A 55,646-nucleotide genomic window follows, 5' to 3' on the forward strand; every position below is an offset into this window, starting at 1 on the left:
CGGCCCTTCCTCGGCAAGATCAAGCAGCTGCAGCAGTCCGTCCTGGGTTTCCAAATCCTCGAACAGATGGCGAAGCAATTCGATGTCCGCCTGGGCGGTGACGTTTTCCAGGAGGTTGGCGCGGCCGCGCACGATCAGGCGCGCCGGCAGGCCGCTTTCGGCGCCGGCCCAGACCGCGAGGCCTTTCTCGACCAGATCCTGCGACAACGTGTCGAGGGCCGCCCTGGTCTCGTCCTTGATGCGGGCGATTTCCGCGCGCGCCTCGGCCAGTGTTCGGCCACGGATATGGGCGTTGAGGAAATTGGACGCCTCGTGCAGCTGCGACACGGTGGTGCCGGCCGGCAGGTCGACGACGCGGTTCTCGACGTCGCCGTTTTGCGACACCAGCACGGCGAGCGCCTTTGCGGGCTCGAGCTGGATGAATTCGATGTGCTTCAGCGCCACCTCGTGCTTGGAGGCGAGCACGAGGCCGGCGCCGCGCGACATGCCCGACAGCATCTGGCTGGCCTCGGTCAGCATATGCTCCAGCGTCGCGCCCGAGCCGGAGGCGCGCACCTGCGCCTCGATGGTGCGGCGCTCGTCGTCGGAAAGGTCGCCCAGCTCCATGAAAGCGTCGACGAAAAAGCGCAGCCCGGTCTGCGTCGGCAGCCGCCCGGCGGAAATATGCGGCGCGTAGATCAGCCCCAGATGCTCGAGGTCGCTCATCACGTTGCGGATGGTGGCGGGTGACAGCGAGGAGGGCAGGATGCGCGACAGGCTGCGCGAGCCGACCGGCTCGCCGTCGCGCAGGTAGGAATCGACAATCCGCCGGAAGATATCGCGCGAGCGCATGTCGAGTGACTGAAGTACCGGCGACTGCGACGTCGGATCGACTGGTTTGTTCATTCCGGCGAGAAACCTCCTTCCGAAAGATATAGACTTAAGCTACGGCGGCGCAACCCGGTGCCGCGTTTGCGGTCACGCGACCTCGTTTTCCTTTGCGCCATGCTGCGCATACGTCTACAAGCCGGCCACGATTCCGGAAACGACCAGAAAGAAGGCCGAATGCGCCCCTCCAAACGCCAAGCCGACGAAATGCGCGCCATCTCCTTCGAGCGTGGCGTCTCCAAGCACGCCGAAGGCTCGTGCCTGGTGAAGTTCGGCGACACGCATGTCCTGTGCACGGCGAGCCTGGAGGAAAAGGTGCCGGCCTGGATGCGCAATTCCGGCAAGGGCTGGGTGACGGCCGAATACGGCATGCTGCCGCGCTCGACCGGCGAGCGCATGCGGCGCGAAGCCTCCGCCGGCAAGCAGGGCGGCCGCACGCTGGAGATCCAGCGGCTGATCGGCCGCTCGCTGCGCGCCGTGGTCGACCTGCAGGCGCTGGGCGAGCAGCAGATCACCGTCGACTGCGACGTCATCCAGGCCGATGGCGGCACCCGCACGGCCTCGATCACCGGCGGCTGGGTGGCGCTCTACGATTGCCTGCGCTGGATGGAAGCGCGCCAGATGGTGAGCGTCGCCAAGGTGCTGAAGGACCATGTCGCGGCGATTTCGTGCGGCATCCATGACGGCCAGCCGGTCATCGATCTCGATTACCTGGAGGATTCCTCGGCCGGCACCGACGCCAACTTTGTCATGACCGGCAAGGGCGGCATCGTCGAGATCCAGGGCACGGCCGAGGGCGAGCCTTTCTCCGAGGAGCAGTTCGCGGCGCTGATGGGCTTGGCGAAGAAGGGCATTTCGCGGCTGGTGAGCCTGCAGCAGATGGCGGTGGCGTAGGTTTCCAATGCCGAGCCTAGGCCCCCCTCTCTGGCCTGCCGGCCATCTCCCCCTCAAGGGGGGAGATCAGCTGTCACCACGGCTTTCGCCAATCGCCAGCGTTGCGAAATGTGCGGCGGCATCGAAGCTGCCAATCTCCCCCCTTGAGGGGGAGATGCCCGGCAGGGCAGAGAGGGGGGCCTCGTGATACCCTCCGCAATCCTCGAATCCGCCCTCTACGTCACAGACTTGCACGCCGCCGAAGCCTTCTACCGCGACGTCATCGGCCTCGAAGCGCTGGGCAAGGTCGAGGGCCGGCATGTCTTCTTCCGCTGCGGCGACGGCGTATTGCTCCTCTTCAACGCCGAGGCGACGAAAATCCCGCCGGCGCCGGACGCTCGGCTGAAGGTGCCGCCGCATGGCACGGCCGGCGAAGGGCACCTCTGCTTTGCGGCAAACGCCGATGAAATCGCCGCATGGCGCAGGCATCTCGCCGCGAACAACATCGCCATCGAAAGCGATTTCGAATGGCCGCAGGGCGGGCATTCGATCTATATCCGCGACCCGTCCGGCAATTCGATCGAGTTCGCCGAGCCAAGGATCTGGGGTTTCTGATGCACTCGCAATCTTTTCATTCCCTTGGGGAAAAAAAGATCGTCGTTGCCAGCCACAATGAAGGCAAGCTGCGCGAATTCGCCGACCTGATGGCGCCGTTCGGCTTCGAGGCCAAATCGGCCAAGGAATACGGCCTGCCCGAGCCGGACGAGACCGGCACCACCTTCGAGGAGAACGCCTATATCAAGGCATACGCCGCCGCCAAGGCCACCGGCCTGCCGGCGCTTTCCGATGATTCCGGGCTCTGCGTCGACGCGCTCGACGGCGCGCCTGGTGTCTATACCGCCAACTGGGCCGAGAAGCCCGACGGCAGCAGGGATTTCGGCATGGCCATGCAAAAGACGGAAACGGCGCTGCAGGAAGCCGGCGCGACCGATCCCAAAGAGCGCGCCGGCCGCTTCGTCGCCGTCATCTGCCTGGCCTTTCCCGACGGCGAAGCCGAATATTACCGGGGCGAGGCCGAAGGCACGCTGGTGTGGCCGCCGCGCGGCACGCTCGGCTTCGGCTACGATCCGGTGTTCCTGCCCAACGGCTTCGACAGGACTTTTGGCGAGATGAGCGCGCAAGAAAAGCATGGCTGGAAGCCCGGCCAGGCGAGGGCGCTGTCGCACCGCGCCCGCGCCTTTCAGAAATTCGCCGAAGCGCGATTGAATTTGGCCAGCTTGGATTTGGCGCGATCAGGATCCGCATGAGCGCAGTGACCCTACCGCTCGACCGCAGCCCCGGCTTCGGCGTCTATATCCACTGGCCGTTCTGCGCGGCCAAGTGCCCTTATTGCGACTTCAACAGCCATGTCCGCCACCAGCCGGTCGACCAGGAGCGTTTTGCCCGCGCCTTCGAGACGGAGCTCAAGACCATGCGCGACCGCACCGGGCCGCGCGAGGTGACCAGCATTTTTCTCGGCGGCGGCACGCCGTCGCTGATGAAGCCGGAAACGGTGGCCGCCGTCCTGGAGGCCGTGGCGAGGAACTGGACGGTGCCGGCCGGCATCGAGGTGACGCTGGAAGCCAACCCGTCCTCGGTCGAGGCCGAGCGCTTCCGCGGCTACCGCGCAGCCGGCGTCAACCGCGTCTCGCTCGGCGTGCAGGCGCTGAACGACAAGGACCTGCGCTTCCTCGGCCGGCTGCACAATGTCGAGGAGGCGCTGCACGCCATTGGCCTCGCGCGCGAAATATTTCCGCGGCTGTCCTTCGACCTGATCTACGCGCGGCCCGGCCAGACGCCGGATGCATGGGGGGCGGAGCTGGAGCAGGCGATCGGCTATGCCGTCGACCATCTTTCGCTCTATCAGCTGACCATCGAGGAGGGCACGCCCTTCCACGCGCTTTACGCTGCGCGCAAATTCACGCTGCCCGACAACGACCATGCCGCCGATCTCTACGCGCTGACGCAGGAGGTGACGACGGCGCATGGCCTGCCCGCTTATGAGATTTCCAACCACGCGCGGCCGGGCGCGGAAAGCCGGCACAATCTGACCTATTGGCGCTACGGTGAATATGTCGGCGTCGGCCCCGGCGCGCATGGCCGCTTCGTCGAGAACGGCCGCCGTACCGTGACGATCGCGGAAAGAATGCCGGAGACCTGGGCCAATCTGGTCGAGGCCAAAGGCCACGGCGTCACCGGCGGCGAGATCCTGACGCGTTCCGAAGAGGCGGACGAGTTCCTGCTGATGGGCCTGAGGCTTGCCGAAGGCATCGACCTGCAGCGCTACGAGGCGCTCTCGGGGCGCGGCCTGTCGAGCGCGCGGCTTTCGGTGCTGCAGGAAGAAGGCCTGGTGGCGCCGGTCGGCAACGCAAGGCTCCGCGCCACGACCGCCGGCATGATCGTGCTGGATGCCGTGGTGGCGGATTTGGCCAGGTAGCGCAGCAGCCAACTGATTTGTCAGTCTGCGCGATGATGTTAGACATTTGGCTTGCCTAGCCGAATGCCATTTCCATGCATCCAATGGGACCTGCAATGAAGTTCCTGATCCATGAGACGCTGCGAACTTTAAACACGGATGACGTTTTTGAGTTTGGATTGACCGAGATTTCGAAATCCCATGAGCATCCCGACCTCCATGAAGCAGTGACCGTGTTCATCAGAAACCGGAAATCGCAGAAACACAAAACGTCGGGCTTGAGCGAGTTTGACGTCGTGCGCAGCTTCATGACTTATGTTGGGATAAATTTGAGGGCAATCGCAAAAGACGATTCGATAGAATTCGACTTGAACGGACTTACTCTGGATCAGTACATACCGCTTACGAAATCACTACGCGAGATTATGGACGAGTAGCGCTGGTCCCTCCATAGGAATATCTGCTCGCTTTGAAGAACGTGCTTTTCATCTGCAGCCAGAATCGGCTGCGCAGCCCGACTGCCGAGCAGGTGTTTTCCAAACGCCGCGACATCGAGGTCGAATCGGCCGGCACCAATCACGACGCCGACAATCCGTTGACGCATGAGCTGGTCACCTGGGCAGACATCATCTTCGTCATGGAAAAGGCACACCGCGCCAAGCTGCAGAAGAGATTCCGGTCGAGCCTGAAGGGCGCCAGGGTGATCTGCCTCGACATTCCGGACGATTATGAATTCATGGACCCTGGCCTGGTGCGGCTGCTGGAGGCGACGGTCGGAAAGTATCTCTGAGATGTGGCGCTTCCCGCGCGTTCGTCATTCTCGGGCTTGACCCGAGAATCCATTCCGTGACCAACGCGAAGGGCGCTGCGGAACAGAATTCTGCACCGCTGGCGGAACGTCGATGTAACGGCATGGATTCCAGGGTCTGCGCGCGTCGCTTCGCTCCTTGCTTCGCCCTGGAATGACGAGGCGCGAGGTCGCGAAGGTCGCAAACTGCTTTAAGCGTCGTGCTTCTGGCGGTGCTTGCCGCGGTGCTTCTCGCCATGCGCCTCGCCGTGACGGACGGGCTTCTGGTCGGCCTTGTCGCGGCGCGCGCCGGACTCGGCGGCGATGGGATGTGGAGGAATGCCCTCGCGGGCGGTCTTGCTTTCAAGTCGGCTGATAAAAATATCGAAGCGATTGGGCATCGTTCGGTCCTGCCTCCTCCCGGGGAATCAGGGGTTAAATTCGCCGATGTGGGTTTCGTTCCGCACTGTGGCAAAGGCAAGGCGATTTCCTTACGTCGACCTCACGTTTTGCAACGAGGCGTCAGCCATGCGAAACAGACTTGGTTCTTACGCAATTCCGGACGGAAAACCGCGACGCACTTTTCCTGGAATTGCTCGGAATGAGGGGCATTAGGTGACCGGCGACAAACGCAGCTATCTGATCGGGCAGAGCGAGGTCGCGGCGCGGCCGCTTCAGCCGGCGCTTTATCTGGTGGCGACGCCGATCGGCAATCTGGCCGACATCACGCTGCGCGCGCTGGAGACGCTGGCCGCCGCTGACATCGTCGCCTGCGAGGACACGCGCGTCTCGCGCGTGCTGCTCGAACGCTACGGCATCCGCCGCCGCACCACCGCCTATCACGAGCACAATGCGGGCGAGGCCGGGCCGAAGCTGATCGAGGCGCTGGCTGCCGGGCAGAGCGTGGCGCTGATTTCCGACGCCGGCACGCCTTTGGTTTCCGATCCCGGCTACCGGCTGGTCGGCGAGGCGCTGGAGCGCGGCATTCGCGTCGTGCCGATCCCCGGACCTTCGGCTCCGCTTGCGGCGCTCACCGCGTCGGGCCTACCTTCCGATGCCTTCCTGTTCGCCGGCTTCCTGCCGGTGAAGACCGGGCAGCGGCTGACCAAGCTGGAGACGTTCAAGCAGGTGCCGGCGACACTGATTTTCTTCGAATCGCCGCGCCGGCTGGCCGAGACGCTCGGCGCCATGGTCGAGGCGCTGGGCGGCGCGCGGAAAGCCGCCATCGGGCGCGAGCTGACCAAGACGTTCGAGGAGATGCGCACCGGAACGCTTGCCGAGCTGGCAGACTACTATGCGGCGGCCGATACGCCGAAGGGCGAGATCGTTATCTGTGTCGGTCCGCCCGAAGCCTCGGACGAGCAGCCGGCCGACATCGACCGGCTGCTTTTGTCCTTAGCCGCCGAAATGCCAGCTTCGAAGGCGGCGGCGGAAGCCGCGAAGATGACCGGCGCCCAGAAGCAGGCGCTTTACCGCCGGCTGATCGAGCTCAAGGACAGGCCATGATCCCGAAAAGTGGAGGCCGGTTTTTGCATTCGCTGACCTTCGGTTCGGACAAGATCATGGTCAAACAGAAAGGAGCCGGGGATGGCTGAACGCACGGTCGGCCATCGCCGAAAGGCCTATCGACGCGGCCATCGCGGCGAGTGGCTGGCGGCGCTGGCGCTGATGCTGAAAGGCTATCGCATCCTTGCCCGCCGCCACCGCACCAGGCTCGGCGAGATCGACCTCATCGCCCGGCGCGGCGACCTCGTGCTGTTCGTCGAGGTCAAGGCGCGGCGGACATTGATCGAGGCGATGGAAGCGATCGGCCGGGAATCGGAGCGCCGCATCGAGGGCGCCGCGGATTTGTGGCTGTCGCGCCAACCGGATTACGGCCGGCTGTCGATGCGCTTCGACATGGTGGCGGTGCTGCCCTGGCGCTGGCCGGTGCATGTCGAGAACGCGTTCTATGGGCGGAATTGAGCGCCTGCCCAATGGCGATAGGCTGGCGGGACAGCGCCCCCCCTGGCCTGCCGGCTTTCGTCGTTCGAAAAGCCAAGCAATTGGCTTTCGGTCCACTTCGTGGACCACTCCTCAACCCCCACGAGAGGGGAGATCAGATGTCGCCGTCGCTTTCGCCAATCGCCCGCGTTGCAGAGTCGGCGGGGCGCCGAAGCTGCCAATCTCCCCCCTCGTGGGGGAGATGTCCGGCAGGACAGAGGGGGGCGCGAAGGATCGCGGCGTTAAGCGGCCCAGCCGCTCACCCCCAGACCATCAACGCCACCAGCCCGAGCCCGCCCACCGCAAGCCGCCACCAGCCGAACAGCGAATAACCGTTGCGCGAGACGTAATCGAGCAGGAAGCGCACCACGATGAGCGCGGTGACGAAGGCGGCGATGAAGCCGACGGCGATGATCGGCAAATCGGCCGAGGTCAGCACGTTGCGGTTCTTGAAAAGATCGAAGGCGAAGGCGCCGACCATGGTCGGCATGGCGAGGAAAAAGGAGAATTCGGCCGCCGCGCGCTTGTCGACGCCCATCAGCAGCGCGCCGACGATGGTCGAGCCGGAGCGCGAGGTGCCGGGGATCAGCGACAGGCACTGGAACAGGCCGATCTTGAGATAAACGCTCAACGGGAAGTCCTCGACATCGTGGTGGACCGGCTTGAGGTTGATGCGGTCGACGATGAGCAGCACCACGCCGCCGATGATCAGCATGATGCAGATCAGCCGGGGCGATTCGAACAATATGGTCTTGATGAAATCATGCGCGAGCGCGCCGATGACGGCGGCCGGCAGGAAGGCAATCAGGATGCCGACGACGAAATGCCTGGTCTGCGGATCGCTGGGCAGCTTGATCAGCATATTCCAGAGCTTGCTGAAATAGACGCTGAGGATCGCCAGGATCGCGCCGAGCTGGATCAGGATCTCGAAGGCCTTGCCGGTGGAATGGAAACCGAGGAAATGGCCGGCAAGCAGGATATGGCCGGTCGAGGACACCGGGATGAACTCGGTCAGGCCCTCCAGCAGCCCAAGCAGCAGCGCTTCGACGATGGTCTGGCTTTCCATGGCAACCTCTTGGTTCGAATGGCGGCTAGAGCATGATGCCGAAAAGTGTGAAGCGGTTTTCGGACGACATCATGCTCCGAGGCGGAGGAAGGGTTTGCTTGTCATGGGGCGGAAGTGCCCCTATAGGTCGCAACACCATGACAGCCCCGGGAATCGGGCGGCCAAGACTTACCGGCGCCTTTAGCGATTCGCCAGTGCGCCCTATCATCGCGGAACCATGCTGACGCTTTTCCACCATCCCATGTTCGCCACCTGCCGCTTCGTGCGCCTCGCCTTCGGCGAGTATGGCGAGGAGCTGGCGCTGATCGAGGAAAAGCCGTGGACCAGGCGCAAGGAATTCCTGGCGCTGAACCCGGCCGGCACGCTGCCGATCCTGCTTGCCGAAGGCGATGTGCCGATCGTCGGCGCCATGGTGATCGCCGAATACCTCGACGAGACGCGCGGCGTCTTGAAGCGCGACAGGCGGCTGTTCGCCGAGGATCCGATGCAGCGCGCCGAAATCCGCCGGCTGACCGACTGGTATCTGGCGAAGGCCGAAAGCGAAGTGACGCGGCATCTGGTACGGGAGCGCGTGCTGAAGCCGGTCATGCCGGAAACCGCCGGCGGCGGCTCGCCGGACTCGGCCGCCATCCGCGCCGCGCGCGCCAACATCCGCCAGCACATGAAATACACCAACTGGCTGGCCGGCACGCGCCATTGGCTGGCCGGCAACAAGGTGACCTATGCCGACCTTGCGGCGGCCGCGACGCTTTCGGTGCTCGATTATCTGGGCGAGATCGATTGGCGCGAGCATGGCGCCGCGCGCGAATGGTACACGCGGGTGAAATCGCGGCCGTCGTTCCGGCCGCTGCTCTCCGACCGGGTGCGCGGCCTGTCGCCGGTATCGCATTATGCGGACCTCGACTTCTGAAACCTTACGCGCGCTGATCGAGGCGGAGGCGCGCCGCGCCGGCTTCGAGGCAGTCGCAGTGACCCGGCCGGACGCGATCCCGCTGGCGCCCGCGCGCTTGGCCGAATTCGTCTCCGACGGCTTCCACGGCTCGATGGAGTGGATCGCCGAGACTGTTCAGCGCCGCGCCGAACCTTCGACGCTGTGGCCGGAGGTGCGCTCGATCATCGTTCTCGCCATGAATTACGGCCCGGACCATGATCCGCGCGCCATCCTCGAAAAGCGCGACCGCGGCGCGATCTCGGTCTATGCGCAAAACCGCGACTATCACGACGTGATGAAAGGCCGGCTGAAGGAGATCGCCGGCAAGATCGTGGCAAAGGCCGGCGGCGACGTGAAGGTGTTTGTCGATACGGCACCCGTGATGGAAAAGCCTCTTGCCGAAGCGGCGGGGCTCGGCTGGCAAGGCAAGCACACCAACCTGGTCAGCCGCGCGCATGGCTCGTGGCTATTCCTCGGCACGATCTTCACCACGGCCAAGCTGGAGCCGGACCAGGCGGAGATCGACCATTGCGGCTCCTGCCGCGCTTGTCTCGACGTCTGCCCGACCGATGCATTTCCCGCGCCCTACCGGCTCGATGCGCGGCGCTGCATTTCTTACCTGACCATCGAGAACAAGGGGCCGATCCCGCGCGAGTTCCGCGACAAGATCGGCAACCGCATCTATGGCTGCGACGATTGCCTGGCCGCCTGCCCGTGGAACAAGTTCGCCAGCGCGGCGTCCGAGGCGAAGCTGGCCGCGCGCGCCGATCTGCGCGAGCCGTCGCTTTCGGAGCTGCTCGCGCTCGACGACGCGGCGTTCCGCGCTTTCTTCTCGGGCTCGCCGATCAAGCGCATCGGCCGCGACCGCTTTGTCCGCAATGTGCTGATTGCCGCCGGCAATTCGGACGACGCTTCGCTAACGCCCATTGTGCGTCGCCTGCTGGGCGACGCCTCGCCGCTGGTGCGGGGTGCGGCAATCTGGGCCCTGTCGCGACTGCTCTCCGATCGCGAATTTGGCGAGCTTGCCGCAACCGCATCGAAAACCGAGACGGATGCAATGGTCCGCGAGGAATGGCTGGCGGCGCAGGCACATCCGGCGAAGGCCGATTGATGGGGGTTCATCGATGAGCGAAAGACGCTTCTTCATCTTCGGCGCCGGCTATTCCGGCAAGGCTTTCGCGCGGGCCAACGCGCAACCTGCCCCGATATCCGGCACGACCCGGGCGCCGGAAAAGTTCGACGCGCTGCGGTCGGCCGGCATTGAGCCGCTGCAATTCGACGGCGCGCTCTCGCCCGAGCTGGGTGAGGTGCTTGCAAAGACCACGCATCTCATCGTCTCGGTCGCTCCCGACGAGGCCGGCGACCCGGTGCTCAACGCCGCCGGCGAGACGATCCGGGCAAAAATGCCGGCATTGGAGTGGATCGGCTATCTCTCGACCGTCGGCGTCTATGGCGACCATGGCGGCGCCTGGGTGGACGAGACCAGCGCTTGCCGGCCGGTGTCGAAGCGCTCGACGATGCGGGTGGCGGCCGAACAGGAATGGCTGAAGCTTGGCCGGGAGACCGAAAAACCGGTGGCGATCCTGCGGCTTTCCGGGATCTACGGGCCGGGCCGCAACGCGCTGGCCAATCTCGAGGACGGCACCGCAAGGCGGCTGGTCAAGCCGGGACAGGTGTTCAACCGCATCCATTGCGACGACATCGCCGGGGCGCTCTGGCTTCTGGCGGAAAACAATCTCGGTGGCATCTTCAACGTCACCGACGACGAGCCGGCGTCGCCGCAGGACGTCGTCGCTTACGCCGCCGGGCTGATGGGGGTCGAGCCGCCACCCGAAATTCCCTTCGGGACCGCCCAACTTTCGCCCATGGCGCGGTCTTTCTATGGCGAGAACAAGCGCGTCGCGAATCAGGCGATCAAGGCGGCGGGCTACCGCTTCCGGTTTCCCAACTACCGGGTGGCGCTGGAGCGGATGTGGACCGAGGGCAACTGGCGGGACGGAGAGCCGCGCAGCCCGATGCGAGGATGATGCCGAAAGGGTGAAGGACGATCATCTTCACTGCTTTGATCGCTGCGGGACGCGCGGCGTGGTATGATTCGTTCCTGATCGGGTCGCTTGAACGCGCGGCAAACGGATAGACTGGAGAGGGACCCAGCCTGATGAATTTGCGATCGCTTCCTGACCGCAAGCCGTTCCTGACCGCCGCCCTGGCGCTGGTGGCCCTGGCCGCGGTGGCGGCTGTCGCTATTTCGGCCGAACCCCATGCCAAGGAGTTGTTCGGCGCCCGAAAACTGCCGGCCGTGGCGCCCGCGCAATCCTTTGGCTTCTACTCGAAAGGCTGCTTCACCGGCGGCGTCGCGCTGCCGATGGACGGCCCGACCTGGGAAGTGATGCGCCCGTCGCGCAACCGGCGCTGGGGCCACCCGGCGATGATCGCGCTGATCGAGAAGCTCGCGCGCGATGCCCAGGCGGATGGCTGGCCGGGGCTTCTGGTCGGCGACGTCTCGCAGCCGCGCGGCGGACCGATGATGACCGGCCACGCCTCGCACCAGATCGGGCTCGACGCCGATATCTGGCTGACGCCGATGCCAAAGCGGCCGCTGACCATGGCGCAGCGCGAGACCATGAGCGCGACGCTGATGGTCGACGAAAAAACGCATCTGGTGAAGGACGCGCTGTGGACGCCGGCGCATACGCGGCTTTTGAAGCGCGCGGCGAGCTATCCTGAGGTCGAGCGCATCCTGGTCAATCCCGGCATCAAGAAGAAACTCTGCGACACCGTCACCGGCGACCGCTCCTGGCTGCGCAAGATCCGGCCGTTCTGGGGCCACGACTATCATTTCCATATGCGCATCGGCTGTCAGCCGGGCTCGCCCTTCTGCAAGGGGCAAGAGACGACGCCGGACGACGATGGCTGCGGCAAGCCGCTGGCCTGGTGGTTCACCGAGGAGCCGTGGCGGCCGAACAAGAATCCGGATGCGCCCAAGGCGCGCGACCTGATGACGATGGCCAACCTGCCCAAGCAATGCCAGGACGTGGTCAATGCGCCGGACGCGCCCTCGCTGGAGGCCGTGACCTATCATGGCGGCGGCGATGCCGCGGTGGCCGTGGCCGAACCGCAGCCGACCGAGCCGGCGGAAACGATCTCCAGCGGCAACGCCGCGATCCCGGCGGCGGCAAGCGCTTTCGCGCCGACGCCAAAGATCGGCATCCCGTTGCCAAGGCCAAGGCCGGGGAACTAGTGGCACTGCACAGGGGATTTTGACGGGTCGGCTCTGTTTGCGTTGGCAGGCGGCATGCGTTGGAGATTGGCCGAAACGCCCATCGCGATCGTCATTCCAGGGCGGAGCAGGAGCGAAGCTCCGTCGCGAAGACCCTGGAATCCATGCCGTTACCTTCGCCCAGGAATGCAACAGAGCAAAATTCTGCACCGTGGCGGCGCTTCCAAGTCACGGAATGGATTCTATGGTCTGCGCCGCGTCGCTTCGCTCCTTGCTCCGCCATAGAATGACGAGGTTGGGGCGGCTTCAACCAATCTCCGGCGTTTGCGCTGATTTCACGGACATGAACGGAAATCTTGCACCAAGACAAACCGCCTTCCAAATCCCTGTGTCGGGGAACTAACGCGTTTCACCGTTTCACGAAGCGGCGAAACGCCCTATCTCTTCGCTTTGACGCAATTCCGGACGGAAAGCTACGGCGCGGGCGCCGAGCCTAACCGCTCACACTTTTCCTGGAATTGCGCTAAGGCGCAAGCGGGCTTCCCCTTTGCGGGGTCATGCGCTAGTCAATCGATTGAAACGGCGCAGCGGCGCCGCAGCGAGGACGATCAAGAGCATGGCAGGCGAAGACGAGAAGGGACTGCGGTTTCCGGTCCTGATCGGCGACATTGGCGGCACCAATGCGCGCTTCTCGATCGTGCTCGACGCCAATTCGGAGGCCACCGAGCCGCAGATCGTCCAGACGGCGAATTTCAAGACCATCGACGAGGCGATCCAGGCGGCGGTGCTCGACCGCTCGTCCGTCCAGCCGAACTCGGCGGTGCTGGCGGTCGCCGGGCCGGTCGATGGCGACGAGATCCCGCTCACCAACTGCCCCTGGGTCGTGAGGCCCCGGCAGATGCTTGCCAATCTGGGCTTGGGCGAGGTGGTCGTGCTCAACGATTTCGAGGCGCAGGCGCTGGCCGTGGTGGCGCTCGGCGAAGAGCACATGGAAAAGATCGGCGGCGGCACCCCGGAACCCAATGCGAGCCGGGTCGTGCTCGGTCCCGGAACGGGTCTCGGCGTCGCCGGGCTGATTTATGCGCTCGACCATTGGATACCGGTGCCGGGCGAGGGCGGGCATATGGATATCGGCCCGCGCACGCCGCGCGACTTCGAAGTATTCCCGCATATCGACAAGCTCGAGGGCCGCATATCCGGCGAGCAGATCCTGTGCGGACGTGGGCTCGTCAACGTCTACCGCGCCGTGGCCAGGACGGACGGCAAGCCGACTCCCTTGACCTCGCCGGCCGAGGTCACCGCGGCGGCGCTTTCGAAGTCCGATCCGGTGGCCGAAGAGGCGCTGGCGCTGTTCGTCACCTGCCTTGGCCGCACCGCGGGCGACCTGGCGCTGGTGTTCATGGGCCGCGGCGGCGTGTTCCTGACCGGCGGCATCGCGCAAAAAATCGTGCCGGCGCTCAAAGCGGGCAATTTCCGCGCCGCCTTCGAGGACAAGGCGCCGCACCGCGCGCTGATGCGCGAAATGCCGGTCTACGTCATAACCCATCCGCTGGCGGCGCTGCTCGGGCTTGCCGCCTATGCCAGGACGCCTTCGCTGTTCGGCGTGCGGACGGCGGGGCGGCACTGGCGGGCGTGATCGCGCCGGCGCTCGGGACGGCGCGACGAAGTTTCGCCATAGGCAAGCCGTAGCCGGGGCGCTAAGAGGGTGCGAAAAAGGCGTCCTGACGTTTACGAGAACCCACGAAGCGCTTCCGATTTGACACTTCAAAATCCAAACAAGGCAAAAAGCCGGCCCGCCGAGGTCACGGCGGTGCTGCGCCGTATCGTCGCCGAAAACGGCTATGACCATCGCTGGTCCTATGCGGTCGTCATCGTCTGCTCGCTGCTGGTTTCGGGCGCGACCGCCTTCTCGGCCTGGGTCATGGCCCCGATGGTCAACGAGATCTTCTACGAACGGCGCGGCGACGCGATCGTGTGGATCTGCGCCGGCTTCATGGGCGCCTTTCTGGTGCGCGGCTTCGCCGGCTACGGCCAGGCGATAGCCCTGGCCACGATCGGCAACAATCTGGTGGCCCGCTACCAGAAGCGCATCTTCGACCATCTGATGAAGCTCGGCGTCGATTTCTTCAACGACACGCGTTCCGGCCGCCTGGCGGCGCAGATGGACGAGAATGTCGGCGGCATCCGTGATCTCTTGTCGCTGACGTTGATTTCCATCACCCGCGACGCGGTGACCCTGGTCGGCCTCGTCGGCCTGATGGTCTACCAGGATCCGGTGCTGTCGCTCAGCTCGCTGCTGATCGGGCCGCCGCTGATCTGGGCGGTCGTCTACATCACGCGCCGGGTGCGCAAGATCAACCGCGAATCCGTGCTGATCAACTCGCGGCTGAGCGGATCCGTGCAGGAGGCCACGCAAGGCATCGCCATCGTCAAGGCCTTCACCATGGAGGACGAGCTGGCGCGCCGCATCGGCATCATGGCCGACACCGCCGAGCAACGCAGCAACAAGATCGCCCGCGTCTCCGAACGGCTGTCGCCGATTTCGGACATGCTGGCCGGCCTCGCGGTCACCGCCGTCATCGCTTATTCCGGCTACCGGGCGCTGGTGCTGGGCCAGCCGCCGGGCGCGGTGTTTTCCTTCATCACCGCGCTGATTCTTGCCTATGACCCGGCGCGGCGCCTGGCCCGCATGCAGGTCACGATGGAACGCGCGCTGGTCAATGCGCGCATGATCTACGAGCTGCTCGACCTCGAGCCGAAGCAGGGCGACGCGCCCGACGCGGTCGAGGCCAGGATCACCACCGGCGAGGTGCGCTTCGACAATGTGACGTTCGGCTACAGCGCCGACATGCCGGTGCTGCGGGACCTGAGCTTCACCGCCGCCGCCGGCAAGGTGACGGCGATCGTCGGCGCCTCGGGCGCAGGCAAGTCGACGCTGGTGGCGCTGCTGCAGCGCTTCTACGACGTCGACCAGGGCTCGATCGAAGTCGACGGCCAGGACATCTCGAAGGTGACGAAGCGGTCGCTGCGCCAATCGATCGCCTATGTCTCGCAGGCGCCCTATCTGTTCGAAGGCACGATCCGCGACAACATCCGCTACGGCCGGCTCTCCGCCACCGACGCCGAGATCGAGCAGGCGGCGAAACAGGCGGCCGCCGACGATTTCATCCGCCAGCAGCCGCAAGGCTACGACACGCCGGTCGGCGAGAACGGCGCGACGCTATCGGGCGGCCAGCGCCAGCGCGTCTCGATCGCCCGCGCCATCGTGCGCCAGGCGCCCATCCTTCTGCTCGACGAGGCGACCTCGGCGCTCGACAACGAGGCGGAAGCGCGCGTGCAGGAAGCGCTGACCCATGTCATGGAAGGGCGCACCACCATCGTGATCGCGCACCGGCTGTCGACGGTGGTCAATGCCGACCGCATCATCGTGCTGGAGGAGGGGCGGCTGGTCGAGGAAGGCACGCATGCGACGCTGATGGCCGACCCGCACAGCATCTATGCCCGCTTCCACCGGATACAGGGCAAGAAGGGGCTGGGGCTTGTCGACGACGTCAAGGCAAGCCAGACTTCGGCCCAAACTCCCGCATCGCGCAGCCGCGCCAAGAAGACCGTCAGGAGGAGCGCATGAGTGAAGCCGGCGATATGGGCCTGGTGGTGGTGGGCGCCGCCGGCCGCATGGGCCAGACGCTGATCCGCGCCATCCACACAATGCCCGGCGCGCGCGTCGCCGCCGCGGTCGAGCGGCCGGACTCGGCCCATCTCGGCAAGGATGCCGGCGAGCTCGCCGGCATCGGCATCATCAACGTGCCGATCGTCGACGATCCGCTGCCGGCCTTCGCCAAGGCCGACGGCGTGCTCGATTTCACGGCACCCGCGGCAAGCGTCGAATTCGCCGGCTATGCCGCGCAGGCGCGCATCGTCCATATCATCGGCACCACCGGCTGCTCGGCCGACGACGATGCGAAAATCGCCGCCGCCGCGCGCCATGCCACCATCGTCAAATCCGGCAATATGAGCCTCGGCGTCAATCTTCTGGCGGTGCTGGTCGAGCAGGCTGCGAAGGCGCTCGACGCCGACGATTTCGACATCGAGATCCTGGAAATGCATCACCGGCACAAAGTCGACGCGCCGTCCGGCACGGCGCTGCTGCTCGGCGAGGCTGCTGCCAAAGGACGCGGCATCGATCTTGCCGGCAACAGCGTGCGGGTGCGCGACGGCCATACCGGCGTGCGCAAGGCCGGGTCCATCGGCTTCGCCACGCTGCGCGGCGGCTCCGTCGTCGGCGACCACAGCGTGATCCTTGCCGGCACCGGCGAGCGCATCACGCTTTCGCATTATGCCGAGGACCGGGCGATCTTCGCCCGCGGCGCGGTGAAGGCCGCGCTTTGGGCCCGCGCGAAGAAGCCGGGGCTTTATTCCATGCGGGACGTGCTCGGCCTGGGCTGATCCGGTTTTTCTTACGCAATTCCGGACGGAAAACCGCTACACACTTTTCCTGGAATTGCTCAAATCCAACCATTCTATAGGAGCAAACATGTCGGGAACTCTCGTGCTCGTGCGCCACGGCCAGAGCGAATGGAACCTGAAGAACCTGTTCACCGGTTGGCGCGACGTCGGGCTGACCGAGCAGGGCACAGCCGAGGCGCTTGCCGCCGGCGAGAAGCTCAAGGCGCGCGGTCTGAAATTCGACATCGCCTACACGTCTGCCTTGAAGCGAGCGCAGGTGACCTGCCAGCACATCCTCGACATCGTCGGCCAGAGCGAGCTGAAGACGATCCGCGACCAAGCGCTCAACGAGCGCGACTATGGCGACCTCTCCGGCCTCAACAAGGATGACGCGCGCAAGAAATGGGGCGAGGAGCAGGTGCATATCTGGCGCCGCTCCTACGATATCGCGCCTCCCGGCGGCGAAAGCCTGAAGGATACCGGCGCGCGCGTATGGCCCTATTACCTGCACGAGGTGCAGCCGCATGTGCTGCGCGGCGAGACCGTGCTGGTCGCCGCGCACGGCAATTCGTTGCGCGCGCTGATCATGGCGCTGGACGGCAAGTCGGGCGAGGAGATCGTCAAGCTCGAGCTCGGCACCGGCGTGCCGGTCATCTACAAGCTCAATGCCGATTCAACCGTGGCAAAGAAGGACGTGCTGGAGGGCTGAGGAGTTGCAAGAAGGGCGCCGGCGCCTCGGCCAGCCCTTTCTCCCCGTCACTATACGGGGAGAAATGCCCGGCAGGGCAATGAGGGGCAGCGCCGGCTTCGGCGATTAACTCGTCCGGGCTCAAAGCGAGAACCGGAACCCCACCCGACCAGCGCCAGCGCCGCCCCTCACCTGCCTGCCGGCATCCTCTCCCCGTATAGTGACGGGGAGAGGGAAGCTCCCGCCGCCGGTTTCGCCAATCGCCAGCGTTGCAAGAACGGCAATGAGAGGCAGCGCCAACGCTGACGAAAAAAGCGCGTTGACACATACCGTTTGCCCGCTTACATGAGCGCCCACCAGCCCAGATGGCGGAATTGGTAGACGCGCACGGTTCAGGTCCGTGTTCCGCAAGGAGTGGAGGTTCGAGTCCTCTTCTGGGCACCATCCTTCGCTCTTCGAGCTTCGGATGGCAGGCCATCCCGGAGCTCCGAGAGCGAAGGGGTCGCCATTTGATCCCGACTGCCAACGGGGTGCAAGTCTCAACGTTCGCGATTAGCCGTAAGCTTCCGAACTTCGTCATTCCAGGGCGGAGCAAGGAGCGAAGCGACGCGCGCAGACCCTGGAATCCATGCCGTGACGTCGAGGCGTTGCAGCGGTCACAGAATTCTGCTCCGTTGCACTATATGACCCGCGTCTCGGCAGGATTCTCGTGTCAAGCCCGAGCCGGCAATGGCGACGTGCTGCGGCTTCAGGGTTTTCTGCGCCGCAGCGGGCTTCCCCATCTCGCTCTCGATTCCGAAACCGACGCTTGCGCGAAGACGCTGATCGAGCGCTTTCATGTCAACCCGCACCACCTGCCGATCGTGCTGTGCCATGCCACGCAGCATCCGATCATCGAGGGCTACGACCCGCCGGAAGGCTGGGGCTGGTGCTTTGTCGACGAGGTGTTCATCGATCTCGGCGAAGACACGACGCCGCAGAACGGCCCGATCCCGAAGTTTGTTTGAGAGTGCGGGCAAGCCGGCCGGCCCCTTCACTTTAAACGCTCGATCTTTTTTGCGAGCGATTCGCTATGCCTGGTTGCCTTCGCTGATCCGCAAGCTGGCCGCCCGAAGCCTGAGATCGAGGCGGGCAGCGACGCGCTGCGATGCGACATTGTCTCGGTCCGTGCTGTAGAACAAGGTGCGAGAACGGAGTGCTGGCAACCGGGACCATCCAGCTGTCGCGCAGGCGGCAAGGCCTCGCCCCCTGAAGGCTTTGACCGTCGCCAGGCCGAGTTCGGCGCCCGCGTCCGCTAGCCGGGCCGCAAAGGCGATGGAAGCGACATCCCCGCCGACGAGAGCCGCACACCATGGCGCCCAAAAGTCCGCCACCTCGCGGAAGCCGAGTTCGAACAGGGCTTCCGGCACGCCTTCCGCCTTCCAGGAGCGGATTATAGCCTGGCCATCATCGGAGTCGCTGCCGACAAGCTGCACCCCGTTGGCATAGGGATGGTCGTGCGGCAGGTCGTAGATCAAACCAAAATTGTGCCGCGCATGGTCACCGCCGCCGAGGAGCGCTAGGTAGAGTTCAAAATGTCTTGGTGTTGCAGGATGCATGAACGGCGGCTCGGTGGCGAGGAGCCCCTCTAGCTCGCCCGCCAGGTCGTCGGGCAGATCGGCGTGCAATCCGAAGATGTTGCCGGAGGCGCAGCCCGCCAGCCAGAGCAGCGGCCCCGGTGAACATTCTGGATCGTTCTCGCCGGCAATCCGTCCGTCGCGGCCCAGTCGAAACAGCGTGCGATAGTCCGTACGGAGCCAGTCAGCGGTCATCGGGCACAGCTTAACGATTCGACGGCATTGGTCCAGCGTCGACTTTGAACGCGCGCACGATCCCGCGGAACACGCATGATCATGCCTTTGTTGAGCGAAAGCGTTTACCGGGTGAAAGCCGTCGATCAGCCGAACGGCTATTTCACCGAGCTCGTCACGGTCGGATCGACGGCATCGGGAACGGATTTGCGCTCATTGCCGGCCAAGATGCCGATGAGGAGAAGGCTGAGCACAACCGGCACAAACAGGATGGCGACGCGCGCCTGCACGTAAAAGATGGCGCGCCATTCGTTTCGCTTTTCAGGGCTGTCGTTCATCATGCTCGCTCTGTTGTGCCTCCCCGGGCCGGACATAGAGACGAAGCGTTAAACATCTCCTTCCGATTCGGTTAACGGACGACGATCTGCTGCATCGCAAAGGGCAGCGCTGCCCCCTCTCGTCCGCTGCGCGGTCAGCTCTCCCCACTTTGTCTAAGCTATGCACACATCTTCTGAGACTGGCGTGACCGATCAGGCCAAGGCGTTGATTGCCAGGTGGTTCCCCCAATCCGTCGCTGCTTCGCAGCGCCACCTTTCCCCCCTCCGGAGGGAAAGGAGGGGAGCGTTGCTGGACTGGCATTGACGGCAAAAAGCTTGGCGCCTTTCCTCTACCCCGTCGATCGGGGAGAGGTGGCTCGGCGAAGCCGAGACGGAGTGGGGGTCGACCAGCGCTACATAAGACAATGCATGCGCCAAGCTGACAAGCAGGCTATCGCCAAAGACCAGCCGCTTGGAAATGTGTGCATGCCGTAGCCCACTGCGTGGGGCGAGGAACGGCGCGCTGCCTCACGCATTGGCTTTTCCGCCGATTTCAGGCAAACCTCGTCGCCTGTAAACCGACACGGAGAAGCGTGATGTTCCGATGGGGTGTTCTGTCGACGGCGAAGATCGGTCGCGAGCAGCTTTTGCCGGCAATCGTGGATTCGGAGAACGGCGTCCTGTCGGCGATCGCCAGCCGCGACCTGTCGAAAGCCAAGGCGCTGGGCGAGCGTTTCGGCGCCCGTCATGCCTTCGGCTCCTATGAGGAACTGCTCGCCTCCAAGGAGGTTGACGGCGTCTACATCCCGCTGCCCACCTCCCAGCATGTCGAATGGACGGCAAAAGCAATCGAGGCCGGAAAACATGTGCTGGTCGAGAAGCCGCTGGCGCTCGACGCCAAGGACATTCCGCCGCTGAGCAAGCTGCGCGATGAGAAGAAGGTGCTGGTCTGCGAGGCCTTCATGGTCGTCTATCACCCGCAATGGATCAAGGTGCGCGACCTGATCGCAAGCGGCGCCATCGGCCGGCTGCGCCATGTGCAGGGCGCGTTTTCCTATTACAATGTCGACCCCAACAACATGCGCAACCAGCTCGATCTCGGCGGCGGCGCGCTGCCTGACATAGGCGTCTATCCGACCGTGTCGACGCGCTTTTCGACCGGCAAGGAGCCGCTGCGGGTGCAGGCGACGATCGAGCGCGACAAGACTTTCGGCACCGACATCTATTCCTCGATCCGAGCCGATTTCGGCGATTTCGAGCTGTCCTTCTACCTGTCGACGCAGATGGCGGCGCGGCAGGTGATGGTGTTCCACGGCGAGAAGGGTTTCATCGAGGTTTTCGCCCCGTTCAATGCCGGTCTCTACGACCACCACCGCATCGAGCTGCACAACCAGAACCACAGCGAGGCGCAGGTATTCCGCTTCCCGGGCACGCAGCAATACCGGCTGGAATGCGAGGCCTTCGTGCGTGCCGCGCAAGGCGGCAAGGACCGCGTCTTCACGCTGGAGGAATCGGTGCTCAACCAGAAAGTCATCGACGCCATCTTCCGCGCCGGTGACAAAGACGGCTGGGAGCCCGTCTGAGGCTTTGCAATAAGTTGCCGGCTAGTTCTGGGAGGAAAAATGGCTGACGCGGACGTGATCATTGTCGGCGCGGGGCTGGCCGGCCTCGTCGCCGCGACGGAGTTGGCAGAGGCCGGCAAGAAAATCATCATCGTCGACCAGGAGCCGGAACAGTCGCTGGGCGGCCAGGCCTTCTGGTCGTTCGGCGGGTTGTTCCTGGTCGATTCGCCCGAGCAGCGGCGCATGCGCATCCGCGATTCGCACGGCCTCGCGCTCGAGGACTGGATGGGCACGGCCGCCTTCGATCGGCCGGAGGATTTCTGGCCGCGCAAATGGGCGGAAGCCTATGTCGGTTTCGCCGCCGGCGAGAAGCGCTCCTGGCTGATCGAGCGTGGCTTGAAATTCTTCCCCGTCGTCGGCTGGGCCGAGCGCGGCGGTGGCAATGCCGTCGGCCACGGCAATTCGGTGCCGCGCTTCCACATCACCTGGGGCACCGGGCCCGGCGTGCTAGAGCCTTTCGTGCTGCGCGTGCGCGAGGCGCAGAAGCGCGGGCTGGTCGAGTTCAGGTTCCGTCACCGGGTCAACGAAGTCACCCGCAGCGGCAACACGGTCAGCGGCGTACGTGGCGACGTCTTGCAGCCAAGCACGGTGGAGCGCGGCCGCAAGAGTTCTCGTGACAGGGCCGGCGATTTCGAGCTCCATGCGCAAGCGGTGATCGTCGCCTCCGGCGGCATCGGCGGCAATCACGAGCTGGTGCGCCAGAACTGGCCGCAACGCCTTGGCGCGCCGCCGAAGCGGATGATCACCGGCGTGCCGGATCATGTCGACGGCCGCATGCTGGCGATCACCGAGGCGGCCGGCGGCTCGATCATCAATCGCGACCGCATGTGGCACTATGTCGAGGGCATCAGGAACTGGGCGCCGATCTGGACCGAGCACGCGATCCGCATCCTGCCCGGCCCCTCCTCGATCTGGCTCGATGCGCGCGGCAGAAGGCTGCCGGCGCCGCTCTATCCGGGCTTCGACACGCTGGGCACGCTCAGCCACATCATGAGCACCGGTTTCGACTATTCCTGGTTCATCCTGACCAAGAAGATCATCCAGAAGGAGTTCGCGCTGTCGGGCTCCGAGCAGAACCCCGACCTCACCGGCAAAAGCTGGCGGCAGGTGCTGGGCCGCGCGACCTCAGGCATTCCCGGCCCGGTGAAGGCGTTCATGGAAAAGGGCGAGGATTTCATCGTCGAGGCCGATCTTGCGAAACTGGTGGCGCGCATGAACGCGCTGGCCGGCGGCGAGCCGCTGCTGGACGTCGCCCAGGTCGAGCGCGAGATCCGCGCCCGCGACATGCAGCTCGACAATCCGTTCTCCAAGGACGCCCAGGTCACCGCGCTGCGCGGCGCGCGCGCCTATCTCGGCGACAGGCTGATCCGCACGGCCAAGCCGCACAAGATGCTGGATCCGGCGAACGGCCCGCTGATCGCGGTGCGCCTCAACATCCTGACCCGCAAGACGCTGGGCGGGCTGCAGACCGATCTCGACAGCCGCGTGCTGGACGCCGATGGGCAACCGGTGCCAGGGCTTTATGCGGTGGGCGAGGTCGCCGGCTTCGGCGGCGGCGGCGTGCATGGCTATGCGGCGCTGGAAGGCACCTTCCTCGGCGGCTGCATTTTTTCGGGGCGCAGCGCCGGGCGGGCCGCGGCGAAGGCGGTCGCCTGAGAAGAAGCTATGCCATAATTGAGATGTCGGCAGGACAGAGGGGCGCGAAGGATCGCGAACGCGTATTTTGCCCACGCGTTCAAAAAGATTTTCGCGACCTGCGAATCCTTTTCGCCCATCCGAAACGTCTTCCTTTGACCAACCGAAGGAGACGACCATGACCTATAATCTCATCCGCTACGGCGTGAAGGACGCCAGCATCGCCGAGAACCGGGCGCTGGTGGCAAACGTGTTCGAGGCGCTGGATGAAACGAAGCCGCAATCCGTGCGCTATCTCGTGCTTGAGCTCGACAACGGCGAATTCGTCCACATCGTCGGTTATGAAAAAGACAGTTCGGCGCTGACCGGACTCGACGCTTTCAAGGCCTTCGGCGCCGATCACGCCGAGCGGCGCTCGACACCGTTGGTTCGGTCGCCGGCGAAGATCGTCGGCAACTATCATATGCTGGCGAACGCCGACGAGACCGTGCCGGCCTGACCGGGACACGGTATCGCCGGCGAGCCGCCGACTGAGAGAACGAGGACGATGATCACATCGAAATTCGACCGCGCGGCGCTTGAGGCCATGCTTGTCGGCCTGCGGCCGAAATTGCACCGCTATGCCGCCCGCATGGCCGGCTCGGCAGTCGAGGGCGAGGACATCGTGCAGGAGGCGGTGGTGAAGGCGCTTGCTGCTCACGATGGCGGCGCCACGGTCGAGCGTCCCGAGCAGTGGCTGTTCCGCATCGCCCATAATGCGGCGCAGGATCATCTGCGCCGCCGCCAGCGGGAGCGCTCGCGCATGACCGAGGCCGACATGACCGAAATAGAAGATCTCTCCGCCGACGCCGGGGCGAGACTGGCGGCGGCGGCGAGCCTGCGCAGCTTCATGCGGCTCACGCTGGCGCAGCGCAGCGCCGTGATCCTGGTCGATGTGCTCGGCCTCAGCTTGCATGAGACCTGCGAGGTGACGGGCGCGACTGTAGCCGCCACGAAGGCGGCACTGCATCGCGGCCGGGCGGAGCTGAAGGCGCTGGCATCGGCACCGGACGACGTGGCGGTGCCGAGGCTCGATCCCGAAGAAGAGCGCCGGCTGCGCCGCTACATCGACCTGTTCAATGAACGCGACTTCGACGGGGTCAGGACGCTGATCGCCGAGGACATCCAGGTCGACGTCCTCAATCGCGCCCGCCTCAACGGCAAGAAGGAAGCCTCGACCTATTTCGGCAATTACGACCGCCTCGGCGACTGGGCCCTGTCGCTCGGCTTCGTCGACGGCCAGCCGGCGATCCTGATCCGCAACCCGCAGGCGCACGATGCGGTGCGCGGCTTCATGCTGATCGATTGGCGCGGCGATGAGGTCGTGCGCATCCGCGATTTCCGGCACGTCCCTTATTGTGTCGCCGAGGCTGACATCCTGTTCGTCCCAAGCGAGCGGGCATGACGCCGACACCGCGCTAACACTGCTTTTCTGTTCCCACGACCGGACCGAGTTTCCCTCCGGCTCGAGCGGCTGTACGCGTTCTCGAACCGCGTGTTCGCCGTTCTCATCACCGTGCCGGAGCTTCGCCCGCCGGAAATCCCGACCTTCGCCGCGCCGCCCGGACTGTGGCCGACCTCATCCTGCGCTGTGGCAGGCCAGCTACCGTCAACACAGATGTTTCAAACATCATTCCTTGACGATGGAACGTTTTAATATAGGCTACAGCACCGATACCTCATATCTCAGAACTGAACGAGAGAGTCGTCGGTGATAACCGCACCGCAATTGCGCGCCGCTCGGTCGCTGCTCGGCATCGATCAGCGCCGGCTTGCCGAATTGTCCGGACTGTCGGTGCCGACGATCCAGCGCATGGAAGCGAGCGGCTCGATCATCCGGGGCAATGTCGATTCGCTGATGAAGCTGATCGCGGCGCTCGAGATCGCCGGCATCGAGCTGATTGGGGAAGGCGCGGTCAGCCAGGGCGGCGGACGCGGCGTGCGGCTGAAGGCCGGGTTCGATCCGGCCAAGGCATCCGAAGCCCATGGCGACGGGGCCGAACGAAGCGGGAGCCGGCCGTGAATTCGACGGTCGCGCTTCTGCTGTGCGGCCCTGCCGCGCTTCTGACAACAGCTATACTGGGCGCAGCCGCCGGCCGGCACACTGCCGCGACGCGGCTGGTCTATGGCGCCGCGTTTGTCATTTCAGCTGCCGTGCTAGCGATCGTCGCCGGCCATCTCGCCAGCAACCCCGGCGAGGCGCCCGCCATCGCTTTGCCGCTCGGCCTGCCGTGGACGGGCGCCCGGTTCCGCCTCGACAGCCTGTCGGCGTTCTTCCTCGTCGTTGTCAATCTGGGCGGCGCCGTCACCAGCCTTTATGCTCTTGGCTACGGCCGGCACGAATCCGCGCCGCATCGCGTGCTGCCGTTCTATCCGGCGTTCCTGGCCGGCATGAACCTCGTCGTGCTGGCCGACGACGCCTTCAGCTTTCTGTTGTCCTGGGAATTCATGTCGCTCGCCTCCTGGGCGCTGGTCATGGCGCATCACCGCGACGAGGCCAACCGGCGCGCCGGCACCATCTACCTGGTGATGGCGAGCTTCGGCACGATGGCGCTGCTGCTTGCCTTCGGCCTACTGGCAGGACCGGCGGGGACCTATGCGTTCGACGCGATGCGGGCTGCGCACCCAGGCCCGCTCGCGGCAGGCGCGGTGCTGGGTCTCATGCTGCTCGGCGCCGGCTCCAAGGCCGGCCTCGTGCCGCTGCATGCCTGGCTGCCGCTTGCCCATCCGGCAGCACCCAGCCACGTCTCGGCGCTGATGAGCGGTATCATGACCAAAGTCGCCATCTATGGCTTCATCCGCGTGGTGTTCGACCTGCTTGGCGAACCGGCATGGTGGTCGGGCATTGCCGTGCTTCTCATCGGCGGCGCGACGGCGGTGCTGGGCATCCTCCACGCGCTGATGGAAAACGACCTGAAGCGGCTGCTCGCCTATTCGACCATCGAAAATATCGGCGTCATCTTCGCCAGCCTCGGGCTCGCGCTCGCCTTCAAGGCGAACGCCATGCCGTCGGCGGCGGCGCTGGCCCTCACGGCGGCGCTTTTCCATGTGCTCAACCATTCCTTCTTCAAGAGCCTGCTGTTCTTCGGCGCCGGCGCGGTGCTGACGTCGACCGGCGAACGCGACATGGAAAAGCTCGGCGGCCTCATCCATCGCCTGCCGGTCACCAGCTTCGTCTTCCTCATCGGCTGCGTCTCGATCTCGGCGCTGCCGCCTTTCAACGGCTTCGCCTCCGAATGGCTGGTCTTCCAGGCCATATTGCGCAGCCCCGAGCTGCCGCAATGGGGTCTGAAGGTCATCGTGCCCGCGGTCGGCGGCCTGCTGGCGCTTTCGGCGGCTTTGGCCGCGGCCTGCTTCGTCAAGGCATTCGGCATCACCTTCCTTGGCCGGGCGCGGTCGGCGGCGGTGGAACGGGCGCATGAGGTCGACCGCTGGTCACTGGCGGCGATGGCCGTGCTTGCCGCCTTCTGCCTGCTCGCAGGCATCCTGCCAGGCCTCGTCATCGACGGCCTGTCATCGGTGACGCTTTCGCTTATCGGCGACCGCATGCCGGTGCAGGTGGCTGAGCTTTGGCTGTCGATCGTGCCGATCGCCGAGAGCCGCAGCTCCTATAATGGCCTGCTGGTGTTCGGCTTCATCGCCATTTCGGCGTCGCTCGCGGCCTTCTTCATTCACCGCTTCGCCTCGCATGCGCTGCGCCGGGGCATTGCATGGGGGTGCGGTTTCGCGGATGCGGTGCCGGCGGCGCAATACACCGCCGTCAGCTTCGCGCAGCCCATTCGCCGCGTCTTCGGCAGCTTCGCGTTCCGCGCCCGCGAGACGGTGGAGATGCCGGCGCCGGGCTCCCTCGATCCGGCGCGCCTCAGGGTGGATATGCATGACGTGGCTTGGGAGATATTCTACCAGCCGATCGCCGGCGCGATCGATTTCGCCACCGAGCGGCTGAACCACCTGCAGTTCCTGACCATCCGCCGCTACCTGACGCTGGTCTTCCTCTACCTCGTCATCCTGCTCCTGGTGCTCGCGCTATGGCCTTGATGCTCGAGCTGGCCGTGCAGGGCGTGCAGATGTTTTCGGTGCTGTTGCTGGCGCCGCTGCTGATCGGCTTCGTGCGCAAGGTGAAGGCGAGGCTTGTGCGGCGGCAGGGACCCCCGGTGGTCCAACCCTATCGCGATCTCGTCAGGCTGATGCGCAAGGAGGTCGTGCTGGCCGACAACGCGTCCTGGCTGTTTCGCGTGACGCCCTATCTGATCTTCGCCGCCACCTGGGTCGCGGCGGCGCTGGTTCCGACCTTCGCCTCCGGTCTTGAGTTCAGCTGGGCCGCCGATCTCATCGCCATCGTGGCGCTGCTCGGCAGCGCGCGCTTCTTCCAGGCGCTGGCCGGAATGGATGTCGGCACCAGCTTCGGCGGCATCGGCGCCAGTCGCGAGGTGATGATCGCCTCGCTCGCCGAACCGGCGATGCTGCTCATCGTGTTCAGCCTGGCGCTGGTGGCCGGCGCGACGCAGCTTTCGACGGTCGCCGCCTTCATGGGTTCGCCTGAGGTCGGACTGCGGGTGTCGCTCGGCATGTCGCTGATCGCGCTGGTGATGGTGGCGATCGCCGAGAATGCGCGCATGCCGGTCGACAATCCCGCCACGCATCTGGAGCTCACCATGGTGCATGAGGCGATGATCCTGGAATATTCCGGCCGCCATCTGGCGATGATCGAGCTCGCCAGCTTCATCAAGCTGCTGCTCTACATGTCGCTGATCGCCTGCGTCTTCCTGCCCTGGGGACTGGCGAACGCCGGGGCGGGGCCGCAATCGCTGGCCATCGGCGCCGCCGCCTATCTCGGCAAGCTCGCGGTGCTGGCCCTCCTGCTTGCCGTGTTCGAGACGGCCGTCGCCAAGATGCGCGTCTTCCGCGTGCCGGATTTCCTGGGCGCAGCACTGATGCTGGCGCTGCTCGGCACGCTCCTGCTGTTCGTCTCGCGGAGCCTGTGATGAGCGGGATCACCTTCGACATCGCCCATCTGCTCGCCGGCAGCCTGGTGCTGATCTCCTTCATGATGCTCTACCAGGACCGGCTGTTCGCGCTGATCAACGTCTTTGCCCTGCACGCGGTCGTGCTCGCGCTGTCGGTGGCATGGCAGGCCTATATCCAGGACGCGCACCACCTCTACATCACCGCGGCGATCGCGCTGGTCTTCAAGGCGATTGTCATTCCCGTCGGGCTGCACCGCATCATCCAGCGGCTCGGCATCCATCGCGACATCGAGACCGCCGTCGGCATCGGCCCGACCATGCTCGCCGGCATCGGGCTGGTGACGCTTTCCATGGTGCTGATGCTGAGGGTGACGCCCGAGGCCGACCCGCTCGCCCGCGAGGATCTCGCCTTCGCGCTGTCGATCATCCTGCTGGGGCTGCTGGTGATGGTGACGAGGCGCAACGCCGTCAGCCAGGTCGTCGGCTTCATGTCGCTGGAGAACGGCCTGGTGCTCGCCGCCACCGGCGCCAAGGGCATGCCGCTGGTGGTCGAGATCAGCGTCGCCTTCTCGATCCTCATCGCCTTCATCGTCATCGGCGTCTTCCTGTTCCGCATCCGGGAGCGGTTCGATACGGTCGATGTCGGCGCGCTCGACGACTACCGGGGAGAACGCCGGTGAGCGGGTTTTCCTTCGACGCCGTGGCCGCGATCCTTTTCATTCCGGCGGGCGCCGCGGCCATTCTGGCGGCATTTCCGAACTACCGCATGACGGCGATCGTCAACATGATAGCGAGCCTGCTCACCTTGCTCGCCGCGCTGTCGCTGTTCGTCACCGACCGGCCGGCGCCGGGGCAATATCTCATCGTCGACGATCTCAACATCGTCTTCATCGTGCTCAACACATTCGTCGGCTTCACCACCAGCGTGTTCAGCGCCTCCTATATCGCGCATGAGCTGGAGACCGGCCGGCTGACCGCGCCGAACCTCAGGTTCTACCACGCGATGTACCAGATCATGATGTTCGGCATGAACCTCGCCTTCGTGTCGAACAACATCGGCCTGATGTGGGTCGCGGTGGAGCTCGCCACGCTGACCACCGTGCTGATGGTCGGCATCTATCGCACGCATGAGGCGCTGGAAGCGGCGTGGAAATATTTCATCCTCGGCAGCGTCGGCATCGCGCTTGCCCTGTTCGGCACCATCCTCGTCTACATGGCCGCCCAGCCGGTCGTCGGCGAGGGCACCAACGCCATGGTCTGGTCGGTGCTGATCGAGAAGGCGGCGCATTTCGATCCCGCGCTGCTCAGTGTAGCCTTCATCTTCCTGCTGCTCGGCTATGGCACCAAGGTCGGCCTTGCCCCCTTGCACGCCTGGCTGCCCGACGCGCATGCCGAGGGCCCGACGCCGATCTCGGCGGTGCTGTCGGGCCTGCTGCTCAACGTCGCGCTCTATGCCGTGCTGCGCTTCAAGCTCCTGCTCGCGGCGAGCCCGCAGGCGATCGGCCCCGGACCGCTGATGGTCACGATGGGGCTGACCTCGCTGATCTTCGCGGCCTTCATGCTCTACCGCCGCCGCGACATCAAACGCCTGTTCGCTTATTCCTCGATCGAGCATATGGGCATCATCGTCTTCGCCTTCGGCATGGGCGGCCCGCTCGCCAACTTCGCCGGCCTGCTGCACATGGTCATGCACAGCCTGACCAAGTCGGCGATCTTCTTCGCCGTCGGCCATATCGCGCAGGTCAAGGGCACGCAGCGTATCTCCGAGATCAGGGGCTTGACCGAAAGCCATCCGGGGCTTGGCTGGGCGCTCGTCATCGGCGTCGTAGCGATAGCCGGCCTGCCGCCGCTCGGCATCTTCATGAGCGAGTTCCTGGTCGTCAGCTCGACCTTCGCCAGGCATCCGTGGCTGGCTATCCCGCTGGTGCTGGGGCTGCTGATCGCCTTCGGGGCGCTGCTGCTGCGGCTGACGGGGCTTGCCTTCGGCGAGCCGCGCGGCGGCATGGCGCCGGTCGAGGCGTCCTACGTGCCGATGTACTCGCACCTCGCCCTGGTGTTCGCTGCCGGCATCTATCTGCCGGGGCCGCTGGTCGCATGGTTCCAGCACGTCGCCGGGATATTGGGGTGATGCGCATGGCGAGGAAGAACATGCCCGCGCTCGCCGACCTCATCGAGGCCGATCGCCGGATCGAGCATCACGTCCCCTGGCCGCGCGCCGTGGTGGCCCCGAAAGTCTGGAACCTCGCCGTCGAGCAACTCGCCAATGGCCGCTGGAGCCTGCTCGGCCTGTGGGGAGAGCCGGACAAGGTGCACATGGCGCTTCTCGACGAGGCGCTCGACATCGGCGTCATCAGCCTGGATTGCCGCGGCGGCCGCTGCCCGTCGGTCGGCCAATATCATCCGCCCGCCTTGCGGCTGGAACGCGCCGCCGCTGACCTGTTCGGGCTGGCGCCGCAAGGCCTGCCCGACACCCGTCGCTGGCTCGACCACGGCCAATGGGGCGTCTCGCATCCGCTGGCGGCGCAGCCCGGCGCGCCGGCGGCCTCCGCCTCCTATCGGTTCCTCGCGGCGGAAGGCGAGAGCCTGCACCAGATCGCGGTCGGGCCGGTGCATGCCGGCATCATCGAGCCGGGGCATTTCCGCTTCACGGCCGGCGGCGAAACGGTGGTGCGGCTGGAAGAGCGGCTGGGCTATGCGCACAAGGGCATCGAAGGCCTGATGGCCGGCGCATCTGTGGATCGCGCGGCCGGGCTGGCGGGCCGGACCTCGGGCGACAGCACGGTGGCCTACTCGCTGGCCTTCGCCCGCGCCGTCGAAGCCGCGCTCGGCATCACGCCGCCGCCGCGCGCGATATGGCTGCGCGCGCTGATGGCCGAGCTGGAGCGCCTCGCCAATCACCTCGGCGACATCGGCGCCATCTGCAACGACGCCGCCTTCGCGATCATGCACGCCCATTGCGGCGTGCTGCGCGAACGCGTGCTGCGCGCCGCCGACGCCGCCTTCGGCCATCGCCTGATGCGCGACCGCATCGTGCCCGGCGGCACGGCAAGCGATCTGAGCGAGGCGGGGGCGAGCGCCATCCGGTCCCTGGTCGCGGAGATCAGGCAGCGCTTCCCGCATCTGGTCGAGCTCTACGACAACACCGCCTCGCTGCAGGACCGCACGGTGGCGACCGGCCGGCTCACGGTCGAGCTCGCCCGCCAATATGCCGCCGGCGGCTATGTCGGACGCGCGTCGGGCCGCGATTTCGATGCGCGACGCAGCCCAGGCTATGCGCCTTACGACCAGCTCGCCTTCGATGTGCCGGTGCTGCAGGAGGGCGACGTCAACGCGCGCGTCTGGATCCGCGTGCGCGAAGTCGAGCAGAGTCTATCGCTGGTCGAGCAAATTCTCGGGCGACTTCCCGGCGGTCCGATCCGAGTCGACATCGACACGGCCGACAATGCCGCGCTTGGACCGCGCGAGGGCATGGCGCTGGTCGAGGGTTTCCGCGGCGACATCCTTGCCTGGCTGCGCATCGGCGAGGGCGGCTGGGTCGAGCGCTGCCACCTGCGCGACCCGTCATGGTTCCAGTGGCCGCTGCTCGAAGCGGCGGTCGAGGGCAACATCGTCGCCGACTTCCCGATCTGCAACAAATCGTTCAACTGCTCCTATTCCGGCCACGACCTCTAGAACCATGCGCAAGCTGCTCTTCGAAAGCCTGATCCGTCCGCCCCTGACCGAGCGACCGCCGCAAGTCAGCGACGCGGCGGTCGACGAGCTGGCGCGCGCTCTCGACGGCACGGCCCGCAGGCGGCTCGGCAGGAGCCTGTCGATCCGCGCGGTCGACGCCGGTTCCTGCAATGGCTGCGAGCTCGAGATGCATGCGCTCAACAACGCCTTCTACGACATCGAGCGCTTCGGCTTCCGCTTCGTCGCCTCGCCGCGCCATGCCGACGTGCTGATGGTCACCGGGCCGGTCACCAAGAACATGCGCGAGGCGCTGAAGCGGACCTTCGACGCAATGCCTAGCCCGAAATGGGTGGTGGCGCTCGGCGGCTGCGCCAAGGACGGCGGCTGTTTTGCCGGCAGCTACGCGGTCGTCGGCGGCGTGTCGGACGTGGTGCCGGTCGACCTGCACATTCCAGGCTGCCCGCCGCCGCCAATCGAGATCCTCAAGCGATTGATCGCCTTGCTCGACGGCGCCAACGGAAGGGCGGGCCTCGCCAAGAGCTGAGAAGCAGGCAGCGCGGCCGCGTTACGCATTGTGCGCAAGCTTGCCCATCCGCGTTTGGATCGGACAGGTGCCGATCTCACGAGAAGAGTTCGCCGGCCTTCTCAAACAGCGAATCGAGCTCGTCCGACGCCTGCGAATCGAACAGTGTATCAAGCGTTTCACGAACCATACGGCTTTCCTCGATCAAGCGCTCGATTTCCCGCGCGTCGAGAAGCCGATTGAAGCGACAGCTGACAGTGTCCGCCGTACGATTCACGGTGTAACAACCGATTAGTTCCGCCGCATCTTGTCCCAACTGAAGGTAAAAAAAATCCGGCGTCGCGATACTGCCCACAAAGAGGGACGCCCCGCCCTCGGAAATATCGCGCAAATCGAAAGTCGCTTCCGTCACCTCCTTTAGCCCGTGTGTCGGGAAGACCATCCGGACCGCGAGACTGATGCTCCGCCTGGCCCATCGCCGCCTTTCTGCTCCGGCCGGATCGTTCATGGGCAGTCCTTCCAATGATGGACCAGACGCCAGATGGTGACCGTACCTAGGATTGCAAGCAACGCGACGAATGCTGAAATGTTCAGCACGACCTTGAAATGCATCGGTAACGGGGCGCGCCGCATGCAATCCTCCAAGACCTGGCTGGACTGCAGATGTGGCGGCACATGCCGAGGTCCAGGTCCGTAACGATTCTATAGAGCATATAGCTATCAGGGAGTCTTTAAAGATTTCCTAGTGTTCACCAAGACTTCAACCCGAGAAGAGGACACGGTTCGCTGAACCGCATCGCGCGAGTAAGTAGTCGATTTTAATGCCGAGACAAAGCATCAGGCTCAGGCCGGCAAGATACGCGCCGGCCCCAGCCTGAGAACAGGAGTTGTGCTGCTGTCTCCGCCAAGATCGGCAACACAGGCGTAACAATAGCAGGCCAGGGGAGGGCCATTTTTACGGAGATCATCACAATCTCTCACGCCAAGAACCATGACTTCGAGTGGCGGAACGAGAGCTCACGTCTGTCAGGCGATCCCCGTGCTTGGCGGCGAACGCGTTGACCTCGACAGATTCTGGAACGGATTCGCGGGGACGCCGGCAGAATTCGACGAGGCGACCCGTCAGCACTACGCGATCTTTATGCAACGGCCTGGAGCCATGCGCGCTGACATCGCTCAGTTCGGCAGGCGCGGCGCCAATCATCGGCTAGCGAGAACGTTCGGGCTTGTCACGGCAGCGGCGCCTTGAAAAAGGCGGCACGCCTCCAAGCGGCGGCATCAAAGTGCGGCGCATCTCAAATCCGCCGCAAAGGCAAATCAACTGGCCCATCATCGTCAGCCAATTGTCTTTTCGCCAATCACGGCATAGTGCGAGCCGTCACGAGCTCGTGGGTCCTCCAATGTCTCTGAATGAAGCAAGCAAGCCCGCCAAGAAAAACGCGCCCAAAGCCAAAACAGTGACGGAACCGCCACCGCGCGACCAGATCCTGATCGGCCCCGATTTCATCCATAAGGGCGAGCCGCATGAGAGGCTCGACCGCTTCTTCGGCGATCTGGCGAGCCGCTTCGACGCAGCACCGGCGGTGATTTCCGGCGGCCGGCCCTGGTCGTACCGCGAGCTGAACAGCCGGGCCAACCAGTTCGCGCATCTGCTGATCGAGCGCGGCGTGAGGCCAGGCGACAGGGTGGGCCTTTTGCTGGACCGCTCGGCCGAGACCTATATCGCTATCCTTGCCGTGATGAAGGCCGGGGCGGCCTTCGTCCCTTTAGCCACCGCCTTCCCCGAAGATCGCATGGTGATGATTATCGAGGACGCCAATGTCACGATGGTGATCAGCGTCTCCGGTTATGCCGCGCGCGTGGCGCGCCTGCCGGTTCCGCATATCTCGATCGACTCGGCGGAATCCGAAATCGCCCTCAAGCCGGAAACGGCGCCCCTGCCGGAGGGCAGCCAGGACCAGACCTGCTACATTCTCTACACCTCCGGCACCACGGGCAAGCCGAAAGGCGTGGTCATCACGCATCAGAGCTTCTGCAACTTCATCCGCGTCGCAGCGGCATCCTACGGTTACCAGCCGGGCGACCGCGTGTACCAGGGCATGACCATCGCCTTCGACTTCTCCTCGGAGGAGATCTGGGTGCCCTTTGCCGCCGGCGCCACGGTCGTGCCGGCGCCGGGCCAGCAACCCCTCGTGGGCGAGGAGCTGGCCAGCTTCCTGCGCGAGCATCACATCACCTGCATGGCCTCCAGTCCGACGCTTTTGTCGTCGATCGAGAGCGACGCGCCCAGCCTGCGCACGATCCTGGTCGGCGGCGAAGCCTGCTCGCAAAAGCTGGTGATGCGCTGGGCGAAGCCCGGCCGCCAGATCCTGAACACCTATGGCCCGACCGAGGCGACGGTCACCGCCACCATGGGCTTGCTGACGCCGGACGAACCGGTGACCATCGGCAGGCCGCTGCCCACCTATTCGATAGCCATTCTCGACCCCGAAAAGCCGAACGTGCTGACCGGCGACCGGCTGGGCGAGGTCTGCATCGGCGGCATGGGCGTGGCAGTAGGCTATCTCAACCGGCCGGAACTCACCGAACAGCGATTCATCAAGGATTTCATCGGTCTGCCGAACAATCCCGGCGGCCGCATCTACCGGACGGGCGACCTCGGCCGCATCAACGACAAGGGCGAGATCGAATATCACGGCCGCATCGACACGCAGGTGAAAATCCGCGGCTACCGCATCGAGCTGGGCGAGATCGAGGCCGTGCTGCTGGAACAGCCGGGCATCGCGCAGGCGGCGGTCACGACGTGGGAGATCGAGCCCGAGCGCACGGAACTGGTCGCCTATTACGCCCCCAGGAGCGGAGGCGACAGTGTGGATCGCACCATGCTCGTGCGCGAACTCAAGCAGCGGCTGCCCGACTACATGGTTCCGGCCTATCTGGAGCAGCTGCCCGCGATCCCGATGACCGTCTCCAACAAGGTCGATCTGAGGAAGCTGCCAAAGCCGACCAGCGCGCGCGTCGCGGCCGGCCATGCGATGATCGACCCGCGCAACGAGGACGAGAGGTTCCTGGTCGACACGCTGCAGGATGTGCTGAAATTCGAGGACATCTCCATCGAAGACCACTTCTTCGACGACCTCGGCGCGAACTCGCTGTTAATGGCGAGGTTCTGCGCGCGCATCCGCTCCCGCAAGGCCTGGTCGACGACCTCGATGCGCGACGTCTACCTGCATCCCACGGTCGCCAAGCTCGCCGAGCACCTGCGTGCGCCGCATATGGCCGCGGTTGCGGCGAGCGAGCCGATGCTGACGCATCGGGCTTCCAGCTTTGCCTATTGGAGCACGGGATTTGGGCAGCTCATGTTCTACGCGCTCTACAGCTATGGCTCGCTCTGGGCGATCAATGACGGGCTCAACTGGGTCTATGACGCGCTGGACGACCCGGTGCAGCTCTATCTGCGCTGCGTTCTTTTGTCCGCCAGCGTCTTCTTCGGGCTGAGCGGTTTTGCCATCATCGCCAAATGGCTGCTGGTCGGCCGCTGGAAGGCCGAGACGTTCCCGATCTGGGGCTGGCGTTATTATCGCTTCTGGGTCGTCAAGACACTGGTCCGCAGCGCGCCGGTGGTGCTGTTCCGCGGCAGCCCGCTATATAGCCTCTATTTGCGCCTGCTCGGTGCCCGGCTCGGCAACCGCACCGTCATCGAGTGCCGCTCCGTTCCGGTCTGCACCGACCTGATCAGCATCGGCGACAACTCGATCCTGCGCAAGGATACCATGATCCTGGGCTTCCGCGCCCAGGCGGGCTACATCCACACCGGTCCGCTCGACATCGGCCACAACGCTTTCGTCGGCGTCGGCTCAACGTTGGACATCGACACCCGCATCGGCGACGGCGCCCAGCTGGGCCACGCTTCGTCGCTGCATCGCGGACAGGCGATCCCTGCCGGCGAGCGCTGGCACGGATCGCCGGCGATTCCGACCGAGGCGGACTATTGCACGGTTCCCAACGTGCCGCTGTCGCACGCGCGCCGGATCATCTACGAGGCGATCCAGCTCTTCATCCTCTTCGCCATCGTCACGCCGTTCCCGCTTCTGTTCCACACCTACTGGGAGAATGTCGGCGACGACTATCAGGAGACCATCGGCATCGTGGCGATCGGCACCACGGTGACGCTGGCGGGCTTCATCATCGGCGGCGTGCTGCTGGCGGCCATCGTGCCGCGGCTGTTCAACCTCATGCTGAAGCCCGGCCGAGACTATTCGCTCTACGGCTTCCACTACTGGCTGCAATCGATGCTGGAGCTGGTCAGCAACGTGCGACTGCTGAACGTGCTGTTCGGCGACAGCTCGGCCATCGTCTACTATCTGCGCGCCATCGGCTGGCGGCTGAACAAGGTGAACCAGACCGGGTCGAATTTCGGCACCAACCAGCGGCATGAAAACCCGCAGCTCAGCGAGATCGGTTCGGAAACGATGGTGTCCGACGGCCTGTTCATGGTCAACATGCAGAAGTCCGCCAATTCCTTCCGCCTCGAGCACACGCGGATCGGCGAGCGCAACTTCTTCGGCAACAACATTATCTATTCGCCGGATTCCCGCACCGGCGACAATTGCCTGCTCGGAACCAAGGTGCATGTACCGGTCGATGGTCCCGTGCGCGAGAATGTCGGGTTGCTTGGGTCGCCGCCCTTCGAAATCCCGCGCATGGTCAACCGCGACAAGGAGCTTCTCGGATTGATCTCCGACAAGGAGCGCCACCGCCGGCTGCCGCTGAAGAACCTCCACAATCTGGTCACCGCATTGCTGTTCTTGGCTGCGCAGTGGCTGATCCTGTTCCTGACGCTCGCCATCTGGGACAGGGCGCTCAACTACTATAACGATTGGGAGCAGACGGCGCTGTTCGTGGCGGTGGTGCTGACCACGGCGATCGGCATTCCGTTCTACGTCTTCCTGGAACGTGTCAGCCTCGGTTTCCGCCGACTGAAGCCCAGGATGGCCACGATCTACGACCCGGTCTTCTGGCGGCACGAACGCCATTGGAAACTGTCCGACTCGCCGATCATGGGCCTATTCACCGGCACCCCGTTCAGGCCGCTGATCCTGCGTCTGGTGGGCGTGAAGGTCGGGCGGCGCGTCTATGATGGGGGAAGCATCATCACCGAGCGGTCGCTGGTGGAGATCGGCGACGACGCGACGCTCAACGAGGGCTGCGTCATCCAGGCGCATTCGCTGGAGGAAGGCGCGTTTAAGTCCGACTACATCCGCATCGGCAATGGCTGCACGCTCGCCCCCGCCGCCTTCATCCACTACGCGGTTGCAATGGGCGAGGGATCTGTGGCGGACCTCGATTGCTTCGTCATGAAGGGCGAAGTGCTGGAGCCCAACACCGTGTGGCGCGGCAACCCGGCGAAGCTCTATGGCGTGGTGACGCCGATCGACGCGCGCGCAATCAAGATCGGGCAGAAACAGTGAAACGTTCCGCCCAAGCGCGGACTGGCGACCGCCCGGTCGTCCTGCGGCCCGTCGGCGAGGACAACCGGGCGGCGATCCTGGCGCTCGAGCTGACGCCCGAGCAGCAGGGCCTCGTCGCCTCGAATGCAGACTCGCTGCAAGAGGCCGGGGAGGATGACGAGGCTCTCGCACGCGCTGTAGTCGCGGCCGGGCGCGTCGTCGGATTCCTGATGTACAGCGCTCCGGAGGACGATGACGAGGCGATCATCTATCGTTTCATGATCGACCGCCGCGAACAGGGCAAGGGCCTCGGCAGTGCCGCGGTTGCCGGGGCACTGGAGGAGATCGCGCAGCTCGGCCACATACGCCGCGTCTCGATCTGCTACGAACCGGACAACGAGGCGGCGCGCCGGCTCTATGCCGGCTTCGGTTTCGTCGAGACGGGACTGGACGAGGATGGCGAGATGATTGCCGTGCTCGAATTGAGCAGCAAGTGATCACACGGCCGGACGACGCGCGACCGGACATCGAGAGCGCCGTCGAGCAGGCGCTGGCCGGCCTCGCGCCGCCCGGCCTCGTCACCGGCTGCCGTCTCGTTCGTGCCGGCGACGAACAATACCTACTGCCGGCGGAAGGCGCTTCCATCGCCACGCGCGAACAAAGGGCGCGTGCCGCCACTGGAGCGGGCCGTCGGGTCGCGCACGAATTGCTGCGGCGGCTGAGATGTGCGGATCTCGCCGTCTTGCGGGGCCAATTGGGAAACCCGATCTGGCCTGGAGGTATCGTCGGTTCAATCGCGCATGACGACGAGCTTGCCGTGGCGGTCGCCGCGCGATCCGACGCGATGAGAAGCGTGGGCGTCGACATCGAGCCTGCCCTGCCTTTGCCGCACGACCTCCGAGACATGGTGGCAACGCCGCAAGACTGCCTGGGCGATCTTGATTCCCGCCTGGGCAGCCGCATTCTGTTCGCGATCAAGGAAGCGGTCTACAAGGCCTCGTTTCCGCTCGACGGCCGGGTGCTGGGCTTTGAGGACATCGCCGTCGATCTCACCTCGGGCGAGGCGGTCACTTCATCCGGCAATCGGTTGACCGTGCGCTTCACCATCTCGCCCAGAATCCTGGCGCTGGCTTATGCGGAATAGGCGCGCCGAGCCCTGCCCCGACCATTCAGAGTGGACGTTGAACACGAATGGCGCCCGAAGATTCGAACTGAACTGCGAGCCTCGGATAAGCAGTCTGGTGCAGCACCAGAGGACGTCGCGAGATCAGGTAGGAACGTAGGTCAACCTGATCACATCCTCGCCGATCCGATCATGAGCGATCAGGCGCAGCGGCGGCCGGGGCCCGGCGAAATAGGGCTTGCCGTGAGCAAGCACCACGGGGTGCAGGTAGATCCGATATTCATCGATCAAGCCCAGTTCGGTGAGGCTTCGCGCCAAATCCGGGCCGGCGACTTCGATCTCGCCGTCGCGCTCGGCTTTCAGCTTGCGGATAGCGCCTTCAAGATCACCCTCGACAAGACTGGCCTTGGGCCCGACAGACTTCAACGAGCGCGAGACGACCCATTTCGGCTGGTTCCGCCACGCCGCCGCATAGGCAAGTCGCTCGGCATCCCATTCAGGATGCTCGTCGTCCCAGTAGCGCATGATCTCATACATGCGGCGACCGTAGATGCTGCCCGCCTGACGCTCGGCCTCCTCGATGAAATGGCGGAAGAGCGCGGGGCTCGGCCCGAAGGCCGTGTGATCGACGTAGCCGTCCAGCGACTGGTTCATTCCGAACACGAGCTTGGCCATTGCCTGTTCCTGATATGCATTCGCGCGATCTGCTTGCGTTGTGCAATCGGTTCAGGTTAGGCCGACCGATTTTATTTTGCAATTGGTTTTTGAGATGCATATCTGCCGGGTACTCCGACCTCCCCGGCGGGCCTGGCTGTCAAGCGAGGCTCGGCCGACACGTGGACTTCCACGCTGCGCCCCCGGTGCAGAACAATTGATTGGGCGCACCGGAAGGTGAAGATGGGCGCTGCTGCTCGTCGCAGGGCTATGACATTGGCTCCCGTGCTTCCCACCGCACACAAAATGGCCTGGCTACTCAATACAGCGCAACGCCAAGATCACGGATGCAGGTGCAGGCGCTTCACGCTGGCTGCCGCGAAGGTGATGAACTTTTTGACACGCGCCGGAACAAACTTCTGGGCGGGGTAGGCGAAATAGAGTCCGGTCAGGGGCGAATGCAGGGCCGGCAACACGCGCACCAGCCGTTGCTGGTCCGCGAAAAAAGCCGGCAGGAACCCGATGCCGAGCCCCATGGCGACAAAGGTTCTGACCGTCAACAGGTCATCGCAGGTCAGCTCGCCCGATAGATCAACGCCGATCTTCCGGCTGCCCATCAGCAGCGGCAGCGGGTGGGCCCAAGGCTTGCCGAATCCAATCAGGTCGTGGTGCTTGAGATCGTCGACATGAACGGGGACACCGCGCCGGTCGAGATAGTGCTGGCTTGCGAACAATCCCGACGGCCCCGTGACGGAAGACCTGGTCACCAGACTCGAATCGCGCAGCGGGCCGACGCGGATGGCGAGGTCGACGCCTTCCGCGATCATGTCGACGATCCGGTCCGTCACGATCAGCTCGATTTTCACCATCGGGAACGTTTCGCGAAACGCGCCGATGATGGGCGGCAGCAGGCTTTGCGCGATGTCGACGGCCGCCGTGAGCCGAAGCAGGCCGTTCAGGCTTCTTGCCCCCGACATGATCGCGGCCTCGGCTGCCTCGATCTCACGAAGCCCGGCGCGGCACCGTTCGAAATAGGCCTGGCCCGCAGGCGTGACGCGGAGCTTACGGGTCGTCCGCTGGATCAGGCCGGTACCGAGGCGCTGTTCCAGCGCCGCCACCTTGGCGCTCACGGTGCTGGCGGGCATGCGCAGCCTGCGGGCAGCCGCGGCAAAACTGCCTGCCTCCAGCACCTGGACAAAGACGCTGATCTCGTCGACGCGCATGCCAACTATTATGCAGAATCATGCATGATGATTCCAGATTGTGCCGTCTTGTGGCGAAACAGTTTCCGCAATCTGCTTTCGATATCGGAAGACAGCGCCAGGGAGCTGAACAATGAGAGGGCCGATCAATGCCGACAGCGAACCGATCGACCCGCGCGTCCGCGTCGGGCATGTTCATCTGAAGGTCGCCGATCTTGAGCGATCGCTCGCTTTCTATTGCGGTGTGCTTGGCTTTGGCCTGCAAGGGCTGCTTGAAGACGAGGCCGCGTTCCTCGCGGCCGGCGGCTATCACCATCACCTCGCGATCAACACTTGGGAAAGCCGGGGCGGTTCGCCGCCGCCCGAAGGATCGACCGGCCTCCATCACATTGCCTTCGTCTATCCGACGCGAGCCGCGCTCGGCCGCGCGTTCCGCCGCCTTCGCGCCGCGGGCGTGCAACTCATCGGCGCCAGCGACCACGGTGGCACGGAGGCGATCTATCTCCGCGATCCGGACGATAACGGCGTCGAGCTCTACTGGGATAGGCCCGAGAAGGAATGGCCGCGCAACGCCGATGGCTCGTTGAAGATCGTCAACAGTCCCCTCGATGTCGAGAATCTGGCCAGCGAGGGATCGTCCGTGCCGCCGGAGGGGGAAAGATAAGTCTGCGGCTTGTCGTGCCGAGAGGCTGGCGCGGCGCAACGAAGGTCCGCTTTGCGCCGCCAGGAGCGGTTATCGAAGCTCGGCTCCCAGGCTCTTCAACGCAGGCGCAGCACACCGGACGAGCGTGGATATGTGTCCTTCGGGCTGCATGAACAATGTTCCGTGACGTAGGCCCGCGGCAAGAGCCCGCGCGGCCTCGGCAGGCATAATCTGGTCGTGCGCGCCGTGATAAATGCGGACGGGAAGGTCGATTTGGTCCAGGTCAAAGCCCCACGGATGCGCCAGGGCGATGGCCTGGTCCTGGTTGGCGCGTGGCCCCTGAACGTAGCCTTCGGCGACGGCAGCGGCAAAGGCCCGGCGCACCGCCTCATCCTGCAGCGCAGCGCGGTCGCCGACGCCGAGTCGCTCGGCATTGTGGGCGAGCATGTCCGCCAGTTGAGCAGGACGCGCATGAGCGATGCCACGCAGGCTGAACGAAAGAAGCGGGCACAAGAGAGCATCAGGCGTAATCTGAAGGATCTGCCATGCGAGCCGCGTGATGCCGGTATTGGCAGTTGCAAGAACGGTCGCCGGCGCCACCGGCGAGATCAGCACACAGCGCACCACCTGGTCGGGTGTCGCTGCGGCGCAAGCGAGTGCAAATGCCGCGCCGGCGGAAAACCCAAGAACCGAATAGCGCCGGATCGCCATCATATCGGCAACCTCGTCGACTGTTGCCGGCCATTGCATGATCCCGAAGCGGTGCACAGGCGAGGACTTGCCGATACCGGGCCGGTCGAGCGCGATGAGCCGCACGCCTGCTTCGGCGGCCTGATCCTCGATCAGCTTCACTTCCAGGCGACTCGAGGGAAACCCATGCATGTAGAACACGGCTGAACCGTTGGGCTTCCCTGTCTCGAAAACTCCCACGCGTCGCCCTGATGCGAGTTGCAGAACCTGCTCAGTCATCGCTAGGCCTCGGCCGCGTGTTCCTCGCGCGCAGCCTCCCAGACCTCGCGGGCGGCATCCGCGTTCATGACGCCGATCGCGAGCCCGACGATCGCGTCGGGCCAGACGGAGCCCGTCCACGCCGTAACAAACCCGGTGATGATGATAGCAACATTGGCGACCGCGTCGTTGCGGGCGGAAAGGAACGCCGCCTTGGTGAGACTCCCCTTGTGATGGCGGAAACGGACAAGAATGAACGCGCATGCCAGATTGACGATAAGAGCGCCCGAGCCGGCAAGCGAGAGGGGCACGGGCTCGGGCGGAACGGGATGCGAGAATTTGAGCCAGATCGCCCACAGCGTCGTCAGCGCAGGTATCATCAGCACGATGGCCAGACCCATGCCAAGGCGCGCGCGGGACCTGAGGCTCCAGGCCGTGCCGAGGAAGATCAGGAGGTTGACCGACGTGTCCTCAAGGAAGTCGATGCTGTCGGCGAACAGGGAGACGGAACCGATCGACAGCGCAACTGCGAACTCGACTCCGAAATACGCAAGATTGAGGAGCGCCACGATCAGCACGGCGCGCCGGAGATGGCTGTCCATCATCTCCATCGAAAGCCGTGATACGCCGGGCGCAAGCTTGAGCCCGCTCCTGCAGGCGAGTGCCTGATCGTGTCACGTCCGTGAGCGGGACTGGTCAACATCGGCGACTTCCAGCTTTTGATGCCCCAGCGGATGGAGCAGCTAACCAGCATATTCACTCGGGAGACGCGGCGCGTTCACCGGATCGGAAAATACCGGAAAGTCAGCGCCCAGCACCGAAATGACTGGGACTGCCGTTATTTCGCGCCGGCGGCCGAGATATATGCCGTTGCTCAAGAGACCCGCCCGGGGCCTAATCCAGCCCAAGGCGACCCGCTAAACCGCAGGTTCTTCCAACCCGCTTCTCTGGTGCGACTTCCAAAGATAATAGCCGAGCACTGAACCGAAAAAGAAAGTATGTGCGATGAACTGCACCAGCGGGCTCGATTGCAGGAACCACGGGAACAAGGTCGGCGCTATCACATAGAAGTTGATCAGCCAGAGGGCGAGGCCGAAGAGGCTGGCTGCGCCGATAATGGCGACCGGCCCTCGCAACATTGCTGCAATTTCACCGAAGATCATCCCGTAGATGATCGCGAGCACCATATGGACAATGACGCCGGCGACACTTGCCGTCACGAGCGAATAGCCGGGATCGAGCGCGCCCGGTCCCAGCGCGATAGCGCCGATCATGCGCAAAGGCATGAAGAACGCCCCTGCCCCCATCATCATCGCGGTGACGATCATTTCGAAGGCAGCAAACACGATACCTGCGACCACGCCTGCGATTGCGCCCTGCCGAAGGCCCCAACGCATGTCGCGTGGTGTCATAGGCGTGTGGATGTGTTCCCGATAAGCCATGACTGTCACTCCTGTTTGGGGGCAACATTGGTCGAAGCAAACGGGGCAGACGCGTAGATGTTCCCGGGGAATCGCAAAATTGACTGGCTGCTGACAGAATATCTGAGCATGCGGCGTGAAGGTCTTCATCGTGATCCGCTCTGCCTTCGCACCGTTGCCTGCCTGACGTCATCGCCCGTGCGGTGTGGTTGTATTTCCGCTTTCCGCCTGTGTCGCGCACCTCGCGATCTGCCGCCCTCCTCGCGGCCGGCGGCTATCACCATCACCTCGCGATCAACACTTGGGAAAGCCGGGGCGGTTCGCCACCGCCCGAAGGATCGACCCGGCCCCCATCACATTGCCTTCGTCTATCCGACGCGAGCCGCGCTCGGCCGCGCGCTCCGCCGCCTTCGCGCCGCGGGCGTGCAACTCATCGGCGCCAGCGATCACGGTGGTGCGGAAGCGATCTATCTCCGCGATCCGGACGATAACGGCGTCGAGCTCTACTGGGATAGGCCCGAGAAGGAATGGCCGCGCAACGCCGTGGCTCGTTGAAGATCGTCAACTGTCACCTCAATGTCGAGAACCTGGCCAGCGATGGATCGTCCGTGCCGCCGGATGGGAAAGGATAGATTTGTGGCTTGTCATGCCGAGAGGTATGGCGCTGGCGCACCCAGGCAGTGATCGAGCGTTGCCCGTCTAAGACAATCTATGGCCAAGCTGCGGATAAATCGGGAAATTCATCCAGCTGCGATCAAGAGCCGGTCGTTCGGCAACACATCCGGGAAGCGGGAGATGAAACTTGATAGGAATGGCGCGCCCGAAGAGATTCGAACTCCTGACCCCCAGATTCGTAGTCTGGTGCTCTATCCAGCTGAGCTACGGGCGCGCAACAGGCCGTGCATGACACAGGCCCCGCGATCCGGTCGAGAAGGCCGGCCGCGATGTGGAGTGTTCCCTAACGACTGAATTTGCGAAAAGCAAGCCGATCCGGCAAAAGTTTTGTCGCAGGTGGTTTTGCCGGCTTTGATCGAGGCGCGCTACCGACAAGCGGCTCCGCAGGCGGTGGTGGGCTCAAGCCGGGCGGCGCAAACCGTTGCGGGCCTGGTCGAGCCGCACCGGCTGGTCGGGAATGGTGACGGCGAAGACGGTGCGGCCGCCGATCGATTCGACCAATTCAACCGTGCCGCCATGCGCGCGGATCAGCTCGTGCGCGATCGCCAGGCCAAGCCCGGTGCCGCCGCTGCGCGCCGAGCCGCGGAAGGCGGCGAACAGGTTCTCGCGCGCCTTGGGCGGCAGGCCGGGGCCGGTGTCGGTGACGGTGATGCGGCTGACGCTGCCCTGGCGCTCGGCCGCGACCGCCAGCCGGCGCACCACCGCGCTTTCGGTGTCGGCGGCCATCGCCTGAACGGAGTTGCGGCAGAGATTGGTGAGCACCCGGAACAGTTGGTCGGAATCGGCATCGACCTCGAAGGCGTGCTCGATGGCGTTGATGAACTCGATGCCGTCCTCGATGTCGAGCAGGCCGTGCACATCGTCGACCAGCTGGCGCAGCCGCACGCGGCGGCGCGACGGCGCCGGCTCCTGCGTGCGGCCGTAGTGAAGCACACCTTCGGAATAGGAGACGGCGCGGTCGAGGGCGCGCAGAAGTTTCGGCGCGAAGGCCTGCACGGTTGGGTCCTTCACCTGGCGCAGGCGATCCGACATCAGTTGCGCGGACGCCAGGATGTTGCGCATGTCGTGGTTTATCTTGGAGACGGCCAGGCCGAGGTCCGCGAGATGCTTCTGCTCCGACAGCATCTTCTGCAGCCGGTCCTGCATCTGCGACAGCTCGCGTTCGGCGACCCCTATCTCGTCGGCGCGGTCGGCGGGGCGGATGACGCGGCCGGGATCGTCGGGCGCCTCGGAGAAGGCCAGGATCGAACGCGTCATGGTGCGGATCGGCCCGATCATGATCAGGTCGATCGCGGCATAGACCAGCATGGCGGTGAACAGCGAGATGAGCAGCGAGACGACGGCGACGTTGCGCGAGTATCGGAGCATAGCGTCGCGTAAACGGTAGTCCGGCATGATCAGCTCGAATTCCTTGTCGCTGTCGCCGACCGGCCCGAAGACGCGCAGCATGCGCTTGCCGCCGAAGAACAGCGTGTCGAGCGCGCCGGTCATGCCGTTGATCAGGCCGACATTGGCGATGTCGATGTGCGCGTCGACCTGTGGCGGCATGTCGGCGACCACCAGAAGCCGCGAGACGCCGCCGTCGCGCACGGCGATCGCCTTGGCGCCGATCGCCATCAGCACATCGTTCTGGGCGTTGTGCGACAGCGAGTTGGGCTCGCCCTGCAACAGCACGATCGACACGGCGGCGGCCGTGCTCAGGCGCTCCTTCAGCCAGTTGACCCGGTAGCTGGCGATCCAGGGCAGGAAGATCAGGATTTCAGCCAGAAGCACGAAGGCGATGGTGAGTAAAAGCAGCTTGGTCGACAGACCGCGCGACAACGGCACCCGGCGCGACGAATTCGCCGCCGCCGGCTGTGCCTTCTCGTTCATGGGCAGAGTTTCACTCGTCATTGACGCGCGTTCACAAAGGCTTGATCGGCCAAGATTATGCGATTTGCGGCTTTTTTGCCAATTTCATCGTCGGCTCGGCGAAAAATGCCTCGCGGCGGGGCGGATTGACTTCCAAAGACCTTCTTTCTATAAGCCCGCTCACGCTCGGGCCATTCGTCCCGGCGCGGTTTCGATCGCGCCTAGGCCGGCCCGGCAAAGCTCCTGTTACACAGTGACAGAATCAAGAAGGGCCGCACCCCGCGGTATTAAAACAAATGAAGCGTACCTACCAACCGTCCAAGCTCGTGCGTAAGCGCCGGCATGGTTTCCGTGCCCGCATGGCCACCAAGGGTGGCCGTGGCGTCGTTGCCGCCCGCCGCAATCGCGGCCGCAAGCGGCTCAGCGCCTGAACGAAAGACGAGATCGTTGCCCGCACCCGGCAAGCCACAGGGGAAAACTCCCGGGCGGCTTCTGAAACGCGCGGAATTCCTTGCTGTGCGCGGCGGCGAGAAACGCCGCGGACGGCTTTTTCTCGTTGAAGTTCTCGACCGCGGCGATGACCTTGCGCCGCGCGTCGGCTACACCGTCACCAAGAAGGTCGGCAATGCCGTGGTGCGCAACCGCGTCCGGCGGCGGCTGAGGGAAGCCGTGCGCGTTCATGCCGCCGATGACATGGCGCCCGGCAATGACTATGTCATCGTCGGGCGTGAAGACGTGCTTGCCATTCCGTTCGGCCAGTTGAAGGCCGAGCTCTCCCGCCGGCTGCGCGGAACACGATAGGCCAAAGGCTTCGATGGAAAACAACCGCAATTTCTTCATCACCATCGCGCTGTCGGTGCTGATCCTGACGCTCTGGCAGGTGTTCTACATGAACCCGCGCATGGAACAGCAGCGCGAGCAGGCCCGCGTCGAGCAACAGCGCGCCGAGGCGCAAAAGAAGGAAGCGCAGGGCACCAATCCAAGCGCGGCCGGAACGCCGGCCCCGACCGCCGGCGCCATCCCCAGCGCGCCCGGCAGCGATAGCGTGACCGCGGCCAGCCGCGACCAGGCGATTGCCGCCACCAAGCGCGTCAAGATCGACACGCCCAGCCTCGAGGGTTCGATCAACCTGACCGGCGCGCGCCTCGACGACCTGAGGCTCAAGCACTACACCGAGACGGTCGACAAGAACTCGCCCGAGATCGAGCTGCTCAACCCGTCGTCGCTGCCCAATGGCTATTTCGCCGAGATCGGCTTCGTCGGCAACGACACCACCGGCACTGTGCCCGGCGCGGATACGGTGTGGAGCGTCGACGGCAATCCGACGCTGACGCCCTCGACGCCGGTGACGCTGACCTTCACCAACGACAAGGGCCTGACGTTCAAGCGCACCATCTCGATCGACAACGAATACATGTTCACCGTTTCCGACACGGTGCAGAATTCGGGAACGGCCGCCGTCTCGCTCTACAATTACGGGCGCGTCACCCGTTTCGACAAGCCGGCCGTCGCCAGCACCTATGTGCTGCATGAGGGCCTGATCGGCGTGACCGGCAGCGAGGGGCTGCAGGAATACAAATACGCCAAGATCGAGAAGGACAAGGAATACACGCCCAGCAAGTCGACCAATGGCTGGCTCGGCATCACCGACAAATACTGGGCCGTGACGCTCATCCCGACGGAGAAGCAGCCCTTCCAGCCGAAATTCTCCTATTTCGAGTTCAAGGACGGGCCGCACAGCCACAGCTACCAGTCCGACTACCTGTCCGACGCGATCAGCGTCGCGCCCGGCCAGTCGACGACGGTCGAATCCGAAATCTTCGCCGGCGCCAAGGAAGTCTCGACCATCAACGCCTATGCGAAGGACCGGCAGATCCGCCAGTTCGACCTTTTGATCGACTGGGGCTGGTTCTATTTCATCACCAAGCCGATGTTCTGGCTCATCGACACGCTCTACAAATTCTTCGGCAATTTCGGCTTGGCGATCCTCGCCACCACCGTCGTCGTCAAGGCCATCTTCTTCCCCCTGGCCAACAAGTCCTATGCCTCGATGGCGAATATGAAGAAGGTGCAGCCGAAGATGGTCGAGATCCGCGAGAAATACGCGGACGACAAGATGAAGCAGCAGCAGGCGATGATGGAGCTCTACAAGACCGAGAAGATCAATCCGCTGGCCGGCTGCTGGCCGGTGGCGCTGCAGATCCCGGTCTTCTTCTCGCTCTACAAGGTGCTCTACATCACCATCGAGATGCGGCACGCGCCGTTCTTCGGCTGGATCCACGACCTCGCGGCGCCCGATCCGACGTCGATCTTCAACCTGTTCGGCCTGCTGCCCTTCGCGGCGCCCGCCTTCCTGCCGCATATGGGCGCCTGGGCGGTGGTCATGGGCATCACCATGTTCCTGCAGATGCGCATGAACCCGGCACCGCCGGACCCGACGCAGGCGGCGATCTTCACCTGGATGCCGGTGATCTTCACCTTCATGATGGGCAGCTTCCCGGCCGGCCTCGTCATCTATTGGGCCTGGAACAACACGCTGTCGATCCTGCAGCAGGGCGTGATCATGAAGCGCCAGGGCGCCAAGATCGAATTGTGGGACAATCTGACATCGATTTTCCGCAAGAAACCATCGCCGGCTGAATAGACGGCTCCTGAACTGCTAAGACGAAAAAAACCCCGGCATCGTTTTGTCCGGGGTTTTTTGTTGATCAGGCTCAGCGAGCAGCCGTCAACCTTCGAGATTGGCCGTGGCCATGTTCCCGGCGTCATTCCAGGGCGGAGCAAGCAGCGAAAAAAAGCCCGGCGCGAAGCCGGGCTTTCGATAGGGTGTAGCGCTGTTCGCCTCAGCTCACCTGGACCTTGTCAGCCGCAGCCTGGTCCTCGGCGATGCGCTGCTGGAACATCTGCGCGAAATCGATCGGATCGAGCATCAGCGGCGGGAAGCCGCCATTGCGGGTGGCGTCGGCGACGATCTGGCGGGCGAAGGGGAACAGAAGCCGCGGACATTCGATGAACAGCAGCGGCAGCATGTGCTCCTGCGGGAAGCCGCTGATGGCGAAGACGCCGCCATAGACCAGCTCGACATTGAACAGCACTTCCTGGTCGAAGGAGGCCTTGGCGTTCAGCGTCAAATTGACGTCGAACTGCTTGTCCGAGAGCGGGTTGGCGTTGACGTTGACATTGATTGCGATGCCCGGAGCCTTGTCGCGGCCGCGCAGCGAATTCGGCGCGCCGGGGCTTTCGAAGGACAGGTCCTTCACATATTGCGCAAGCACATTGAGCGAGGGCTGGCTTTGGGTGCCGTTGCCGTTGGCGGCGCCGGTCGCGGCGTCATCGTTGCTGGCCATGAGCCTTTAAGTCCTTTTGCCTGGGCAGCATTGCTGACCGGATTGAAATCGCGGGTTCGCTACCATGCTCGGCCGGACAAAACAAGTTTTGCCGCCTCTGTCGGGCGATAGGTCCGGGACTGGTTCCCCGTCACAGGGATTTTGAAAGGTTGCGGTTTGTCTTGGTGCAAGATTTTCCGTTCATTTCCGTGAAATCAGCGCAAACGACAGGTTGAAGCCGCCCCAACCTCGTCATTCTATGGCGGAGCAAGGAGCGAAGCGACGCGCGCAGACCATGGAATCCATTCCGTGACTTCGAAGCGCCGCCACGGTGCAGAATTCTGCTCCGTTGCACGCCTTCGCGAAGGTAACGGCATGGATTCCAGGGTCTTCGCGACGGAGCTTCGCTCCTGCTCCGCCCTGGAATGACGATCGCGATGGGGCGTTTCGGCCAATCTCCAAGGCATGCCGCCTGCCAGAGCCGACCGGGCAAAATCCCCGTCCGGGACTAATCGTTCTTCAGCCGCCGCCAGGGCGAATTGTGGTCCGGCCGGTCCGGATAATCGTCGCGAGAATAGTCGCTGTCGTCGAGGTCGATGACGTGATCGCGGCGGCGCGCCGAAAAGCCGCGGCTGAAGCTGGTCGCCATGACGATGCGGTTCTTGAGCAGGCGCCAGGCGAAGTCGCGCACCGGCGGCAACAGGAGTAGAATGGCGAAGAAATCGGTGATGAAGCCCGGGATGATCAAAAGGATCGCCGCCAGCACGATCATCGCCCCATGCGCGAGCTGCCGGCTGGGGTCGCGCCCGGCATCCATCTCCGTGCGCACCCGCGCCATGACGCCAAAACCCTGAAGCCTCAGCAGCAGGCTGCCCGCGACGCTGGAAAGGATGACCAGCCCGACCGTCGCCAAAGCCCCGATCTCGCGGCCGACGACGACGAAGCCGGCGATCTCCAGCAGCGGCAGCAGGAGCAGGAACAGCGGGATGAACGAAATGCGCAAGTCTTGACCGATCGCTTTCTTCTTTTGCGGCGCTGGCGGACAATCGCCGCTGGCCTTGGCGCCTTTAGATAGGTATGGCTGCCTTTGATTTGAATGATTGCGCCTGCCGTTCTATATGCTTTGGGTGTTGAACGCTATGCGACCGCGGTCCCCAGGGGTTACGCCGGTCCGGCACGGACAGGGATCGAGTTGGCGGAAAATATGGGTTTCTTCGACTTCGGCACGATTTTCTTTCTGATTGCGGCGGTTGTGATCTTTTTCCAGCTGCGCAACGTGCTTGGACGTCGCACCGGAAATGAGCGCCCGCCCTTCGATCCTTATTCGGCGAGCCGCACGCGCGAGGCCGATGCGGCGCAAAAGCCTGAAAATGTGGTGTCGCTGCCGCGTAAGCGCGCGCCGGGCGAAACCGCGCCCGAGATCTATGCCGATATCGACGCCTTCGCCAAGCCCGACACCGATCTCAACAAGGGCCTGCGCTCCATCAAGGACAATGATGCGTCCTTCGAGCCGAAGGGCTTCGTCGACGGCGCCAAGATGGCCTATGAGATGATCGTCATGGCCTATGCCGACGGCGACCGTAAGACGCTGAAGAACCTTTTGTCGCGCGAAGTCTATGACGGTTTCGTCGCCGCGATCGGCGACCGCGAGGCCAAATCGGAGAAGATCCAGTCCTCCTTCGTCGGCATCGACAAGGCCGACATCGTCGCCGCCGAAATGAAGGGCTCGGAAGCGCATATCACGCTGCGCGTCGTCTCCGAGCTCATCTCGGCGACCCGCGACAAGGCCGGCGCCGTCATCGACGGCGACCCTGAAACGGTGGCCGAGGTCAAGGATGTCTGGACCTTCGCCCGCGACACCCGCTCGCGCGACCCGAATTGGAAGCTTGTCGCCACCGAAGAAGAAGATTGAGATCAAGCGGCGGGGCCCCAGTCGTGCCGCTCTCTTCCGCATTCGGCATAAAATCCTTCAGCGACCTTCCGGGCTGGGGCGAAGATGACCATGCTGCGGCCTTCGCCGCATTTCGCCGCTCGGCCTGCCACGCGCCGATAAAATCTTACCGCACCGGATCGCTCGGCGTCGATTTCAATGCTTTTGCCGATGCCTATGCCGAGGCGCGTGCCGTTTCGGCGCCGAGCACGTCCGAGGCGCGATCCTTCTTCGAACGGCATTTCGTGCCGATGCTGGTGCAGCCCGAAAACGGCTCGGGTCTCGTCACCGGCTTCTACGAACCCGAGGTCGAAGCCTCGCCGGTCAGGACCGGGCGGTTCACCGTGCCGCTGCTGTCGCGCCCCGCCGACCTCATCGACATCGACGACGGCAACCGTCCGGCCGGCATGGATTCCTATCTGGCGTTCGCCCGCCGGACCGATGGTGTTCCGGTTGAATATTTCGATCGTGGCGAAATCGAGCGCGGCGCGCTCGCCGGCCGAAATCTCGAAATCGCCTGGCTCGCCGAGAAGGTCGATGCGTTTTTCATCCACGTGCAGGGCGCGGCACGTCTGAAGATGACCGACGGCAGGCTCGCCCGCGTCACCTATGCCGCAAAGTCCGGCCAGCGCTTCACCGGCCCAGGCAAGATCTTGAGCGATCTCGGCGAGATCCCGCTGGAAAAGGTAACGATGCAGTCGATCCGCGCCTGGTTCAAGGCGCATCCCGATCGGGTCGACGAGATCCTGTGGCGGAACCGCTCCTATATCTTCTTCCGCGAAGCCGCGGTCGATGATGCCGCGCTCGGCCCGATCGCCGCCGCCAAGGTGCCGCTGACGCCGGGTCGCTCGGTCGCGGTCGACCGGCTGCTTCACACATTCGGCACGCCCTTCTATATCGATGCGCCGACGCTCACCGCCTTCGACGAAAAACCGTTCCAGCGGCTGATGATCGCGCAGGACACCGGCTCGGCCATCACCGGTCCGGTGCGCGGCGATCTCTTCGCCGGCTCAGGCGACGCCGCCGGCGAGGTCGCCGGCGTGGTCCGCAACGCGGCCGATTTCTATGCGCTGGTGCCGCGTGCGCTTCTGGACGGAGCGACCCCGTGAGCCGCCGCGACGATCATCTCAGCGACGACGACCGTATCCTGTGGAACCTGGTGGCGCGCTCGGCGCGGCCGCTGAAGGGCAAAACCGCCGTCGAGATCCCCGACATCGTCGAGCCCAAGCCCGAGACGCCCCGGCCCGCCGCCAATGGCGTAGCGGCCGTGGCCGCCAAGCCGAAGGCGCCGCATGTGGCGCATTCGCTCGACGACCAGACGTTGCACAAGCTGAAGAAAGGCCGGCTGCCGATCGAAGGCCGCGTCGACCTGCACGGCATGACGCAGGGCGAGGCCTATTCGCTGCTGCTCACCTTCCTCAACCGCGCGCATGCCGGCGGCATCCGTTACGTGCTAATCATCACCGGCAAGGGTTCGTCCTCGGGCGGCGACGGCATATTGCGCCGCGCCGTGCCGGCCTGGCTGTCAACGCCGGCCTTCCGGCATCTGGTGTCCAGCCACGATCATGCTGCCCGCAACCATGGCGGCTCGGGCGCGCTCTATGTGCGGCTGCGGCGGATACGGTCATGAGGATTCGGCGATGAGCCAGCCGACATGACCCCGTTCGGCGAGAAGCTCAGGACGCTGCGCGCCGAGCGCGGCGTCAGCCAGAAGGCGATGGCCAAGGCCATCGGCGTCAGCGCCGCCTATCTTTCGGCGCTCGAGCACGGCCGCCGCGGCGCGCCGACCTGGACACTGATCCAGAAGATCATCGGCTATTTCAACATCATCTGGGACGACGCCGAGGATCTTGCCCGCCTCGCCGAAAGCTCGCATCCGAGGGTCAGGATCGACACATCCGGCCTGTCGCCGGCGGCCACCGAGCTGGCCAACCTTTTGGCCGAGAGCATCGAGCGGCTCGATGAGGCGGAGCTGAGGAAGATCACGGCATTGGTCCGAGCTGCGCTGAGGGGATAGTTTGCCCGGATGAAACGGGTGCGGCTAGCCGACGCCGCCCGAACTTCGTCATCCACGGGCGGAGCGGGAGCGAAGCGGACGCGCAGGCCCGAGGATCCATTCCGCGGTTTCGCGCGAAGGGCAAGGCGGCGCAGAACAGAGATCGTTCTGCGCCGCGGTGACGTTCAGCGAGGGCCACGGCTTCCGTGTGCTAGGCCGCGGACAGCCCTTATTCCTGAAATCACTGCTTGCCGACGCCGGCGCCGTTCGTGCTACCGCGTCCGCCATTGTTGTTGTGATCGCGGCCACCGTTACCACCACCCAGACAAGCCGAAGAGTTGACGCCGCAGCAGCGGCCGCTCCACAGCTCGTTGAGATTGGTCTTGGCGCAGCTTTTGGTGGTCTCGTCCGCCAGGGCCGATCCGGTCAGGGCCGACACCGCGATGGCGGCAAGCAAGGTGTTTCGCAGGAAAGCAGTCATTGAAATTCTCCATGGTTGGGTTTGTCGTTCACGGCTGTGTGTCGCCGGCCGGACGGAAAAGGTTCATGGAGAGATGCGCAATAATGTCTTCGAGAGAGCGAAGCCCTCAGCTCTGCCTACTGCACCGAGCCCACAAGCACAGGCTGGCCGTCGCGGATCGAGACCCAGCGCCCGGTGTTGTCGATCGCCTGTCGCTTGAGGAAGCGGTAGCCGGTCGCGTCCCAGGCTTTGACCTTGTCGGTCAGGTTGTCGAGCACATAGTCGCCCTTGTCGGTGCGCACCGTCAGCACCGAATGGCCTTCGCCGTCCGGCTTGCGCACGACGGTGATCAAAAGGTCGGCCAGCGACATGCCCAGGCGGTAGAGCTGGCGGCGCTTTTCCAGCACGTAGTCCTCGCAGTCGCCATAGCCGTCGTCCGGATAGGCCCAGACTTCGTCCTTGCCGTAGTGATCGAGGTCGCTCAGCGGCTTGACGGCGGCATTGACCTTGGCGCTGACGCTGACCAGTCTGCGCCATAGGCCGTCCGTCATCATGGCCGGCCCGAGATTGACCGGGCGGATGTTGCATTCGCTCGGACGCGATTTGCAGAAATCATAGTGGCCGATCGGCTGCGACGTCAGGCCGCCCGTGGCCATCGCGCCCGCCGCCCAGGCCGGCACCGCCCAATGCGCAGAGATCGCCAATCCTGCGGCTGCACACAAGCGCAGAATCCGCGTCATCGCTGAGGAAGTCATTGTCCCCGCCCTGTTCTTTATTAACGAAACGTTAAAGGCGATTTACAGTCCGTGTCAATTGGAGACGACGGTCAGTTTGGCGGGATGGTTACCTGCGCGATCCCGTAGCGGCACTTTCGCAACAGAAGCGCGGTTGCAACACGCTGGCCGCCAGGTGGCGGCAAGGCTGATGATGGGCTCCGGAGTTCAGCTTTTGGCGGAGCGGACCAGTCTCGGCTTCGCCGCCACCCGGTGCTGGCGGCCATAGCTGGAAATGAAGTCGACGATGCGCGGCACGATCTCGGAGCGGAAGCGCGAGCCGTTGAAGACGCCGTAATGGCCGACGGCCGGTTGCACGTAATGCGCATGCCTGTCGGCCGGGATGTTGACGCACAAATCATGCGCGGCCTGGGTCTGGCCGAGGCCGGAAATGTCGTCGTTCTCGCCCTCGATGGTCAGCAGCGCGACGTTGCGGATCGCCTTCGGATCGACCGGCTCGCCGCGATGCGTCATCTCGCCCTTCGGCAGAGCGTGGCGCACGAACACGGTGTCGACCGTCTGCAGGTAGAATTCCGCCGTCAGGTCCATCACCGCCAGATACTCGTCATAGAAGTCGCGGTGCTTTTCGGCGCTGTCGCCGTCATGCTTCACAAGGTGCATGAAGAAGTCCTTGTGCGCGATGATGTGGCGGTCGAGGTTCATGCTCATGAAGCCCGAGAGCTGCAGGAAGCCGGGATAGACCGGGCGGCCGAAGCCCGGCACCGGCCACGGCGCCGGCATGACGACATTGTCGCGGAACCAGTCGATGCCCTTTTCCTTGGCCAGAAGATTGACCGCGGTCGGGTTGCGGCGCGTATCGACCGGTCCGCCCATCAGCGTCATGGTGGAGGGCACGAAGGGATCGCCGCGCTTTTCCATCAGCGCCACCGCCGCCAGCACCGGCACGGAGGGCTGGCATACCGCCATCACATGCGTGTCGGGGCCGAGCGCGTGGAACATCTCGATGATGTAGTCGACATAGTCGTCGAGATCGAAGCTGCCTTGCGCTGCCGGCACCATGCGGGCATCGACCCAGTCGGTGATGTGCACGTCGGCGTGGGGCAGCATCGCCTCGACCGTGCCGCGCAGCAGCGTCGCGTAATGGCCCGACATCGGCGCCACGATCAAAAGCTTCGGGTCGGGCTTGCGGCCGGCGGGCAGCGCGCGCTCGAAACGGATCAGGTCGCAGAACGGCTTCGACCAGACCGTCTTTTCGGTGACGCCGACGCTTTTCCAGTCGACCACGGCCTTGTCCAGGCCGAACTGCGGTTTGCCATAGCGACGGGTGGTCCGCTCGAAGAGCTCCGCGGTCG

56 protein-coding genes, 2 tRNA genes and 1 pseudogene (2 of these 59 cut by a window edge) are annotated in these 55,646 nt (G+C 64.5%); 41 read left to right on the plus strand and 18 right to left on the minus strand.

The window, feature by feature from the left end:
* Positions 1 to 885, minus strand: the 5' portion of a protein-coding gene (gene hrcA, locus FJW05_RS15095) for a heat-inducible transcriptional repressor HrcA (RefSeq protein WP_140633394.1). The gene continues 198 nt to the left of window position 1, outside the view; only the first 885 of its 1,083 coding nucleotides appear in the window; its start codon is at positions 883 to 885; its stop codon lies beyond the left edge, outside the window.
* A gap of 159 nt (positions 886 to 1,044) precedes the next feature.
* Here hrcA and rph point away from each other — a divergent pair, with 159 nt between their 5' ends.
* From rph to FJW05_RS15130, 6 genes are all read left to right on the plus strand, one after another.
* Positions 1,045 to 1,761 (plus strand): ribonuclease PH, encoded by a 717-nt coding sequence (gene rph / locus FJW05_RS15100; protein ID WP_027169620.1) that lies wholly within the window; start codon positions 1,045 to 1,047, stop codon positions 1,759 to 1,761.
* 183 nt (positions 1,762 to 1,944) lie between these two features.
* Complete coding sequence (locus tag FJW05_RS15110) at positions 1,945 to 2,355, plus strand: VOC family protein (protein WP_140633398.1); 411 nt, start codon at positions 1,945 to 1,947, stop codon at positions 2,353 to 2,355.
* The gene (gene rdgB, locus FJW05_RS15115; RefSeq protein ID WP_140633400.1) at positions 2,355 to 3,047 is read left to right on the plus strand and encodes an RdgB/HAM1 family non-canonical purine NTP pyrophosphatase; all 693 of its coding nucleotides are present in this window, start codon (positions 2,355 to 2,357) and stop codon (positions 3,045 to 3,047) included. The genes FJW05_RS15110 and rdgB overlap by 1 nt, the downstream gene beginning before the upstream one ends.
* Positions 3,044 to 4,216: a radical SAM family heme chaperone HemW gene (gene hemW, locus FJW05_RS15120; RefSeq protein ID WP_181164957.1), complete on the plus strand. Its 1,173-nt coding sequence runs from the start codon at positions 3,044 to 3,046 to the stop codon at positions 4,214 to 4,216. The genes rdgB and hemW overlap by 4 nt, the downstream gene beginning before the upstream one ends.
* Positions 4,217 to 4,311: 95 nt before the next feature.
* Positions 4,312 to 4,632 carry a hypothetical protein gene (locus FJW05_RS15125; RefSeq protein ID WP_140633402.1) on the plus strand — a complete coding sequence of 107 codons (321 nt, stop codon included), beginning with the start codon at positions 4,312 to 4,314 and terminating at the stop codon, positions 4,630 to 4,632.
* Between the two features lie 32 nt (positions 4,633 to 4,664).
* A complete protein-coding gene (locus tag FJW05_RS15130; RefSeq protein WP_140633404.1) occupies positions 4,665 to 4,985 on the plus strand; it encodes a low molecular weight protein tyrosine phosphatase family protein in 321 nt (106 codons plus the stop codon).
* Between the two features lie 209 nt (positions 4,986 to 5,194).
* Here the strand turns inward: FJW05_RS15130 and FJW05_RS15135 are convergent, their stop codons facing one another.
* Positions 5,195 to 5,383 (minus strand): hypothetical protein, encoded by a 189-nt coding sequence (locus tag FJW05_RS15135; RefSeq protein WP_095767932.1) that lies wholly within the window; start codon positions 5,381 to 5,383, stop codon positions 5,195 to 5,197.
* 214 nt (positions 5,384 to 5,597) lie between these two features.
* Between FJW05_RS15135 and rsmI the strand changes: the two genes are divergently transcribed.
* Positions 5,598 to 6,488, plus strand: coding sequence for a 16S rRNA (cytidine(1402)-2'-O)-methyltransferase (rsmI, locus tag FJW05_RS15140; RefSeq protein ID WP_140633407.1), 891 nt, complete (start codon positions 5,598 to 5,600; stop codon positions 6,486 to 6,488).
* Between the two features lie 81 nt (positions 6,489 to 6,569).
* Positions 6,570 to 6,947, plus strand: a complete 378-nt coding sequence (locus FJW05_RS15145) for a YraN family protein (protein WP_140547157.1) — start codon at positions 6,570 to 6,572, stop codon at positions 6,945 to 6,947.
* 277 nt (positions 6,948 to 7,224) lie between these two features.
* Here FJW05_RS15145 and FJW05_RS15155 read toward each other — a convergent pair whose 3' ends face one another.
* On the minus strand, positions 7,225 to 8,031 hold the full coding sequence (locus FJW05_RS15155; protein ID WP_140633409.1) for an undecaprenyl-diphosphate phosphatase: 807 nt from the start codon (positions 8,029 to 8,031) through the stop codon (positions 7,225 to 7,227).
* 217 nt (positions 8,032 to 8,248) lie between these two features.
* On the opposite strand from FJW05_RS15155, the gene FJW05_RS15160 reads away from it, so the two are divergent.
* The 10 genes from FJW05_RS15160 (at position 8,249) to FJW05_RS15205 (ending at position 18,323) form a co-directional block, all read left to right on the plus strand.
* On the plus strand, positions 8,249 to 8,941 hold the full coding sequence (locus tag FJW05_RS15160; protein WP_095767936.1) for a glutathione S-transferase family protein: 693 nt from the start codon (positions 8,249 to 8,251) through the stop codon (positions 8,939 to 8,941).
* A complete protein-coding gene (queG, locus tag FJW05_RS15165; RefSeq protein WP_140633412.1) occupies positions 8,922 to 10,073 on the plus strand; it encodes a tRNA epoxyqueuosine(34) reductase QueG in 1,152 nt (383 codons plus the stop codon). Before FJW05_RS15160 ends, queG begins: the two co-directional genes overlap by 20 nt.
* A 13-nt stretch (positions 10,074 to 10,086) precedes the next feature.
* Positions 10,087 to 10,989 carry an SDR family oxidoreductase gene (locus FJW05_RS15170; RefSeq protein WP_140633414.1) on the plus strand — a complete coding sequence of 301 codons (903 nt, stop codon included), beginning with the start codon at positions 10,087 to 10,089 and terminating at the stop codon, positions 10,987 to 10,989.
* Positions 10,990 to 11,120: 131 nt separating this feature from the next.
* The gene (gene mepA, locus FJW05_RS15175) at positions 11,121 to 12,203 is read left to right on the plus strand and encodes a penicillin-insensitive murein endopeptidase (protein ID WP_140633416.1); all 1,083 of its coding nucleotides are present in this window, start codon (positions 11,121 to 11,123) and stop codon (positions 12,201 to 12,203) included.
* Between the two features lie 595 nt (positions 12,204 to 12,798).
* Complete coding sequence (locus FJW05_RS15180) at positions 12,799 to 13,818, plus strand: glucokinase (protein ID WP_140633419.1); 1,020 nt, start codon at positions 12,799 to 12,801, stop codon at positions 13,816 to 13,818.
* Positions 13,819 to 13,938: 120 nt separating this feature from the next.
* Complete coding sequence (locus FJW05_RS15185; protein WP_140633422.1) at positions 13,939 to 15,810, plus strand: ABC transporter ATP-binding protein; 1,872 nt, start codon at positions 13,939 to 13,941, stop codon at positions 15,808 to 15,810.
* Positions 15,807 to 16,628 (plus strand): 4-hydroxy-tetrahydrodipicolinate reductase, encoded by an 822-nt coding sequence (dapB, locus tag FJW05_RS15190; protein ID WP_140633425.1) that lies wholly within the window; start codon positions 15,807 to 15,809, stop codon positions 16,626 to 16,628. The genes FJW05_RS15185 and dapB overlap by 4 nt, the downstream gene beginning before the upstream one ends.
* 88 nt (positions 16,629 to 16,716) lie before the next feature.
* On the plus strand, positions 16,717 to 17,337 hold the full coding sequence (locus FJW05_RS15195) for a 2,3-bisphosphoglycerate-dependent phosphoglycerate mutase (protein ID WP_140633429.1): 621 nt from the start codon (positions 16,717 to 16,719) through the stop codon (positions 17,335 to 17,337).
* A gap of 338 nt (positions 17,338 to 17,675) precedes the next feature.
* Positions 17,676 to 17,760, plus strand: a tRNA-Leu gene (locus tag FJW05_RS15200).
* 293 nt (positions 17,761 to 18,053) lie between these two features.
* Positions 18,054 to 18,323 (plus strand): hypothetical protein, encoded by a 270-nt coding sequence (locus FJW05_RS15205; protein WP_181164966.1) that lies wholly within the window; start codon positions 18,054 to 18,056, stop codon positions 18,321 to 18,323.
* A 63-nt stretch (positions 18,324 to 18,386) separates the two neighbouring features.
* Here FJW05_RS15205 and FJW05_RS15210 read toward each other — a convergent pair whose 3' ends face one another.
* Together FJW05_RS15210 and FJW05_RS15215 are read right to left on the minus strand one after the other, a co-directional pair.
* Entirely contained in the window at positions 18,387 to 19,127 is a 741-nt protein-coding gene (locus FJW05_RS15210) for a GNAT family N-acetyltransferase (RefSeq protein ID WP_140633435.1), read from the minus strand.
* Between the two features lie 137 nt (positions 19,128 to 19,264).
* Positions 19,265 to 19,447, minus strand: a complete 183-nt coding sequence (locus FJW05_RS15215) for a hypothetical protein (RefSeq protein ID WP_140633438.1) — start codon at positions 19,445 to 19,447, stop codon at positions 19,265 to 19,267.
* Positions 19,448 to 20,019: 572 nt separating this feature from the next.
* Between FJW05_RS15215 and FJW05_RS15220 the strand changes: the two genes are divergently transcribed.
* The 11 genes from FJW05_RS15220 to nuoB all read left to right on the plus strand — a co-directional run bounded on the left by FJW05_RS15220 (position 20,020) and on the right by nuoB (position 31,902).
* Positions 20,020 to 21,006 carry a Gfo/Idh/MocA family oxidoreductase gene (locus tag FJW05_RS15220; RefSeq protein ID WP_140633441.1) on the plus strand — a complete coding sequence of 329 codons (987 nt, stop codon included), beginning with the start codon at positions 20,020 to 20,022 and terminating at the stop codon, positions 21,004 to 21,006.
* A 39-nt stretch (positions 21,007 to 21,045) separates the two neighbouring features.
* A complete protein-coding gene (locus FJW05_RS15225; RefSeq protein WP_140633444.1) occupies positions 21,046 to 22,701 on the plus strand; it encodes an FAD-binding dehydrogenase in 1,656 nt (551 codons plus the stop codon).
* Between the two features lie 157 nt (positions 22,702 to 22,858).
* On the plus strand, positions 22,859 to 23,179 hold the full coding sequence (locus FJW05_RS15230; protein ID WP_246673444.1) for a hypothetical protein: 321 nt from the start codon (positions 22,859 to 22,861) through the stop codon (positions 23,177 to 23,179).
* Positions 23,180 to 23,227: 48 nt separating this feature from the next.
* Positions 23,228 to 24,124, plus strand: coding sequence for an RNA polymerase sigma factor (locus FJW05_RS15235; RefSeq protein WP_140633447.1), 897 nt, complete (start codon positions 23,228 to 23,230; stop codon positions 24,122 to 24,124).
* Positions 24,125 to 24,430: 306 nt separating this feature from the next.
* Positions 24,431 to 24,742, plus strand: a complete 312-nt coding sequence (locus FJW05_RS15240) for a helix-turn-helix transcriptional regulator (RefSeq protein ID WP_140633450.1) — start codon at positions 24,431 to 24,433, stop codon at positions 24,740 to 24,742.
* Positions 24,739 to 26,757 carry a hydrogenase 4 subunit B gene (gene hyfB, locus FJW05_RS15245; protein WP_140633453.1) on the plus strand — a complete coding sequence of 673 codons (2,019 nt, stop codon included), beginning with the start codon at positions 24,739 to 24,741 and terminating at the stop codon, positions 26,755 to 26,757. The genes FJW05_RS15240 and hyfB overlap by 4 nt, the downstream gene beginning before the upstream one ends.
* Positions 26,748 to 27,704, plus strand: a complete 957-nt coding sequence (locus tag FJW05_RS15250; protein WP_140633456.1) for an NADH-quinone oxidoreductase subunit H — start codon at positions 26,748 to 26,750, stop codon at positions 27,702 to 27,704. The genes hyfB and FJW05_RS15250 overlap by 10 nt, the downstream gene beginning before the upstream one ends.
* Positions 27,704 to 28,366, plus strand: a complete 663-nt coding sequence (locus tag FJW05_RS15255; protein WP_140633459.1) for a hydrogenase-4 component E — start codon at positions 27,704 to 27,706, stop codon at positions 28,364 to 28,366. The genes FJW05_RS15250 and FJW05_RS15255 overlap by 1 nt, the downstream gene beginning before the upstream one ends.
* Positions 28,363 to 29,814 (plus strand): hydrogenase 4 subunit F, encoded by a 1,452-nt coding sequence (locus FJW05_RS15260; protein ID WP_140633462.1) that lies wholly within the window; start codon positions 28,363 to 28,365, stop codon positions 29,812 to 29,814. The genes FJW05_RS15255 and FJW05_RS15260 overlap by 4 nt, the downstream gene beginning before the upstream one ends.
* Before the next feature lie 20 nt (positions 29,815 to 29,834).
* The gene (locus FJW05_RS15265; RefSeq protein ID WP_140633797.1) at positions 29,835 to 31,358 is read left to right on the plus strand and encodes an NADH-quinone oxidoreductase subunit C; all 1,524 of its coding nucleotides are present in this window, start codon (positions 29,835 to 29,837) and stop codon (positions 31,356 to 31,358) included.
* 4 nt (positions 31,359 to 31,362) lie between these two features.
* Positions 31,363 to 31,902: an NADH-quinone oxidoreductase subunit NuoB gene (nuoB, locus tag FJW05_RS15270; protein WP_140633465.1), complete on the plus strand. Its 540-nt coding sequence runs from the start codon at positions 31,363 to 31,365 to the stop codon at positions 31,900 to 31,902.
* A gap of 76 nt (positions 31,903 to 31,978) precedes the next feature.
* On the opposite strand, the gene FJW05_RS15275 is transcribed toward nuoB, so the two are convergent.
* Complete coding sequence (locus FJW05_RS15275; protein WP_140633468.1) at positions 31,979 to 32,389, minus strand: hypothetical protein; 411 nt, start codon at positions 32,387 to 32,389, stop codon at positions 31,979 to 31,981.
* A 949-nt stretch (positions 32,390 to 33,338) separates the two neighbouring features.
* Between FJW05_RS15275 and FJW05_RS15280 the strand changes: the two genes are divergently transcribed.
* From FJW05_RS15280 to FJW05_RS15290, 3 genes are read left to right on the plus strand one after another with little or no spacing between them, the layout of a single operon-like run.
* Positions 33,339 to 37,352 (plus strand): Pls/PosA family non-ribosomal peptide synthetase, encoded by a 4,014-nt coding sequence (locus FJW05_RS15280; RefSeq protein WP_246673445.1) that lies wholly within the window; start codon positions 33,339 to 33,341, stop codon positions 37,350 to 37,352.
* Positions 37,349 to 37,828, plus strand: coding sequence for a GNAT family N-acetyltransferase (locus FJW05_RS15285; protein ID WP_246673447.1), 480 nt, complete (start codon positions 37,349 to 37,351; stop codon positions 37,826 to 37,828). Before FJW05_RS15280 ends, FJW05_RS15285 begins: the two co-directional genes overlap by 4 nt.
* A complete protein-coding gene (locus tag FJW05_RS15290; RefSeq protein WP_140633473.1) occupies positions 37,825 to 38,475 on the plus strand; it encodes a 4'-phosphopantetheinyl transferase superfamily protein in 651 nt (216 codons plus the stop codon). The genes FJW05_RS15285 and FJW05_RS15290 overlap by 4 nt, the downstream gene beginning before the upstream one ends.
* Positions 38,476 to 38,598: 123 nt before the next feature.
* Here the strand turns inward: FJW05_RS15290 and FJW05_RS15295 are convergent, their stop codons facing one another.
* Both FJW05_RS15295 and FJW05_RS15300 read right to left on the minus strand, forming a co-directional pair.
* On the minus strand, positions 38,599 to 39,129 hold the full coding sequence (locus tag FJW05_RS15295) for a dihydrofolate reductase family protein (protein WP_140633476.1): 531 nt from the start codon (positions 39,127 to 39,129) through the stop codon (positions 38,599 to 38,601).
* Positions 39,130 to 39,449: 320 nt separating this feature from the next.
* A complete protein-coding gene (locus tag FJW05_RS15300; RefSeq protein WP_140633480.1) occupies positions 39,450 to 40,331 on the minus strand; it encodes a LysR family transcriptional regulator in 882 nt (293 codons plus the stop codon).
* 112 nt (positions 40,332 to 40,443) lie between these two features.
* On the opposite strand from FJW05_RS15300, the gene FJW05_RS15305 reads away from it, so the two are divergent.
* Positions 40,444 to 40,974: a VOC family protein gene (locus tag FJW05_RS15305; RefSeq protein WP_140633483.1), complete on the plus strand. Its 531-nt coding sequence runs from the start codon at positions 40,444 to 40,446 to the stop codon at positions 40,972 to 40,974.
* Between the two features lie 69 nt (positions 40,975 to 41,043).
* Here the strand turns inward: FJW05_RS15305 and FJW05_RS15310 are convergent, their stop codons facing one another.
* The 3 genes from FJW05_RS15310 to FJW05_RS15320 form a co-directional block, all read right to left on the minus strand.
* On the minus strand, positions 41,044 to 41,922 hold the full coding sequence (locus FJW05_RS15310) for an alpha/beta hydrolase (RefSeq protein ID WP_140633486.1): 879 nt from the start codon (positions 41,920 to 41,922) through the stop codon (positions 41,044 to 41,046).
* A 2-nt stretch (positions 41,923 to 41,924) separates the two neighbouring features.
* Positions 41,925 to 42,506 carry a cation transporter gene (locus FJW05_RS15315; protein ID WP_140633491.1) on the minus strand — a complete coding sequence of 194 codons (582 nt, stop codon included), beginning with the start codon at positions 42,504 to 42,506 and terminating at the stop codon, positions 41,925 to 41,927.
* Positions 42,507 to 42,818: 312 nt separating this feature from the next.
* Positions 42,819 to 43,343, minus strand: coding sequence for a hypothetical protein (locus FJW05_RS15320; RefSeq protein WP_140542952.1), 525 nt, complete (start codon positions 43,341 to 43,343; stop codon positions 42,819 to 42,821).
* A gap of 230 nt (positions 43,344 to 43,573) precedes the next feature.
* Between FJW05_RS15320 and FJW05_RS15325 the strand changes: the two are divergent.
* Positions 43,574 to 43,954 (plus strand): annotated as a pseudogene (locus FJW05_RS15325) (VOC family protein); the annotation flags it as partial.
* 180 nt (positions 43,955 to 44,134) lie between these two features.
* On the opposite strand, the gene FJW05_RS15330 reads toward FJW05_RS15325, so the two are convergent.
* A tRNA-Arg gene (locus FJW05_RS15330) sits at positions 44,135 to 44,211 on the minus strand.
* Positions 44,212 to 44,396: 185 nt separating this feature from the next.
* Positions 44,397 to 45,869: a HAMP domain-containing sensor histidine kinase gene (locus tag FJW05_RS15335; protein WP_246673448.1), complete on the minus strand. Its 1,473-nt coding sequence runs from the start codon at positions 45,867 to 45,869 to the stop codon at positions 44,397 to 44,399.
* Positions 45,870 to 46,144: 275 nt separating this feature from the next.
* Here FJW05_RS15335 and rpmH point away from each other — a divergent pair, with 275 nt between their 5' ends.
* The 3 genes from rpmH to yidC are packed head-to-tail and all read left to right on the plus strand — an operon-like array spanning position 46,145 to position 48,492.
* Positions 46,145 to 46,279, plus strand: coding sequence for a 50S ribosomal protein L34 (gene rpmH / locus FJW05_RS15340; protein ID WP_008833937.1), 135 nt, complete (start codon positions 46,145 to 46,147; stop codon positions 46,277 to 46,279).
* 16 nt (positions 46,280 to 46,295) lie between these two features.
* Positions 46,296 to 46,649 carry a ribonuclease P protein component gene (gene rnpA, locus FJW05_RS15345; RefSeq protein ID WP_140633494.1) on the plus strand — a complete coding sequence of 118 codons (354 nt, stop codon included), beginning with the start codon at positions 46,296 to 46,298 and terminating at the stop codon, positions 46,647 to 46,649.
* Positions 46,650 to 46,662: 13 nt separating this feature from the next.
* A complete protein-coding gene (yidC, locus tag FJW05_RS15350; RefSeq protein WP_140633497.1) occupies positions 46,663 to 48,492 on the plus strand; it encodes a membrane protein insertase YidC in 1,830 nt (609 codons plus the stop codon).
* Positions 48,493 to 48,691: 199 nt separating this feature from the next.
* On the opposite strand, the gene secB is transcribed toward yidC, so the two are convergent.
* Both secB and FJW05_RS15360 read right to left on the minus strand, forming a co-directional pair.
* Complete coding sequence (secB, locus tag FJW05_RS15355; protein WP_140633500.1) at positions 48,692 to 49,195, minus strand: protein-export chaperone SecB; 504 nt, start codon at positions 49,193 to 49,195, stop codon at positions 48,692 to 48,694.
* A 487-nt stretch (positions 49,196 to 49,682) separates the two neighbouring features.
* Positions 49,683 to 50,177, minus strand: a complete 495-nt coding sequence (locus FJW05_RS15360; protein ID WP_140542957.1) for an FxsA family protein — start codon at positions 50,175 to 50,177, stop codon at positions 49,683 to 49,685.
* Between the two features lie 201 nt (positions 50,178 to 50,378).
* Here FJW05_RS15360 and FJW05_RS15365 point away from each other — a divergent pair, with 201 nt between their 5' ends.
* The 4 genes from FJW05_RS15365 to FJW05_RS15380 are packed head-to-tail and all read left to right on the plus strand — an operon-like array spanning position 50,379 to position 53,121.
* Positions 50,379 to 51,086 (plus strand): Tim44/TimA family putative adaptor protein, encoded by a 708-nt coding sequence (locus tag FJW05_RS15365; RefSeq protein WP_095767958.1) that lies wholly within the window; start codon positions 50,379 to 50,381, stop codon positions 51,084 to 51,086.
* Between the two features lie 23 nt (positions 51,087 to 51,109).
* Entirely contained in the window at positions 51,110 to 52,213 is a 1,104-nt protein-coding gene (locus FJW05_RS15370; protein WP_140633503.1) for a murein transglycosylase A, read from the plus strand.
* On the plus strand, positions 52,210 to 52,734 hold the full coding sequence (locus tag FJW05_RS15375; RefSeq protein ID WP_140633506.1) for a Smr/MutS family protein: 525 nt from the start codon (positions 52,210 to 52,212) through the stop codon (positions 52,732 to 52,734). The genes FJW05_RS15370 and FJW05_RS15375 overlap by 4 nt, the downstream gene beginning before the upstream one ends.
* A gap of 24 nt (positions 52,735 to 52,758) precedes the next feature.
* On the plus strand, positions 52,759 to 53,121 hold the full coding sequence (locus tag FJW05_RS15380; RefSeq protein ID WP_140633509.1) for a helix-turn-helix transcriptional regulator: 363 nt from the start codon (positions 52,759 to 52,761) through the stop codon (positions 53,119 to 53,121).
* Between the two features lie 220 nt (positions 53,122 to 53,341).
* Here the strand turns inward: FJW05_RS15380 and FJW05_RS15385 are convergent, their stop codons facing one another.
* The 3 genes from FJW05_RS15385 to FJW05_RS15395 all read right to left on the minus strand — a co-directional run.
* Positions 53,342 to 53,581: a hypothetical protein gene (locus tag FJW05_RS15385; RefSeq protein WP_140633512.1), complete on the minus strand. Its 240-nt coding sequence runs from the start codon at positions 53,579 to 53,581 to the stop codon at positions 53,342 to 53,344.
* A gap of 116 nt (positions 53,582 to 53,697) precedes the next feature.
* On the minus strand, positions 53,698 to 54,315 hold the full coding sequence (locus tag FJW05_RS15390) for a transglutaminase-like cysteine peptidase (RefSeq protein ID WP_140633515.1): 618 nt from the start codon (positions 54,313 to 54,315) through the stop codon (positions 53,698 to 53,700).
* A gap of 186 nt (positions 54,316 to 54,501) precedes the next feature.
* Positions 54,502 to 55,646, minus strand: partial view of a polyhydroxyalkanoate depolymerase gene (locus tag FJW05_RS15395; protein WP_140633518.1) — the 3' portion only. It continues 133 nt past the right edge of the window; only the last 1,145 of its 1,278 coding nucleotides appear in the window; its start codon lies beyond the right edge, outside the window; its stop codon occupies positions 54,502 to 54,504.

The organism is Mesorhizobium sp. B2-9-1 (assembly GCF_006439455.1).
In the GTDB taxonomy this organism is placed as follows: Bacteria; Pseudomonadota; Alphaproteobacteria; order Rhizobiales; family Rhizobiaceae; genus Mesorhizobium.

What these genes read in the sequence shown, in the direction of transcription:
- rph (WP_027169620.1), top strand. Translation starts at nt 1,045, where the DNA reads ATGCGCCCCTCCAAACGCCAAGCCGACGAAATGCGCGCCATCTCCTTC.
- rdgB (WP_140633400.1), top strand. Translation starts at nt 2,355, where the DNA reads ATGCACTCGCAATCTTTTCATTCCCTTGGGGAAAAAAAGATCGTCGTT.
- hemW (WP_181164957.1), top strand. Translation starts at nt 3,044, where the DNA reads ATGAGCGCAGTGACCCTACCGCTCGACCGCAGCCCCGGCTTCGGCGTC.
- FJW05_RS15125 (WP_140633402.1), top strand. Translation starts at nt 4,312, where the DNA reads ATGAAGTTCCTGATCCATGAGACGCTGCGAACTTTAAACACGGATGAC.
- FJW05_RS15135 (WP_095767932.1), bottom strand. Translation starts at nt 5,383, where the DNA reads ATGCCCAATCGCTTCGATATTTTTATCAGCCGACTTGAAAGCAAGACC.
- FJW05_RS15145 (WP_140547157.1), top strand. Translation starts at nt 6,570, where the DNA reads ATGGCTGAACGCACGGTCGGCCATCGCCGAAAGGCCTATCGACGCGGC.
- FJW05_RS15155 (WP_140633409.1), bottom strand. Translation starts at nt 8,031, where the DNA reads ATGGAAAGCCAGACCATCGTCGAAGCGCTGCTGCTTGGGCTGCTGGAG.
- FJW05_RS15160 (WP_095767936.1), top strand. Translation starts at nt 8,249, where the DNA reads ATGCTGACGCTTTTCCACCATCCCATGTTCGCCACCTGCCGCTTCGTG.
- queG (WP_140633412.1), top strand. Translation starts at nt 8,922, where the DNA reads ATGCGGACCTCGACTTCTGAAACCTTACGCGCGCTGATCGAGGCGGAG.
- FJW05_RS15170 (WP_140633414.1), top strand. Translation starts at nt 10,087, where the DNA reads ATGAGCGAAAGACGCTTCTTCATCTTCGGCGCCGGCTATTCCGGCAAG.
- mepA (WP_140633416.1), top strand. Translation starts at nt 11,121, where the DNA reads ATGAATTTGCGATCGCTTCCTGACCGCAAGCCGTTCCTGACCGCCGCC.
- FJW05_RS15180 (WP_140633419.1), top strand. Translation starts at nt 12,799, where the DNA reads ATGGCAGGCGAAGACGAGAAGGGACTGCGGTTTCCGGTCCTGATCGGC.
- dapB (WP_140633425.1), top strand. Translation starts at nt 15,807, where the DNA reads ATGAGTGAAGCCGGCGATATGGGCCTGGTGGTGGTGGGCGCCGCCGGC.
- FJW05_RS15195 (WP_140633429.1), top strand. Translation starts at nt 16,717, where the DNA reads ATGTCGGGAACTCTCGTGCTCGTGCGCCACGGCCAGAGCGAATGGAAC.
- FJW05_RS15210 (WP_140633435.1), bottom strand. Translation starts at nt 19,127, where the DNA reads ATGACCGCTGACTGGCTCCGTACGGACTATCGCACGCTGTTTCGACTG.
- FJW05_RS15215 (WP_140633438.1), bottom strand. Translation starts at nt 19,447, where the DNA reads ATGATGAACGACAGCCCTGAAAAGCGAAACGAATGGCGCGCCATCTTT.
- FJW05_RS15220 (WP_140633441.1), top strand. Translation starts at nt 20,020, where the DNA reads ATGTTCCGATGGGGTGTTCTGTCGACGGCGAAGATCGGTCGCGAGCAG.
- FJW05_RS15225 (WP_140633444.1), top strand. Translation starts at nt 21,046, where the DNA reads ATGGCTGACGCGGACGTGATCATTGTCGGCGCGGGGCTGGCCGGCCTC.
- FJW05_RS15230 (WP_246673444.1), top strand. Translation starts at nt 22,859, where the DNA reads ATGACCTATAATCTCATCCGCTACGGCGTGAAGGACGCCAGCATCGCC.
- FJW05_RS15235 (WP_140633447.1), top strand. Translation starts at nt 23,228, where the DNA reads ATGATCACATCGAAATTCGACCGCGCGGCGCTTGAGGCCATGCTTGTC.
- FJW05_RS15250 (WP_140633456.1), top strand. Translation starts at nt 26,748, where the DNA reads ATGGCCTTGATGCTCGAGCTGGCCGTGCAGGGCGTGCAGATGTTTTCG.
- FJW05_RS15255 (WP_140633459.1), top strand. Translation starts at nt 27,704, where the DNA reads ATGAGCGGGATCACCTTCGACATCGCCCATCTGCTCGCCGGCAGCCTG.
- FJW05_RS15265 (WP_140633797.1), top strand. Translation starts at nt 29,835, where the DNA reads ATGCCCGCGCTCGCCGACCTCATCGAGGCCGATCGCCGGATCGAGCAT.
- nuoB (WP_140633465.1), top strand. Translation starts at nt 31,363, where the DNA reads ATGCGCAAGCTGCTCTTCGAAAGCCTGATCCGTCCGCCCCTGACCGAG.
- FJW05_RS15275 (WP_140633468.1), bottom strand. Translation starts at nt 32,389, where the DNA reads ATGAACGATCCGGCCGGAGCAGAAAGGCGGCGATGGGCCAGGCGGAGC.
- FJW05_RS15295 (WP_140633476.1), bottom strand. Translation starts at nt 39,129, where the DNA reads ATGGCCAAGCTCGTGTTCGGAATGAACCAGTCGCTGGACGGCTACGTC.
- FJW05_RS15300 (WP_140633480.1), bottom strand. Translation starts at nt 40,331, where the DNA reads ATGCGCGTCGACGAGATCAGCGTCTTTGTCCAGGTGCTGGAGGCAGGC.
- FJW05_RS15305 (WP_140633483.1), top strand. Translation starts at nt 40,444, where the DNA reads ATGAGAGGGCCGATCAATGCCGACAGCGAACCGATCGACCCGCGCGTC.
- FJW05_RS15310 (WP_140633486.1), bottom strand. Translation starts at nt 41,922, where the DNA reads ATGACTGAGCAGGTTCTGCAACTCGCATCAGGGCGACGCGTGGGAGTT.
- FJW05_RS15315 (WP_140633491.1), bottom strand. Translation starts at nt 42,506, where the DNA reads ATGATGGACAGCCATCTCCGGCGCGCCGTGCTGATCGTGGCGCTCCTC.
- FJW05_RS15320 (WP_140542952.1), bottom strand. Translation starts at nt 43,343, where the DNA reads ATGGCTTATCGGGAACACATCCACACGCCTATGACACCACGCGACATG.
- FJW05_RS15335 (WP_246673448.1), bottom strand. Translation starts at nt 45,869, where the DNA reads ATGAACGAGAAGGCACAGCCGGCGGCGGCGAATTCGTCGCGCCGGGTG.
- rpmH (WP_008833937.1), top strand. Translation starts at nt 46,145, where the DNA reads ATGAAGCGTACCTACCAACCGTCCAAGCTCGTGCGTAAGCGCCGGCAT.
- yidC (WP_140633497.1), top strand. Translation starts at nt 46,663, where the DNA reads ATGGAAAACAACCGCAATTTCTTCATCACCATCGCGCTGTCGGTGCTG.
- secB (WP_140633500.1), bottom strand. Translation starts at nt 49,195, where the DNA reads ATGGCCAGCAACGATGACGCCGCGACCGGCGCCGCCAACGGCAACGGC.
- FJW05_RS15365 (WP_095767958.1), top strand. Translation starts at nt 50,379, where the DNA reads ATGGGTTTCTTCGACTTCGGCACGATTTTCTTTCTGATTGCGGCGGTT.
- FJW05_RS15380 (WP_140633509.1), top strand. Translation starts at nt 52,759, where the DNA reads ATGACCCCGTTCGGCGAGAAGCTCAGGACGCTGCGCGCCGAGCGCGGC.
- FJW05_RS15385 (WP_140633512.1), bottom strand. Translation starts at nt 53,581, where the DNA reads ATGACTGCTTTCCTGCGAAACACCTTGCTTGCCGCCATCGCGGTGTCG.
- FJW05_RS15390 (WP_140633515.1), bottom strand. Translation starts at nt 54,315, where the DNA reads ATGACTTCCTCAGCGATGACGCGGATTCTGCGCTTGTGTGCAGCCGCA.